The sequence below is a fragment of the Streptomyces sp. NPDC096310 genome (assembly GCF_044763125.1).
Taxonomy (GTDB): domain Bacteria; phylum Actinomycetota; class Actinomycetes; order Streptomycetales; family Streptomycetaceae; genus Streptomyces.
In genome coordinates this window covers 56,561-109,850 of the sequence record NZ_JBIWFO010000024.1, presented here as the reverse complement: position 1 = coordinate 109,850, position 53,290 = coordinate 56,561, and the positions used below count along the sequence as shown (strand labels likewise).

The following is a 53,290-nucleotide window of genomic DNA, read 5'->3' as shown; positions in this document are numbered from 1 at the left end:
GCACCCTGGAGCCGCGACCATCAGAGCTGGAGGGGGCGGACCGCCCGACACAAAACACCCCCGGCCCACCCCGACAGGCACCGCCCGAACCCGCACCCAACCCTGAACAGTGACCAGCGGGGCATGAGCCTCAACCAACATCCGGTCGGTAGACGCTTGACGAAACGCGCCACCACCCCACTCCACTGCCGCGCGCCCCGCAGGGCGAACCGGCCCGCCAGGCTGGAGCCGACCGAAGGAACAGAGCTGTTCCCCAGCGGGCCCTTCGCCCGGCCCGGAACCGCGATCATCGGATCAGGGAGGGGCGGCCCGCCCGACGCCACGCAACCCCGGCCCACCCGGTCACCCTTCGGCCTTAACCCGCAGACGACCGCCCTTAATTGCCACCAGCAGAGCACCGAACGGTGCGGGGGCCGTTGCCAGGATCCCCTCGGGGTCGTCGCTCTCCCGGAGACGGAGGGCGCCGTCGGGAGCAGCGGCTATGTTGACGCAGTTGGCGCCCTCCGAGCTGTAGGAGGACTTCTGCCATTCGTAGGTAGGCATGGTCAAACTTCCTCAGATGCTCTTGGCTACACGCCGAATGAAGTCACGCGACTTTCCAGGCGGAAGGGCACAGCTCTCCATGCGGTCCAGAACCGTGCGGTAGCGAATGAGCTGCGCCTCCCCGTCCAGGAAGTCACAGCCATGATCGGTGTCCAGCAGGACTGTGTCGAGTTGCGGCACAGCGCCGGTTGCGTAGGTGACCGGCTGGCCTGCGGCAGGAAAGTCACGGGGGCCGAAGGGGATGACCAGGACCCGCACGTTGTCGTGCTCGCCCATCTCGATCAGATGGTGCAGTTGCTCCCGCGTGACCTCGGGCCCCGCGAACCCGAGTCGTAGCGCGGCTTCATGGACGATCGCGGTGTAGGGCATCGCCGAATCCCCGTACAGGACCGCCTGCCGCTTCATCCGGAACGACGTACGGTGCTCAAGTTCGTGGGCGCGCAGTGACGGGACACTGTGCTTGAAGGAGACGCGGGCTTGGGCAGCCGTCTGGAGAAGGCCGGGCACGTTCATGACGGCAGCCACCCGCATCGAGGTGGCGTCGTTCTCAAGCTCGGCGCACTCGATCAGTGATGCGGAGAGCAGCTCACGGTAATCGTCCCACCACCCCCGCTCGCGGCCTCCCGTCATGCCCGCCAGCGCCTCCACCAGCTCGGCGTCGTCGCAGGCATAGGTGTGCGCTATCGCACGCACCCGGTCGGCACCGACGGCGTACCGGCCCGCTTCCATCATGCTCATCCGGGCCTGCTGGATGCCGACTTGAGCCGCGGCGGCCGTTGACTTGAGTCCGGCCCGCTCGCGCAGCTTGCGCAGTTCGGCGCCCAGCCTTCGCTGCCGCAGTGTCGGCGGCGTGTCTCTTGCCACGGGGCCCTCCCCATACGAGCTGTCACCCACACAGGTGAAGTCCAAAAACTATCGCCAATTCGAGGATAACTTTATCCCCCACGGGCTACATTCCTATCACGCACCAACTGCTGCGACGGATAGGAGACTTCACATGAACACCGTATCCCCGCCCCTCCCCCGCCCCGATCGCCCAGAAGGGTTCGACCAGGAGATCCGCGAGCTCGTCGACGACACCGCGCCCCGTCTCTTCGCCGTCGTCGAGGAGTACACCTGCGAGGACGGCGAGCTGGACGCCCGCGTCGCCGCCTGGGGGCTCGCCCACGCGGATGGCGGGGTTACGCAGGTGGCCGCCGTTGACGGGGGTGTCTGGTTGTCCCTGGCCTCGGTCGAGCGGGCCGCCGCGTGGGTCTCGCGCCGGCCGGGGAGCTTCGGCAGCGTCGTATGGGCGGGTGCGCCGAGGCCGTGACGGTATGCGTGAGGGCCCGGTGGGCAGCCCCCGGACTGCGGGGCGGGCCGCCGGGCCCTCGTATGCGGTACGCCTGCCGCCTTACGCCGTCAGCTTCGCCAGCGTCGCGTCGATGCGGGCCAGCGTGCGCTCCCGGCCCAGGAGTTCCAGGGACTCGAAGAGCGGGAGGCCGACCGTACGGCCCGTGGTGGCGACGCGGACCGGGGCCTGGGCCTTGCCGAGCTTCAGGCCGTGTTCCTCGCCGGCCGCGAGGACCGCGTTCTTCAGGGACTCCGCGTTCCAGTCGGACTCCGCGATCTTCGCGCGGGCCGTGGTCAGCAGCGCGTCCGCGCCCGGCTTCATCGCCTTCGCCCAGGACGCCTCGTCCTCGACCGGCTCGTCCAGGAAGAGGAAGTCGACGTTGGCGGTGATGTCCGAGAGGACCGTGACCCGGGTCTGGGCCAGCGGGGCCAGCGCCTCGAAGGCCGCCGCGTCGAAGGACTCCGGGGCCCAGGGGGCGTACGGGGCCTTCAGCCACGGGGCGCAGGCGTCCGCGAACGCCTTCACGTCGAGCTGCCGGATGTGGTCGGCGTTGATCGCCTCGGCCTTCTTCAGGTCGAAGCGGGCCGGGTTGGCGTTGACGTCCGCGATGTCGAACGCGGCGACCATCTCGTCCATGGAGAAGAGGTCGCGGTCCGCGGAGAGCGACCAGCCCAGCAGCGAGAGGTAGTTGAGCAGCCCCTCGGGGAGGAAGCCGCGCTCCCGGTAGAGGTTCAGGGACGCCTGGGGGTCGCGCTTGGAGAGCTTCTTGTTGCCCTCCCCCATGACGTACGGAAGGTGCCCGAAGCTCGGGACGCCCTTGGCGATGCCCAGCTCTGTCAGCGCCTTGTACAGCGCGACCTGGCGCGGGGTGGAGGAGAGCAGGTCCTCGCCGCGCAGGACGTGGGTGATCTCCATCAGCGCGTCGTCTATCGGGTTGACGAGCGTGTAGAGGGGGGCGCCGTTGGCGCGGACGATGCCGTAGTCCGGGACGTTCTCCGGGGTGAAGGTCAGCTCGCCGCGGACCAGGTCCGTGAAGGTGATCGGCTCGTCGGGCATCCGGAAGCGGACGATGGCGCCGCGCCCCTGCGCCTCGTACGCCGCCTTCTGCTCGGCGGTCAGGTCGCGGCAGTGGCCGTCGTACCCCGACGGCCGGCCCGCCGCGCGCGCCGCCTCGCGGCGGGCGTCCAGCTCCTCGGTCGTGCAGTAGCAGTGGTAGGCGTGGCCCGCCTCCAGCAGCTTGGCCGCGATGTCGCGGTAGAGGTCCATGCGCTGCGACTGGCGGTACGGCGCGTGCGGGCCGCCCACCTCGGGGCCCTCGTCCCAGTCGAGCCCGAGCCAGCGCAGCGAGTCGAGGAGCTGCGCGTAACTCTCCTCGGAGTCGCGCGCCGCGTCGGTGTCCTCGATGCGCAGGACCAGGGTGCCGCCGGTGTGGCGGGCGAACGCCCAGTTGAAGAGGGCGGTACGGACCAGGCCCACGTGGGGGTTGCCGGTCGGGGAGGGACAGAAACGTACACGGACGGGTGCGCTAGCCACGCTTGATCACCTTGTTGGTGAGAGTGCCGATGCCTTCGATGGTGACGGCGACCTCGTCGCCGACGCTGAGGGGGCCGACCCCCGCGGGGGTGCCGGTGAGGACGACGTCACCGGGGAGGAGCGTCATGGCCTCGCTGATGTTGACGATCAGGTCCTCGACGGAGTTGATCATGTCGCTCGTACGGCCGAGCTGCCGCTGTTCCCCGTTGACGGTGCACTGGATGGTGACGTCGGAGGGGTCGAGTTCGGTCTCCACCCAGGGGCCGAGCGGGCACGAGGTGTCGAAGCCCTTCGCGCGCGCCCACTGCTTCTCGCTCTTCTGGATGTCGCGCGCGCTGACGTCGTTGGCGCAGGTGTAGCCGAAGATGACGTCCTTGACGCGTTCGCGCGGCACCTCACGGCACATCCGCCCGATGACGACGGCCAGTTCGGCCTCGTAGTGCACCTCGTTCGAGAAGGACGGGTACTCGATGGCGTCGCCCGAGCCGATCACCGAGGTGGTGGGCTTGAAGAAGGCGAACGGCGCGTCGGGGACCGCGTTGCCCAGCTCCGCCGCGTGCTCCGCGTAGTTGCGGCCGAAGGCCACGACCTTGTTGGGGAGGACGGGCGGGAGCAGCCGCACCTTGCTCAGCGGGACCTTGGTGCCGGAGAGCTCGACGTCGGTGTACGGAATGCCCTTGATGATGTCGAGGACGAGGCCGGCGGTGTCGCCGCTGCCGTCGCCCTCGACCGCGCCGAAGGCGACATTGCCGTCGATGGAGAATCTGGCGATGCGCACGGAAGCTGTTCGCCCTTCACTTGCTGACTGGTCCGGAGACTGACGCCCCAGGTCTGAAGACTGACGCTCCAGGCTAACGCGGCGGGCGGCGCGGGCCTCGCCTTCAGACGCCCGGAACGGAACGGCGCGTGAACGGGCGGCCCCTGTGGCGCGTACTACCGGGCGTGGGCGGAACGCGGCGTACGGACACGGAGCGGGCGGAGGCGGTCCTCGGCGTGCGACCGTTACGAGGCGGCGGGCGCGGCGTCCGGGGTGGCCGCCTCGGCGGACGGGGCGGACGGGGCGACCATCAGGGTCGTACGGCGCGGGTTGGCCGTACGGTTCGGCAGGGCGACGGGGTGCTCCGGCCGCGCGGCGGGCGCCAGCTCCTCGGCGTCCTTCAGGTGCGCCAGCGTGGTGCGCCGGGGGTTGGCGGTGTTGCGGAACATCATCGTTGTCTTCTGCGGATTCATGTGTGGTGTCAGACCTTGTCGGGCTACGGGCACCGGAGCGCCGGTTGTCGGATGTGCCATCCCTGTAAAGCGTCAGGCTAAACATCCAATTCCCCGCCGCAGCGGCGATCGATCGTCGATCACGGTGTGAGTTTCCTCACGACCTGCCAGGCATTTCCCCCATTCCGGGCGCCAGTTGATGACCAAGGAAACGGACATTGCGTTACTGAACGTTGCATTCCACTGCTGATCATCCGGACCGGGACACCCCCTACCCGTACATGGCTCGTACGCGTAAGTCCGTTTCCTCCGCCCCGGCTTTCCACGGCCGGTGACCCGGTGCTCACTGCGTGTCATTCAGGTCACAGCCCTGCCCTTCGCCCTTGTTGGAGATCCTGCACTGTGCTGGAATTCCCCCCACCGCCGCGGGTTTGGATGTGCCGGCGCGCAGAGGCGCAACGCAGCGCCGAGTGGCGGCGGGGAAGGGGAGCAGCGCCGGTCACTCACGACCACCATGGGGTGCCTTTCCGTGCCCCACGACGCCGACACCGTTCCGCCGTTCAGCGGGGGGACGCCTGGTCCAGAGGTTGCGACGCTAGTGCAGGGACGTTACAAGAGGGATGGCAGCGCTGCGGCGGAGCAGGAGCACCGCGGCGGATCCGACCGCGGCTCCTCGCCCCAGCACACCCAGAACCCGGGCCCGGCTCCGTCGGGTGACCAGAACGGCGGCCGGGGCGCACGTCCCGGTCCGGGACAGAGCGGACCCGGCGCGCCCGCCGCGCCGCCGTCTCCGCAGACGACGCCGAACGCGAAGTCACCGACCGACCCCGGGTCGCGAATAGCGCTGCGCAACTGGCGCATCAGCACCCGCCTCGTGGCGCTGCTGACCCTGCCGGTGGTCGCGGCCACCACGCTGGGCGGACTGCGGATCAACGAGTCGCTGAACGACATGCAGCAGCTCGAACACATGCAGTTGCTCACCAAGATGACCAAAGAGGCGACCACGCTCGCCCAGGCGCTCCAGGCGGAGCGCGACGAGTCGGCGGGGCCGCTGACCAACGGGGCGAGCGCCAAGGACTTCAAGGTCCAGGACCGCCGTACGAAGACCGACCGGGCCAAGAAGACCTTCCTCGACGCCACGGTGGACATCGGCAGCACCGACGGCGACCAGGCGCTGGAGAGCATCCGCTCGAACGTCCGGCAGATCTCCACCCAGGTCAACCGGATCAACACCATCCGCAAGGACGCGTACGTCGGCGCGGGTTCGGACTCGCTGACCGTCGACGCGTACGACGGACTGATCACCTCGCTGCTGAGCCTCTCGCAGGACATGGCGCAGGCGACGAACAACCCGGACATGATCAAGCGGACCCGCGCGCTGGCCGCGTTCTCGTCCGCCAAGGAGTACGCGTCGATCCAGCGCGCGGTCATCGCCGCCGCGCTGCCCGCCGACCCGTCCACCAAGGGCAACCTCGACGAGAACGACCGGCTGTACGGTCTGGCCGCGGCGACGAAGGAGAAGAACGCCCTCACCTCCTTCAGCTTCCTGTACGAGTCGATGGGCGGCGACGCCGAAGAGCTGATGGCCCCGCTCAACGGGCAGGGCAACCCCGAGATCCAGTCGTCGGAGAAGTACGCGGACCGGGTGCTCAGCACGGCCGACGGTCTGGGGAGCCAGCCCAGCCGCTCGTATCTGGACTGGACCGACCAGGCGTCCACCCGGATCAACGCGATGAAGACCATCGAGGCCACGCTGCTCGGTGAGATGGAGGCCAAGGCGCGCGAGCTGCGCACGTCCTCGCAGCGCGACGCGATCCTCAACGCCGCGCTGATCCTCGTCGTCCTCGGTGTCTCGCTCGTCGGCGCCTTCGTGGTCGCCCGGTCCATGATCCGCTCGCTGCGCCGCCTCCAGGACACGGCCACCCGGGTCGCCCAGGACCGGCTGCCCGAGCTGGTCAAGCAGCTCTCCGACTCCGACCCGCAGGACGTCGACACCTCCGTCGAGTCGGTCGGTGTGCACTCCAAGGACGAGATCGGAAAGGTCGCCGCGGCCTTCGACGACGTGCACCGCGAGGCCGTCCGGCTCGCCGCCGAGCAGGCCCTGCTGCGGGGCAACGTCAACGCGATGTTTACCAACCTCTCGCGCCGCAGCCAGGGCCTCATCCAGCGTCAGCTCTCGCTCATCTCCGAACTGGAGTCCCGCGAGGCCGACCCGGACCAGCTCTCCTCGCTGTTCAAGCTGGACCACCTCGCGACCCGTATGCGCCGTAACGGTGAGAACCTGCTCGTCCTCGCGGGCGAGGAGCCGGGCCGCCGCTGGACCCGCCCCGTACCGCTGGTCGACGTGCTCCGTGCCGCCGCCTCCGAGGTGGAGCAGTACGAGCGCATCGAGCTGGCCTCCGTACCGACGACCGAGGTCGCCGGACGCGTCGTCAACGACCTCGTGCACCTGCTCGCCGAGCTGCTGGAGAACGCGACGTCGTTCTCCTCGCCGCAGACGAAGGTCCGCGTCACCGGTCACGCGCTGCCCGACGGCCGGGTGCTGGTGGAGATCCACGACACCGGTATCGGCCTCTCCCCCGAGGACCTCGCGGCGATCAACGAGCGGCTCGCCTCGCCGCCCACCGTGGACGTCTCGGTCTCGCGCCGCATGGGTCTGTTCGTGGTCGGCCGGCTGTCGCTGCGCCACGGCATCAGGATCCAGCTCCGCCCCTCCGACTCCGGTGGTACGACCGCGCTGGTCATGCTGCCCGTCGATGTCGCCCACGGCGGCAAGAAGGGCCCCATCGGCGGTCGGCCCGGCGCCCCCGGGCAGGGCGGTCCGCTCGGCCAGACGCCGCCGCCCGGCGGTCAGCTCACCGGCGGCCCCGGTGCACCGTCCGGCGGCGCACGGCCCGGGCTCGGTTCGGGTCCCGGCGGCGCGCCGGCCCCCGGTGGTCCGCTCGGCGCGGGTGCGCCGCGCGGCCAGGTCGGCGCCGGTACGGGGCCGCGTGCCGCGCTGCCGTCCCGCGACGGGTCGCAGGGCGGTAACCAGGACGCGCAGCGCCAGGGCCAGGGTTCGGGTTCCGGCTCGGGACAGCCCAACATCTTCGCCCAGAACGCGTTCGGCCCCTCGTCGCAAGGTCCCTCGCAGGGCCAGGGACAGGGCGGCCCCGGCCAGGGCCAGCAGCGTACGGACCGCCCCGGCGGCGCCTTCGGCCAGAGCGGCCCGGGCAACCAGGGCGCTCCTGGCGGCCAGCACGGTCCGGCCGGCCAGGGCAACCAGGGCGGCCAGGGTCAGAACGGCTTCAGCGGGCGGGCCCAGAACGCCTTCCAGCAGGGTGGCGCCCCCGACCGCGGCCGGCAGCTCCCGCCGCCCGGCGGACCGCGCGCCGAACTGCCCGGCGGCAACCCGCAGCCGCAGCGTCCGGCGGCCCCCAGCTGGGGCAGCGACCAGCAGTCGGGCCGGCCCTCGCTGGACGCACCGCGCGGCCACGAGGAGCACGAGTCCAGCGGCCAGTTCGCCCGTCCTACGGGTGACCGGCAGGGCCCCGGCACCACCTCCGAGTTCCCGCGTCCGGACTTCGACGGGCCCCGGCCCGACCAGAACGCCCCGCTCGGCGGCGGCCAGGACCCCGCGGCCACCGCGCAGTTCCCGCGTCCGGACTTCAACGCTCCGGCCGGTTACTCCTCGGAGTACGGCTCCCAGAGCGGCCAGAGCGACGGTTCCGGCTTCCGTCCGTCGTCGGACTTCGGCTCGGCCCAGCAGGACTTCAACGCCCCGCGTCCGCCCGCCCCGGCCCCGGCGCCCGGCTCCGAGGGCGGCTACCGCCAGCCGAGCCTGCCGCCGCAGCCGCAGCCGGAGGCGCTGCCCCCGGCCTCCGGCCCGGGTGACGGCCGTACGCCGCTGTACGACACCCTGGAGACCAACTGGTTCCACACCCAGGGCGGCGGACAGCAGGACGGCGGAGCGGAGCCCGGCCGGCCGGGCTCCACCCAGGACACGGGGCGTCAGGAGAGCCCGTCCGCGCAGCAGCCGATGGCCCCGATGCCACGCCGCGAGCCCTCGAACGGCTCCGACGCCCTCGGAACGAACAGCTCAGGAACGAACGGCTCCGGAGCGGGCGGCTTCGGCGCGAACGACACCGGCGCGGGCGGCTTCGGGACCAACGGCTCCGGCTTCGACACCAGCGGTTCCGGCTTCACCAGGCCGGGCACCGGCGGCCCGGACTCCCCGGGCCAGGCCCAGGGTCCCGGCCAGAACCGGCGCCCGGGGCTCGGCCAGCTCCACCAGCAGGGCCAGGGTTCCGGAACGAACGGTGGCGGCTTCAACTTCTCCAGCGGCAACGGTTCGGACCCGCACGGTTCGGCCGCAGGCGGCGTGGGCGCCACTTCCTCCTGGCGCACCTCTCCCAACGACGAGCTGGTACGCCAGGCCGAGCGGGCCAAGAAGCCCCAGGCCGGCGGCATCACCACCTCCGGTCTGCCCCGCAGGGTGCCGCGCGCCAACCTGGTGCCCGGTACCGCGCAGGAACAGACCACCCAGGCCGGTCCGCAGGTCTCCCGTGCGCCCGCTGACGTGCGCGGCCGGCTGACCAATCTCCGTCGGGGTATCCAGCAAGGTCGTCAGGCGGGCAACACCGGCCCGGCGAACAACGGATTCAACCTCGGCACCTCTCACCAGCAGGAGCGTTAGTTGAGTCCGATGAGTCAGGCTGCGCAGAATCTGAACTGGTTGATCACCAATTTCGTGGACAACACCCCTGGGGTGTCCCACACGGTGGTGGTCTCCGCAGACGGACTTCTGCTGGCCATGTCCGAGGGCTTCCCCCGCGACCGCGCCGATCAGCTCGCGGCCGTGGCGTCCGGTCTGACCTCGCTGACCGCGGGGGCGTCCCGGATCTTCGAAGGCGGCCCGGTCAACCAGACCGTGGTGGAGATGGAGCGCGGCTTCCTCTTCCTCATGTCCGTCTCCGACGGTTCCTCCCTGGCCGTGCTCGCCCACCCCGAGTGCGACATCGGTCTGGTGGGGTACGAGATGGCCCTCCTGGTCGACCGCGCCGGTACGGTCCTCACACCGGACCTGCGCGCCGAGCTCCAGGGAAGTCTGCTGCACTGAGGCTTCCAGGAACTCCCCAGCTTCCCACCGTCAGGCCGCCCAACCGGCCCCCCACCGGCCAAGTCAGACGGCACGCAGACATCTTGCTGTCACGCCCGGAGGATTCATGACCCCGCCACCCGCCTCTCACGATCCGTACGGCGTCTCCCTCGACGCCTCGTACGGTCCTGAGGGCGATCAGCCGCTGGTACGTCCGTACGCCATGACCGGCGGCCGGACCCGGCCGAGGTACCAGCTCGCCATCGAGGCGCTGGTCAGTACGACCGCAGACCCGGCACATCTCGCCACCCTGCTCCCTGAGCACCAGCGGATCTGCCACCTGTGCCGCGAGGTCAAATCGGTGGCGGAGGTGTCCGCGCTGCTGACCATGCCGCTCGGCGTCGCCCGCATCCTGGTGGCCGACCTGGCGGAGGCCGGCATGGTGGCGATCCACCAGCCGGGCAACGGAGAGGCCGGCGGAACGCCGGATGTGACACTGCTCGAAAGGGTGCTCAGTGGACTTCGCAAGCTCTAGCGGCGGTGCGGCCCGCTCAACCACCAGCGCGAAGATCGTGGTGGCGGGCGGCTTCGGCGTGGGCAAGACCACGTTCGTAGGCGCCGTCTCGGAGATCAACCCGCTGCGTACCGAAGCCGTCATGACCAGCGCCTCCGCCGGCATCGACGACCTCACCCACACCGGAGACAAGACCACCACCACCGTGGCCATGGACTTCGGCCGCATCACCCTCGACCAAGACCTCATCCTCTACCTCTTCGGCACCCCCGGACAGGACCGCTTCTGGTTCATGTGGGACGACCTCGTCCGCGGCGCCATCGGCGCCGTCGTCCTCGTCGACACCCGCCGCCTCGCCGACTGCTTCCCCGCCGTCGACTACTTCGAAAACTCAGGACTCCCCTTCGTCATCGCCCTCAACGGCTTCGACGGACACCAGCCCTACACCCCCGACGAAGTACGCGAAGCACTCCAGATCGGCCCCGACACCCCCATCATCACCACCGACGCCCGCCACCGCGCCGACGCCAAAAGCGGACTCATCACCCTCGTCGAACACGCCCTCATGGCACGACTGAAGTAGGTGTCCGTCTACGGAAGTTGCCGTAGGCATACTCAGAGGTGGGCCAGGTCCTTTGACACGGCCCGCCTCTGTGTTCATAACATTTCGACAGAGAATTCACGCTCTCCGGCCACCCGGCGCACTCGCCCGGTGCCCCTGCGCTCATGTCGGCCCCGCTTTTTGCCGGGGCTCGTTCTTTATGCCCGTTTTATGTGAGGCCTGGACCACTCGGAATGGCTGATTCCTGCTGTTTGGAAAGGGAGCGTTCCCCGTGCTGGAATTCGAGAACTCCCGAGTAGTACGGCCCTGAACAAAACACGGCACAACGTAGGTGCCGACGCCGAGAGGTTGTTGGTCGAGTGAGGCGAAGCACGACGAGCTCCGCGGAGCAGAAGGCGCGGGGGAACTTCACCCCGCCGCCGCGCGCAGCGGCGCCTGCCGTCACGACCGGCCCGCCCCCGGCGGCCGGCAGCTCCAGCCGGTTCTCCCCGCGCAACTGGCGGGTGACCACCCGGCTGTACGCGATTCTCCTCGTTCCCGTCCTGGTCGGCCTCGTCATGGGCGGCTTTCAGGTCAAGGGCTCCGTCGACACCTGGCAGGCGGCCAAGGACGCGGAGAAGACCGCCCTCGTCGTGCGGGCCGCATCCGAGTACGGACACGCCGTGCTCAACGAGCGTGACCTCACCGCGCAGTCCCTGCTGACCAACAAGCGGGACGCGCAGATCGTCACCGAGAGCTACGCGGCCACGGACGCGGCCAAGAAGAAGTTCGACCTGGCCGTCCGGAACATGCCCGCCAAGCAGGGCCTCGAACGCCGGCTCGGACTGTTCCGCAGTGTGGAGCCCACGCTGGAGAACATCCGCAAGACCGCGTTCACCGCCGGGGTCGAGACCCCGGACAAGAGCGGTGGCAATGGCGGCCCGGTGGCCACCGAAGAGGCGTACGTGCCGCTGGAGCACACCCTCATGGAGTTCGCCAACGAACTCGGCCTGGGCACCGGGAACATCACCAGCTACGGCCGTACGGTCTACGCCATCGGGCTGGCCAAGGGCGCCGAGTCGCTCCAGCGCTCCATCGGCACGCATCTGCTGGTCAGGCCGAGCCAGAAGGCCGACGTCAAGAGCGGCCAGACGATCGCGTTCTCCTCGTACGCCTACCTGGAGGACATCGCCATCGGCGAGTACGTCTCCGGTGGCACCCAGGCGGACGCGGTCAAGCTCCAGGAGGTCATGAAGGCGCAGACGGCCGAGGCGGCCAAGAAGCTCGCCGCCGCGCAGCAGCAGGCCGCCGCCGAGGGCAAGGAGTTCACCGCCCCGCCGGCCAAGGACGGCTCTCTCTACGACGGCATGGTGGCGGCGATCGCCACCGGTGACAGCCCGGAGAAGCTGGCCGAGCGCGGGGTCACCCCGGAGACCTGGATGGCGGCCTCCACCGCCAAGTTCGACGGGTACAACACGATCGAGACGGACCTGGTCGACAAGGCCGTCGCCGACGCGTCCGCGATCGCCGACAACGCCAGGAACGACGCGATCACCAACGGCGCGATCGTGCTGGTCGCCCTGCTGGCGGCGTTCATCCTGGCCGGGATCATGGCCCGGCAGATGAGCCGGTCGATGCTGTCGCTGCGTACCGCCGCCTTCGGGATCGCCGAGCAGCGGCTGCCGATGCTCGTCGACCAGCTCTCGCGGGCCGAGCCCGGCCGGGTCGACACCCGGGTGCAGCCCATCCCGATCGACTCGCGCGACGAGATAGGCGAGGTCGCCCGCGCGTTCGACCAGGTCCACCGCGAGGCGGTGCGGCTCGCCGCCGAGCAGGCCATGCTCCGCGGGAACGTCAACGCGATCTTCACCAATCTCTCACGTCGCAACCAGTCGCTGATCGAGGGCCAGTTGACCCTCATCTCCGACCTGGAGAACAACGAGGGCGACCCGGACCAGCTCAACAACCTCTTCAAGCTGGACCACCTCGCCACCCGGATGCGCCGCAACGGCGAGAACCTGCTCGTCCTCGCCGGCGAGGAGCCCGGCCGCCGCTGGAACCAGCCGGTGCCGCTGGTGGACGTGCTGCGTGCCGCCTCCTCCGAGGTGGAGTCGTACGAGCGCATCGAGCTGTCCGGGGTCCCGGAGACGGAGATCCACGGCCAGGCCGTCACCGACCTCGTACATCTGCTCGCCGAGTTGCTGGAGAACGCCACCACGTTCTCCTCGCCGCAGACGAAGGTCCGTGTCACCGCGACCCGACTGCCCGACGGCCGCGTGATGATCGAGATCCACGACAAGGGCATCGGTCTGACCGCCGAGGACTTCGCGGACATCAACCACAAGCTGGCCAACCCGCCGACCGTGGACGCCACGGTCTCCCAGCGCATGGGCCTGTTCGTGGTCGGCCGGCTCGCCGACCGGCACGGCGTACGGGTCCAGCTCCGCCCCTCGGGCGAGCAGGCGGGCACGACGTCCCTGGTCATGCTGCCGGACGCGATCACGCACGGCGGCGGGGGCGGCGCCCCCGGCCAGGGCGAGGACTTCACCGTCTCGCAGATCATGCCGGACCAGCCGAACCTCCCCGAGGCCGAGCAGCAGGTCTTCCAGAGCGCTCCGCTGCTGACGGCGGCGGAGCTGGGCTTCGACGACTCGCGGTACGAGCAGCAGCCGGGGGCCGATCAGCCGGCGCCGCTCGACTCCGTCAACCGCTCGCTCCAGCGCGAGGAGCGGCGTGCGGCCCTCGGGACGCCTCCCGAGGGCGCCATGGGGGACCAGCCGCTCTTCCAGGACCAGGTGGACGGCCAGTACCGCGACGGGACGGACGGCGGGTACGCCGCAGGCAAGCCGTCGTACGAGTCGGGGTACGAGCCGGGCTACGCACCGCGGCAGCCGGCGCCCGGGGCGGACTTCCCGTCCCCGGCGGCCGATTTCCCCCCGGCGGGCGCGGAGTTCACCACGGGCGCGTTCGAGGAGTACCGCGCGCCCGACACGTACCAGCGGTCGGACACGTTTCCGCCGTCCGACGCCTATCCGCCCCAGCAGGGATATACGGAGTCCGCGTACCCCGCCGCGCAGGGCGCCGAGGGCACCTACGAGAATCTGTTCAACCCCCAGCCCCACCAGGGCGAGTGGGCCGATCAGAGTGCCTATCCCGGTACGTACGAGCCCGAGCGTCCGGCCGAACCGGAATCGGGCCTGGGCGCTCCCGGGAACGCCCAGGACAACGTAGGCTTGAACCGTCCGGGTCCCTCCCCGAGCGCCAGTCACGCGTTGACGGACGCGGGTCTGCCGCGCCGTGGCGGCGGCCAGCCCCAGCAGCCGCAGTCACCCGCGTCGTGGCAGCCGGCCGGTGAGGGCGAAGGACAGCCGACCGGACAGACCTCATCGACGGCGCTGAACGGCCGGAGCACCCCTTCGGGCGACTTCCAGGACGAGCAGAGCGTTGAGCAGGACACGGGCCGCGGCGAGGGCGGACTCCCGAGCGACGGCCCCGGCGCGACCCGGGTCGACGCCCGGCAGAACGGCAGTGGACCGAGCGGTGCCGGGCACCAGGCCGACGGACAGGCGGAGAACGCCGGTTCGGACGACTGGCGCGCGAGGAACGACGAGCGCTGGCACCGCGCGGAGAAGCTGCGCGAGCCCAAGGCCGGCGGCGTCACCTCGTCCGGTCTGCCGCGCCGTGTGCCCAAGGCCAACCTGGTCGAGGGCGCCGCGGAGCAGACCACGCACAGCGGCCCCCAGGTCTCCCGCGCCCCGGAGGACATCCGGGGCAGGTTGAGCAACCTGCGGCGCGGCGTCGAGCGGGGCCGCAACGCTGGAGCGGATACGAACGGACCGGGCCGCGGCCCGGGCAGTACCTACAACCAGGAGCGTTAGTGTGAGCCCGATGAGCCAGGCGGCGCAGAATCTGAACTGGTTGATCACCAACTTTGTGGACAACACCCCTGGGGTGTCCCACACGGTGGTGGTCTCCGCCGACGGACTCCTGCTCGCCATGTCCGAAGGATTCCCGCGCGACCGCGCCGATCAGCTCGCGGCCGTCGCGTCGGGTCTGACCTCGCTGACCGCGGGGGCCTCCCGGATCTTCGAGGGCGGGGCGGTGAACCAGACCGTGGTGGAGATGGAGCGCGGTTTCCTCTTCCTCATGTCCATCTCCGACGGCTCGTCCCTGGCCGTACTCGCCCACCCCGAGGCCGATATCGGCCTGGTCGGCTACGAGATGGCCCTCCTGGTCGACCGCGCGGGTACGGTCCTCACCCCGGACCTGCGTGCGGAGCTCCAGGGAAGTCTGCTGAACTGACAGACAGTGCGCTGCTTGCCGCCGCACCATTAGGGTGCGGTGGCGCGGATTTCACAGGTCCGCCAGGATCGGGCCCGGCGCCCCGGCAGTCGGAGGAGGAAACGTGGCTACACCCCCAGGCGGGCATCCCTATGACGGAGGCCCCCGGTCTCCGGGTGAGTATGCCCAGAACCGGTTCAACTTTCCCTCCACGCCCAGCGGACAGCAGGGCGGTGGACAGGGCGAGCCGAGCCACGACCAGGGCGGCCAGGGCCACGGCGGGCAGGACGGCGGGCGCGGCGGACCGCAGCGGCAGCCGTACCAGCCCCCTCCCCCGCCGCGGCCGTACGAGTACGACCAGCCCAGGCGGCCCCGCATCCAGCCGGTGCAGCCGAGGCGCTCCCCGGAAGCTGAGCCTTCCATGGGCACACACAATCCGTTGGTGCGCCCGTACGCCATGACCGGCGGCCGGACCCGGCCGCGTTACCAGCTCGCCATCGAGGCGCTGGTCAGTACGACGGCTGATCCGTCCCAGTTGCAGGGGCAGTTGCCCGAGCACCAGCGGATCTGCCAACTGTGTTTCGAGATCAAATCGGTCGCCGAAGTCTCGGCGCTCCTCTCCATCCCCCTCGGCGTGGCCCGGATCCTCGTCGCCGACCTGGCGGAGGCGGGCCTCGTCGCCATCCATCAGCCCGGTGGCGACGAGGCCACCGGTGGCCAGCCAGACGTGACACTGCTCGAAAGGGTGCTCAGTGGACTTCGCAAGCTCTAGCGGCGGTGCGGCCCGCTCAACCACCAGCGCGAAGATCGTGGTGGCGGGCGGCTTCGGCGTGGGCAAGACCACGTTCGTAGGCGCCGTCTCGGAGATCAACCCGCTGCGTACCGAAGCCGTCATGACCAGCGCCTCCGCCGGCATCGACGACCTCACCCACACCGGAGACAAGACCACCACCACCGTGGCCATGGACTTCGGCCGCATCACCCTCGACCAAGACCTCATCCTCTACCTCTTCGGCACCCCCGGACAGGACCGCTTCTGGTTCATGTGGGACGACCTCGTCCGCGGCGCCATCGGCGCCGTCGTCCTCGTCGACACCCGCCGCCTCGCCGACTGCTTCCCCGCCGTCGACTACTTCGAAAACTCAGGACTCCCCTTCGTCATCGCCCTCAACGGCTTCGACGGACACCAGCCCTACACCCCCGACGAAGTACGCGAAGCACTCCAGATCGGCCCCGACACCCCCATCATCACCACCGACGCCCGCCACCGCGCCGACGCCAAAAGCGGACTCATCACCCTCGTCGAACACGCCCTCATGGCACGACTCCGTTAGGCGGGGACGCCCGGCGCCGCGCTGCGCCGGGCACCGTCCCGGGTCCGTACACGACGAAGTCCCCGCACTCGGTGAGAGTGCGGGGACTTCGTCGTGTACGCGCTACCGGCGGGGGTCAGCCCTGCCAGCTGTGCGGGGCGCGGAAGCCGGGGGTGCGCTCCAGCCGGCGCCAGCCGGCGGTGGAGCGGCCGCGGTGCGCCGGGGCCTCGGGCCTGGCCGCCGCGCGGGCCATCAGGATGGCCGTGATGGCGGCCAGCTCCTCGGGGTCGGCGTGGCCCTTCTCGACGCGCAGCAGGGACTCGTTCGTGGCATCACTCATGGAGTCGTGTCTCCGTTGTCTCGGCAGGGTCGGTGGGGCGTGCGGGGCTCCGCGTCACTGCGGGGGGTTGCCGTGCTTGCGGGACGGCAGGTCCGCGTGCTTGGTACGGAGCATCGCGAGCGCGGCGGCCAGGACCTCGCGGGTCTCCGCCGGGTCGATGACGTCGTCGACGAGGCCGCGCTCCGCCGCGTAGTAGGGATGCATCAGCTCGGCCTTGTACTCCTTGACCATGCGGGCGCGCATGGCCTCGGAGTCCTCGGCCTCGGCGATCTGCTTGCGGAAGATGACATTGGCGGCGCCTTCGGCGCCCATCACCGCGATCTCGTTGGTGGGCCAGGCGTAGGTCAGGTCGGCCCCGATGGACTGGGAGTCCATGACGATGTACGCGCCTCCGTACGCCTTGCGCAGGATCAGGGAGATCCGCGGCACGGTCGCGTTGCAGTAGGCGTAGAGCAGTTTGGCGCCGTGCCGGATGATTCCGCCGTGCTCCTGGTCGACGCCCGGCAGGAAGCCGGGCACGTCCAGCAACGTGACGATCGGAATGTTGAAAGCGTCGCACATCTGGACAAAGCGTGCAGCTTTCTCCGATGCCTCGATGTCCAGCACCCCGGCCAGGGACTGCGGCTGGTTGGCGACGATGCCGACGACCTGGCCGTCGACCCGGGCCAGCGCGCAGATGATGTTACGGGCCCACCGCTCGTGGATCTCCAGGAAGTCGCCGTCGTCGACCAGTTCCTCGATGACCTTGTGCATGTCGTACGGGCGGTTGCCGTCGGCGGGCACGAGGTCGAGCAGGACGTCGGAGCGGCGGTCCGCCGGGTCCTCGGAGACGACCGTGGGCGGGTTCTCGCGGTTGTTCTGCGGCAGCATCGACAGGAGGTAGCGCACCTCGGCGATGCAGGTCTCCTCGTCGTCGTACGCGAAGTGCGCGACGCCCGAGGTCTCGGCGTGCACGTCCGCGCCGCCCAGACCGTTCTGGGTGATCTCCTCGCCGGTCACGGCCTTGACCACATCGGGGCCGGTGATGAACATCTGCGAGGTCTCGCGGACCATGAAGACGAAGTCCGTGAGGGCGGGGCTGTAGGCGGCGCCGCCCGCGCACGGGCCGAGCATCACGCTGATCTGCGGGATGACACCAGAGGCGCGGGTGTTGCGCTGGAAGATGCCGCCGTATCCGGCGAGCGCGGAGACGCCCTCCTGGATGCGGGCGCCGGCGCCGTCGTTGAGCGAGACCAGGGGGGCACCGGCCGAGATGGCCATGTCCATGATCTTGTGGATCTTCGTGGCGTGCGCCTCGCCGAGGGCGCCGCCGAAGATCCGGAAGTCGTGGGCGTAGACGAAGACCGTACGGCCCTCCACCGTGCCCCAGCCGGTGATCACACCGTCGGTGTACGGCTTCTTCGCCTCCAGGCCGAAGCCGGTCGCCCGGTGCCGGCGCAACTGCTCGACCTCCTTGAACGACCCCTCGTCGAGCAGCAGCTCGATGCGCTCACGCGCGGTCAGCTTGCCCTTGGCGCGCTGGGCCTCGGTCGCGCGGTCACTGGGCCCTCGGCGGGCCGTCTCGCGCAGCGCGTGCAGTTCTGCCACCCGGCCCCGGGCGTCGGTGGGCTCGCTCGGCGTCTCGTCCACTACGGTCATGTGCCAACCCTACGAACCCGACCAAGGAATGCGCGCCGTCGACTCCACACAGTCTCCCGGCGGTATTCCTGGTGGGCATGGACAGAACCGGGCCCGTTACGGCGCCACCGCACAGGACGGTGCCCCCGTCGGTTGTAGGGATCCCCTAGACCTTCGGGGCCTGCGGGTCCTGCGGGTCCTGCGGAGGGGGGCGGTGTGGTCCCGGGCGGCGACGGTGGGGATCCGCCCTGCTCAGCGCAGCTCCATGGTGCAGCCATGGGTGGCGCCGGCCGTTCCCGGGGTGACCCTCAGCCGTACCGTACGGCCCGCGGTCAGGACCTCGACGGACGGGTCGTGGGAGGTGACGCGCCGTACCGGGCGGTGCGGCCGGTCCCAGACGATCTCCAGGGGCTCGCCCGTCCGGGGTGGCTCGCCGAGGTGCAGGGTGGCGGTACGGCCCCGTTCCACGGCCAGGACGCTCGCGGGGGCGGTCGCGGTGAGCGGCCCCGCCGTCCCCGGGCGCCAGAAGTTCGCGGCGACACAACCGAGGGAGCGGACCGCGACGGCCTGCGCGGCGTCCGTGTTGGCCAGGGTCTCCAGCCATCGCCGGTCGGCGGCGCGCGCGGCGACGTCGCGCCGGGACGCGCCGGGCATCAGCAGATATGTGTACGAGGCGGCCACCGGGTCGGTGCCGTGGTCGAGCCAGAGACTCCGGTAGTGGCGGGTACGGCGTTCGGGTGAGCTGGTGGTGTTGATGTCGCTCCACGCGCCGGTGCGCGCCTCGGCGAGGGTCTGTACCCGCGCGCCCCCGGGGAAGACCCAGCCGCCGTGGCCGGCGAGATGGGCCCAGCGGGTCCGGTCACCGCCGGGGCCGAGGGTGAAAACGCTCCCGGGCAGCTCCCCCAGATTGCGGTTGTCGACGATCGTCTCGACGGGCACCCCGTCCATGGCGCTGATCCCGGCGCCGAGGCAGACGACCGCGTCCGCGAGGCAGAACCAGGACAAGCGGGCTTCAAGCGTGGAGCCGAGCCCCTTGAGGTGCTGTCCGACGGCGGCGTACGTCCCGTCGGTCGCGCCGCCGACCCACCGTACGTCCGGTTTCGGCTCGCCCCACTCGCCGCCCGCGCGGTCCGGCAGACGCCGGGTGGAGACCGTCGTACCGGGCAGCCGGTACGGGTCGACCGTGGGCCAGAACCAGTTCGTGTACTGGTCGGCGGTCCGGTCGCCGCCCCGGTCCGCGCACCACCACAGGAGCATCCCCGCGCCGGTGTGCCAGCCGCGCGGGTTCTCGCCGTTGCCGCACTCGTAGTGCGCGATCCGGTCGGAGGCCATGGAGATGTTGGCGGCCCACCCCGGCCCGCGGTGCACGGCCCGGTCCATGGCGGCGAAGAGGGTGTGGCCGGTCGGTTCGGGGGCGGCGGGCACATCCGAGGCGGCGACGGCGGCCAGCCGGGCGAGATCGGCGACGTCGAACTGGCGGGCGGTGAGGACGGGCGACACCGTGTCCCGTTCGATCCACCCCTTGACCAGCGCCGTCCACCGCTCGCGCTCGGCGGCGCCCGCCGCGCCCGCGAGCAGCGTGATCGCGGCGATCACCCCCTGGCCGTGGAAGTGGTCGCTCCGCAGCACCTGCCGCTCGTCGCTCCGGAGGAGTCCGCGGCTGACGGCGCGCCCGTTGACGCTGTCCATCATCAGTCCGTTGTAGATCAGCGGGGCGTACGCGCGCTCCACGCTGTCGAGGACGGTCTGCCGGGCCGGGTCCGTGACGGCCCAGGGCGAGCCCGCGAGCAGGGTGAGAAGGCGGCCGAGGCCGTCCAGCATGACCTGCCCGTACGTCCCGGAATAGGCGACCCAGGTGTGCTGGACGAACGATCCGTCGGCGTAGAGCCCGTCGCCCTTCGTGACGTACGGGAAGACGGGCGAGAGCGCGTCGCGGGCGAGCGCGATCCGGTCGGGCGCCCGGCCGAGGACGCCGCGCAGGGCGACGGAGCGGCAGAGGTCGACGCGGTTGGCGCCGGTGCTGGTGCCCGTGTAGTCGGCGAGCAGCGTGTCGGGGATGAAGTGGTCGACGGCGGCGGTCCCGGCGGCGCGCTGCGTGGCGGTGAGCCGGTCGTACAGGACGGCGGTGATGTCCATGAGCAGCCGGGGGCTGCCGATCTGCCACTCCCACCAGTTGCCGTACGGGGCGGTGGCGGGGTGGTAGACGGTCGCGGCGAGATGGTCGAGTCCCTGGAGTACGGCGGTGAGGAGGCCGGTGTCCCCGGTGAGCCCGGTGCCCGGCTGGGCGTAGGCACGGACCATGGTCCAGAGCCTGCTGTAGCTCTGGGTGATGCCTGCGGGCGGGTCGTACGGGTGGTCGGGCCAGAGGGAGGCGGCGGCCGGGGCCATCGTCCGCCGGAAGCGGGCGGCCAGTTCGCCGGTCTCGGCGAGGCGGGCGGCGTACGGGGCGGCGGCGGGGTCGTATCCGCTGCCGAGCGAGTGCTCCACCCAGCGCAGCCGCAGCTCCTCGAACGGGTCGGCGGGGTCGGCTTCCCGAGCGGCCGGGCGTGCCTCGGCGGCCTGGGCGGACACGTACGGGAGGGTGCCCGCGCCGGTCGCGGCCAGGGCGGTGAGCACGGTACGACGGGTCCAGGCGGGCGGCAGCGACACGGGAGGCCTCCGGGGACGGAAGTGGTGCGGACCGGCTGCCCGTTGGTCTAGCACCGTCCGTCGCCGCTTTCAACGGTGGGAGCGTCGCGGTCGGCCACCTTCAGCCCTCGTCCGGCGTCAACCCGCCACTCATGCACGGATCGTGACGGCCCGTCATTTCTCCCCGATTGTGAGAGCGCTCTCAGCCTCAACTCTTGACTCGTTCCCCACCCGACGCGAGGCTGGGGGGCCACGCTGGGCGCCTCCTCCCACCCGCCGCGCCCTCGTGCACCCCCACGTATCAGGAGTACTTCCGTGATATCCCGCCGCCTGTTCCTCACCGGCACGGCCGCCGCCGCGACGGCGCTCACCTACCCCGTCTGGGGAAGCGCGCTCAGCCCGCAGGCCTCGGCCGCCCCGGAGACCTGCGAACTCGCCCTTCAGAACAAGTCGCTGCCCGGCGCGGTCAACGCCTATGTGACCGGCCACGACCAGGGCGGCTGGGTCCTGCTGCGCGCCGACGGCAGCGTCTACCGGCCGGAGTCCGTCGGCGCCCCGGGGACCCCGCTGCCGGTGGACTGCGCGATCCCGCTGAACCCGGCGGGCGGTGCGCCCGTCGTGCTGCGGCTGCCCCAGATGTTCGGCGCCCGTGTCTACTTCGTACGCGACGACAAGCTGGACTTCCTCCTCAACCCGGGGCCGGCCCTGGTCGAGCCGGCGTTCGCGACCGAGGCGGACCCCAACTACGGCCGTACCTGGTCGTTCTGCGAGTTCACCTTCAACCAGGACCAGCTCTTCTCCAACATCAGCTATGTCGACCTGGTGACGGCCCTGCCCATCGGCATCTCGCTGGAGGGCGACGCCACCCATACGGTCGCCCCGCTGCCCGAGGGCGCGCTGGAGCGGATCGCGGACGGCCTCACCGCCCAGGCGGCGAAGGACGGCCACCCGTGGGACAAGCTGGTCCTGCGCAACGCGGACGGGAAGGTGCTGCGGGTCATCTCGCCGCAGAACCTGCCGGGTCAGACCGGGTTCGGCGGCGTCTTCGAGGGCTACGCCGACCAGGTCTGGGAGAAGTACCGCAGCACCGATCTGACCATCGACCTCCAGGGCGGCCGGGGCGTCTTCACCGGCCGGGTCAGCGGTGACACGCTCACCTTCAACGGCGGCCACACCTTCGCCAAGCCGACCTCGATGGACATCTTCACCTGCAACAGCGGCCCGTTCGCCAACAACCCCGCCGACTCGGACGACAAGAAGGGGCTGCTCGCCCGGCTCGCGGCGGCGTTCAACCGCTCGACGCTGCTCACCCACACCCGGACGCCGAACGGTCTCACGGCGGCGGACTACTACCAGGACCCGGTGACCAACCACTTCGCGCGGATCGTGCACGACAACAACCCGGTCGGGTACGCGTTCCCGTACGACGACGTCCAGGCGGACGGCCAGCCGGACGTCTCGGGCGCGGCGCACGACGGCAACCCGCGCCGCTGGACGGTCTCGGTCGGCTCCTGACCCGGGACACCCCACCCCCCACACGGCGGTGCCCCGCCTCTCCCCGGTGACGGACGGAGAGGCGGGGCACCGCGCCGTGCGGTGGTGGTCAGCAGCCGCCGCAGTTGTAGTACGTGACGTCCCAGTGGTTGCCCTCGTCCGCGTAGACGTTGCCGGAGCCGGACTTCCACTGCGGGGCGCCGTCGCCGCGCACCCCGATGTACGTGAAGGTGTTCTTGATGTAGTTGGTGACACAGGTGGACTTGCTGAAGTCGAGCTTGTAGCCGTTCCAGTGCGAGTACGTGCCGCTCGCGTGCCCGGTCTCCGTGCCTCCGGTGATGGTGAGGGCGCAGCCCGTGGCGCTCTTCAGCGTCTGCGCTCCCTTGGCGGTGTCCAGGTTGAGCTGGTCGAACGAGGTACAGGTCGCGATGTTCCGGTTGGAGCAGCCGCCGCTGGAGACCCAGGCGATGCCGGACGAGTTGAACATCGAGGACGCGGTGGCGTGGGTGATCTTTGTGGCCGCCTGGGCGTCGGTGGCGGAGCTGAAGACCCCGAAGCCGGGGGCGAGGAAAGCGCCGAGGACCAGGGCGAGCGCGGTGAGGACGGAGCGGATTCTCATGGGGGGAATGCCTCCTGCTGAAGACCGTGACGTCGTGGGGTAGGCGGTGCGGTGGAGCAGGCGGTGCGGTGGAGCAGGCGGTGCGGGGCTGATCCTGCCCGATGTCTACGCGCGTCCGCCAGAGGAGTCGCCGCACCCGTTCGTGTGAATATCACGATGTTGTTGAACCTTGAACGAGATAGGTCTAAGGTGGCAGTCATTGAAGGTTAAACAAACCCGCACCTGGAGGAATCATGGCTCTCTTCGGCCGTAAGAACGACAGCACCGCCCCGACCGCCACCGCCGAGGCGGACCCGGCGCTGGCCGCGCTCACCGGCGCGTACACCATCGACCCCGCGCACAGCACGATCAGCTTCACCGTGCGCCACGCCATGGTGACCAATGTGCGCGGCACCTTCACGGAGCACGAGGGCACGCTCCACCTGGACGGCTCGGACCCGGCGAACTCCACGGCGTCCATCGACGTCTCGATCGCCAGCATCGACACCGGCGCGCCCGACCGCGACGGACACCTCCGCGGCGCCGACTTCTTCGACGCCGAGACGTTCCCGGCGATGACCTTCCGCTCCACCGCCGCCGAGCGGATCGACGCGGAGACGTACCGCGTCACCGGCGACCTGACGATCAAGGACGTCACCCGTCCGCTCTCCATCGACCTGGAGTTCCACGGCTCCGCCACCGACGTCTACGGCAACGAGCGCGTCGGCTTCGAGGGCAGCGCGACCATCCTGCGCTCCGACTGGGGCCTGACCTGGAACGCCTCGCTGGAGACCGGCGGCGTGCTGGTCAGCGACAAGGTGAAGCTGGGCTTCGACATCTCCGCGATCAAGCAGGGCCCCGAGGCCGCCTGAGGCCACGGACGACCGGCGCGGCGGCGACGGGCCTTCGGGTCCGTCAGAAGCCGCCTCCGCCGAAGTCGCCGCCGCCTCCGAAGTCGCCGCCTCCGCCGAAGTCCCCTCCCCCGCCGAAGCCACCGCCCCCGAAGTCGTCCGGGTTGAAGTCGGCGCCCGACTGGTCGCCGCCCTCGAAGCCGGATCCGTAGTCGCCGCCCAGGTCGGCGGCGTAGGCGGGGCTCGCCATCATCGAACCGAGCATCGTGCCCACCAGCAGGCCGGGCAGCAGTCCGCCGCCGAAGTAGCCGCCCGCCCACGGTCCGTACGCCGGGCCAGCGTCCCAGTACGGGCGCGGCCCCTGGTCGGTCTGGACCGTACGGGTCATCGGGTCATCGCCGTCGGCCAGCCGCGCCGCGTCCGCCGCGCAGACCGGCACCGTACGCCGCACCCCGGTGGGCGGGGACCACTGCGCGTCCGTGGTCGACGGGCCGTGGCGCGGGTCGAAGAAGCAGGGCGAGCGTCGCTCCGGCAGCGGGGCGCCCTCCCGGCGCGCGGCCAGCGTCGCCAGCGAGAAGCGGCCGTCCTCCAGCGTCCGGGTCACCCCGCGTACGTCGTCCGGGCGACGGGCCGCGCCCATCAGCGACTTCGCCTGTTCATAGGCGTCCAGCGAGTGTGCGTAGTCGCCGCGCATCGCGTCGTCGGCGCCCGGTTCCGAAGGGTGGAAGTCGAGCCGGTCCAGCTCCTCGCCGAACGCGGTGATGTCCTCGTCGACGACGACCCGCAGCTTGTCCAGGGCCCCCTGCTCGCGCTCCAGTTGCTTCCGGCGGTTCCTGCGGACCACGGCGTAGGCGCCCGCGCCGCCCACCACGACCACCGAGCCGAGCACGATCAGCCCCGCGGAGGAACTGCCCGCGCCGTCCCCGGAACCGCCGCCCCAGGATTCCGGCGCCCGGCCCCGGGTCTGCGGGAGCGCCTGGTCCACGAAGTCGGAGAGCTGGGTGGCGGCGTCCACGGGGGCGCCGCCCGCCTTGACCCCCGCGACCAGGTTCGAGACGGCCTGCCGGGAGAGGACGGACGGATCGGCGCCCGCGTTGAACCGGTCGCCGAGGCGGATGGCGTACAGCCCCGTCACACCCGTGTCGGTCCGTACGGTGCGCAGTACGCTCGCCGCCGGGAACTGCGCGGTGTCCGGCAGGACCGCCACGAAGAGGGGCTTGTCGGCGTCCTTGATCTTCTTGGCCAGCGCGTCGGCCTGCGCGGCCGAGAGCTGGTCCCTGGCCGCCGGGTCCACATAGACCGGGCCCTTCTTCAGGGCTTCGGCCACGGTCGCGGGGCCCGTGGTGGCGGCCTGCGCGCCGGGCGCGACCCCGAAGGCGGCGGCCGACAGGGCGAGAAGCAGTCCGGACAGGAGGAAAATCAGCCTCGACCTCATACGTCGACGCTACCCGAAGCAGGGCGATACCGGACGGGCGGCGACGGGACGGAGCGAGAAGCGCGCGGGGCTGCGGCGGGACCGGCGGACCCACGCACCGCGCCCGCCCGCTCCCGTGCCCGCTCCCCCGGCCCGCTCCCGCACCACCGGCCCGCTCCCGCACCACCGGCCCGCTCCCGCTCCGCCCGGTCGCCCCCGCTACTCCGCCGGCTCGATCCCGGCGCGGAGCAGTCCGTACGTGTACGCGTCCTCCAGCGCCTGCCAGGACGCGGCGATCACGTTCTCGCCGACGCCCACCGTCGACCACTCGCCCGTGCCGTCGCCCGTGGTGATCAGTACCCGAGTGGTGGACTCCGTACCGTGCCGGCCCTCCAGGATGCGGACCTTGTAGTCCACCAGTTCCAACTTGGCGAGCTGCGGGTAGATGCGCTCAAGGCCGGACCGCATGGCCCGGTCCAGCGCGTTGACGGGGCCGTTGCCCTCAGCGGTGGCGACGATGCGCTCGCCCTTGGCCCACAGCTTCACCGTCGCCTCGTTGGCGTGGGTGCCGTCGGGGCGGTCCTCGACGATCGCGCGCCAGGACTCCGTACGGAAGTACTGGCGCGGCCGGCCCTCGACCTCCGCGCGGAGCATCAGCTCGAAGGAGGCGTCGGCCGCCTCGTACGTGTACCCCCTCAGCTCCTGCTCCTTGACCCGGCCGACGACCCGGCCGACCAGGTCCCGGTCGCCGCCGAGGTCGATGCCCAGCTCCTTGCCCTTCAGCTCGACGGAGGCGCGGCCCGCCATGTCGGAGACGAGCATCCGCATGGTGTTGCCGACCCGCTCGGGGGCGATGTGCTGGTAGAGGTCGGGGTCGACCTTGATCGCGGAGGCGTGGAGTCCGCCCTTGTGCGCGAAGGCCGAGAGGCCGACGTACGGCTGGTGGGTGGAGGGGGCGAGGTTGACGATCTCGGCGATGGCGTGCGAGATCCGGGTCATCTCGGCGAGCGAGCCCTCGGGCAGGACGCGCTTGTCGTACTTCAGCTCCAGCGCGGCGACGACGGGGAAGAGGTTGGCGTTGCCGACGCGCTCGCCGTAGCCGTTGGCCGTGCACTGGACGTGGGTGGCGCCGGCGTCGACGGCGGCGAGAGTGTTGGCGACGGCGCAGCCGGTGTCGTCCTGGGCGTGGATGCCGAGGCGGGCGCCGGTGTCGGCGAGGACGGTGGCGACGACGGCCTGGATCTGCGCGGGCAGCATGCCGCCGTTGGTGTCGCAGAGGACGACCACGTCGGCGCCGGACTCGGTGGCGGCGCGGACGACGGACTTGGCGTACTCGGGGTTGGCGCGGTAGCCGTCGAAGAAGTGCTCGCAGTCGACGAAGACGCGGCGGCCCTGTTCGCGCAGGTAGGAGACGGTGTCGCGGATCATCGCGATGTTCTCGTCCAGCGTGGTGCGCAGGGCCAGCTCGACATGGCGGTCGTGCGACTTGGCGACCAGGGTCACCACGGGGGCGCCGGACTCGACCAGGGCTCTGACCTGTGGGTCCTCGGAGGCTTTGGCTCCGGGGCGGCGGGTGGAACCGAAGGCGACGAGCTGCGCGTGCCGGAACTCGATCTCCTGCTGGGCGCGGGCGAAGAACTCGGTGTCACGCGGGTTGGCGCCGGGCCAGCCGCCCTCGATGAAGCCCACGCCGAAGTCGTCCAGATACCGGGCGATGGCCAGCTTGTCGGCGACGGTCAGATTGATGCCCTCGCGCTGCGCACCGTCGCGCAGCGTCGTGTCGAAGACATGAAAACTGTCGTCGGCCGCCGTGGACTCTGTGGTCATGGTGTCCTGCTCCTGTCGAGTGGAAGGTCTGGCTCCACTTGCCCCCATCATCGCGTGCCGTTCGCTTTCGGCCGGGGTGGGGCCGGAAAACGAAAAAACCCCTCGCGGGTGCGAGAGGTCTGCGCGCGGGTCCGGGGCACGATGGCCGCGCCGTACGGGGTGGTACGGGGCGGTCACTGCGGACCGGCGCGCTTGCTGCCGATAATGATGGCGAACGAGAGCACGGGCCGATTTTCGCATGTCTCGCGCGTCCCGAAAGACCCGTCTCACGATACGAACGAGCACCAGCCCCGCCCGGCCGGGTTCTCCCCGGCCGGGCGGGATCGCCGTCAGCCGAGCCGGTGCATCCAGCCGTGGAGGTCGGGCGCGATGCCCCGCTGGATGTCGAGCAGCGCCTTGCGCAGCTTCATGGTGACCTCGCCGGGCTCGCCGCCGGACTGCGTCCACTCACCGCTCGCCGACTTGACGGTGCCGACCGGGGTGATCACCGCGGCCGTACCGCAGGCGAAGACCTCGGTGAGGGTGCCGTTCTCGGTGTCGCGGCGCCAGTCGTCCTTGGAGACCCGGCCCGCCTCGGAGGTGTAGCCGAGGTCGCCCGCGAGGGTGAGGAGCGAGTCCCGGGTGATCCCGGCCAGCAGGGAGCCGGTGAGCTCCGGGGTGACGATGCGGTCGCCGTACACGAAGTACAGGTTCATCCCGCCCAGTTCCTCGACCCAGCGGTGCTCGACCGCGTCGAGGTAGGCCACCTGGGCACAGCCCTTCTCGGCCGCCTCGGCCTGGGCCAGCAGGGAGGCCGCGTAGTTGCCGCCCGTCTTGGCGTCGCCGATACCGCCGGGGACGGCGCGGACGTAGTTCTCCGAGAGCCAGACGGAGACGGGCCGCACGCCACCGGGGAAGTACGCGCCCGCCGGCGAGGCGATGACCAGGAACAGGTACTCGTTGGCCGGGCGCACACCGAGGCCGACCTCGGTCGCGAACATGAACGGGCGCAGGTAGAGGGATTCCTCGCCGCCGTGCGCGGGGACCCATGCCTTGTCCTGCTGGACCAGCGCGTCGCACGCCGCGAGGAAGGTCTCGGCGGGCAGCTCCGGCATGGCGAGGCGGCGTGCCGAGCTCTGGAAGCGGGCGGCGTTGGCCTCGGGGCGGAAGGTGGCGACCGAGCCGTCGGGCAGCCGGTAGGCCTTGAGCCCTTCGAAGATCTCCTGCGCGTAGTGCAGGGTCATGTTGGCCGGGTCCAGCGAGAGCGGGCCGTACGGGACGAGCTGGGCGTCGTGCCAGCCCCTGCCCTCGGTCCACCGGATCGTCACCATGTGGTCGGTGAAGTGGCGGCCGAAGCCCGGATCGGCCAGCAGCGCCTCGCGTTCCGCGTCGGACAGCGGGTGCGAGGAGGGCTTCAGTTCGATCGTCGGCGTGTTCGTGGGCGTGGTCATGAATACTCGTCCTTCACGTTTGGGTGTGACGGACCGCGCTCACGCCGCTACTGCTGATAGGACGTCCGAGCATTCCCGCATGCCGCGGCCCACAGCGATTATCGCTCGGGCGGCGGGGCGCGGGAAATGGGGGTGAGTGCGATCCGGGAACGGATGTCGGGACCCGGTGGCCGCACGCACGACGCGGCCGCCGGGTTCCAGTGGACCCGGCGGCTGCGTAAGAAGTCGACGGGTCAGCTCGCTACGCGTACCGCGAGCGCGTCGCCGATCTCGTCGGTGGTGCGCGGGGACGCCGCGGCGTCGCGTCCGGCGAGGTCGGCCGCGACGGCCTCCTCGATCCGGACGGCCTCGGCGTCGAAGCCGAGGTGCCTCAGCAGCAGGGCGACGGAGAGGATGGTGGCTGTGGGGTCGGCCTTGCCCTGGCCCGCGATGTCCGGGGCCGATCCGTGGACCGGCTCGAACATGGACGGGAACGTACGGTCCGGGTTGATGTTCGCGGACGCGGCCAGGCCGATGCCGCCGGTCACGGCAGCGGCGAGGTCGGTGAGGATGTCGCCGAAGAGGTTGTCGGTGACGATCACGTCGAAGCGGTCCGGCTGGGTGACGAAGAAGATCGTCGCGGCGTCGACATGCAGGTAGTCGGTGGTGACCTCGGGGTACTCCTGGCCCACCCGGTCGAAGATGTTCTTCCACATGTGGCCCGCGTAGACGAGGACGTTGTTCTTGTGGACCAGCGTCAGCTTCTTGCGGGGACGGGAGTTGGCCCGCTCGTACGCGTCACGGACGACCCGCTCGACGCCGTACGCCGTATTGAGGCTGACCTCGGTGGCCACCTCGGCGGGCGTACCGGTGCGCAGGGAGCCGCCGTTGCCCGTGTACGGGCCCTCGGTGCCCTCGCGGACGACGACGAAGTCGATGTCCGGGCGGCCGGCCAGCGGCGTGTCCGTGTTGGGGAAGAGCTTCGACGGGCGCAGGTTCACGTAGTGGTCGAAGGCGAAGCGCAGCTTGAGCAGCAGCCCGCGCTCCAGGACGCCGGACGGCACGGAGGGGTCGCCGATCGCGCCGAGGAGGATGGCGTCGTGCCCCTTCAGGGCCTCCAGCTCCGCGTCGGGGAGGGTTTCCCCGGTACGGTGCCAGCGCTGTGCGCCGAGGTCGTACTCCTTGGTCTCCAGCTTCACATCCTGCGGGAGAACCGCACTCAGGACCTTGAGGCCCTGAGCCACGACCTCCTGGCCGATGCCGTCACCGGGGATCACTGCGAGATTGAGGCTGCGAGACATGACGGCACCCTACTCCCCGTCCCAGTGCCTGACACGATGCGTCCATTCTGTGGACACATTGCGAATCGGTCGTCCGTTGTACGCCTTTGCTCCACGTATCCGCCACCGGCCGGTGTCACGGTCGGTTCATGGACACTCCCCGCGTCGGCATTCCCGACTCTCTCGCCTCCCGTATGACCATGCCGGAGCAGCACGAGTACCTGCGGGCGTGGAAGCGGCGACCCTCTCGGCGCGGCCTGCTGCGCGCCGGGACCGTGGCCGCGTCCACCGTGGCGGGCGCCGGGCTGCTGGGCGCGAGCGCCGCCACCGCCGAGACCGCGACGTCCGCCGCCGGGTTCCTGCCGTCGTCGGCGGCCACCCGGGTGGACGGGGCGCTGGTGGCCCCGTTCGGCCGCCATCTGGCCTTCGGCGCGGACCCGAGGACCATGATGTCGGTGTCCTGGCAGGTGCCGCTGCCGGTGAAGGACCCGTATCTGCGGGTGGGGCTGAAGCCCTGGGACCTCAGTCAGCGGATCAGGGCCGAGGTACGGCCGCTGCACACGCCGTCGCTCTCGGCGAAGCTGCCCGCCGTGGACCAGTACTACCTGCATGTCTCGCTGGAGCGGCTGCGTCCCGGTACGACGTACTACTACGGCGTCGGCCACAGCGGCTTCGACCCGGCGGACGGGCGCAACCTCGGGACGGTCGGGAGCTTCCGCACGGCCCCGTCCCGTGCCGGGTCGTTCGTCTTCACGGCCTTCGGCGACCAGGGCGTCTCGTACGACGCGCTCGCCAACGACCAGGTGATCCTGGGCCAGAACCCGGCCTTCCACCTGCACGCGGGGGACATCTGCTACGCGGACAGCAGCGGCCAGGGGCAGGCCGCGGACACCTACGACGCGCGGGTGTGGGACCAGTTCCTCGCGCAGACGGAGTCGGTGGCCTCGCGGGTGCCGTGGATGGTGACCACCGGCAACCACGACATGGAGGCCTGGTACTCGCCGCACGGCTACGGCGGGCAGAACGCGCGCTGGAGCCTGCCGGGCGGCGGCCTCGACGCGGAGAAGTCGCCGGGCGTCTACTCGTTCACGTACGGCAACGTCGGCGTGGTGGCGCTGGACGCCAACGACGTGTCGAACGAGATCCGCGCCAACACCGGGTACACGGACGGCGCCCAGACGCGCTGGCTGGACCGGCGCCTGGGCGAGCTGCGCAGGAACAAGGACATCGACTTCGTCGTGGTGTTCTTCCACCACTGCGCCTTCTCCACGACCAACGCGCACGCCTCGGACGGCGGGGTGCGCGACGCGTGGGTGCCGCTCTTCGACAAGCACCGGGTGGACCTGGTGATCAACGGCCACAACCATGTGTACGAGCGGACGGACGCGCTGCGCGGCGGCGCCGTCGGCCGCACGGTGCCGGTCGGCGAGTCCGTCAGCTCCGTACGGGACGGCATCGTGTACGTGACGGCGGGCGGCGCGGGCAAGGCGCTGTACGACTTCCCCGTACCGGACAGTTACGAGGGCCATGTCGCCGACCTGGAGTCGGTCCCCACGTACCACTGGGCGAAGGGCGGCGCGAAGGCCGCCGAGACGGTGGAGTGGTCGCGCGTGCGCTACACCGGGTTCTCGTTCCTGGCGGTCGAGGTGGCGTCCGGGCCCCGGCCGGCGCTCAAGGTCTCGGCGCTCGCGGAGACGGGCCACCGGGTGGACCACTTCACGATCACCCGCTGACACCGCACCGGCCGCCCGGCGACCCGTTCACCCGCCCGCGGTTCCCGGCCGTTCAGTGACCGGTCGCGCCGCCGTTGTCCCTCCGGTCGAGGGCCCGCTGGAGGGCGGCGGCGGCGTTCTTGCGCTCGGCCTCGGCGGCGCGGGGGGCGCGGCGGACACGGCGGACAGTGGTCTTGGCCATGGTGATCGACTCCTTGAGATAGCTGAGCCACGCGGCAGGGCCGCGTGATGCATCTGCGAGGCGCCGGAAGGGGCGGGGGCATACGCGGCAGGGGTTGCCTGCGTGGGGGCGCGTGCCGGCGGCCGCCATTCGCTGGATGGAGCGAGACGTTCGGCTCATTCCAAACTAAGCGAGGGCGGCCGGTCTGTCTTCATGATTACTCGGACTTCCTACTATCTGAGACGGTGGTCATACGGGACCGCTTCCCCGGTGGGAGCCGTGCGGCGAGTGGTCTGCCTGCGTCCGCTTCGCGCACACCCTCGTTTCCCGCGCGCCGGTGGGGGAACCCGATGGCGCGGAGGTCGCTCATGGACGCACAGGCGCTGACGCACAGGGGACGGGGTACCGCGGAGCGGGCCGCCAACAGCAGGGCCATGGATATGGCGGCCCGCTGGGGGTTCGCCGCGCGTGGGGTGATCTATCTGCTCATCGGGGCGCTCGCGCTGCGCGTCGCGTTCGGTGACGGCGGCGGGAGCGAGGGCGGTCGGCAGGCCGACCGGGGTGGCGCGCTCGCGGAGCTCGCGGCGAAACCGATGGGCGCCGTACTGCTCTGGGCGCTGGGGGCCGGGCTCGTGGGGATGGCGCTGTGGCGGCTCTCCGAGGCGCTGTTCGGCGCGGCGGGGCCCGACGGACGCAAGGCGGGCAAGCGGTTGCTGTCTGCGGGGCGCGCCGTCTTCTACGGGTTCACCGCCTACTCCGTGCTGGCGTTCGCCGCCGGTGACCAGGGCAGCGGGAGCGGTTCGAGCGACCAGGAGTCGCGGGATGTGACGGCCAGGGCGCTGGAGCTGCCCGGCGGCCGGTGGATCGTGGGGATCGCCGGGGCGGGCATCGCGGCGGCGGGCCTGTGGATCGGCGTCCGCGCGGTGCTCCGTAAGTACCACAAGCATCTGAAGCTCGCCGGGATGTCGCGGCCGGCCAGGCGGTTCGTCGATGTGACGGGCGTCGGCGGCGGCTCCGCGCGCGGAATCCTGTTCACGGCGGCGGGCGTCTTCGTGGTGCTGGCGGCGGTGGCGTACGAGCCGGACCGGGCGAAGGGGTTCGACGACACGCTGCGCTCGTTCACCGAGACCCCGGCGGGGCCCTGGCTGCTGGCGCTGGTCGCGGTGGGGCTGATGCTGTTCGGGCTCTTCTCCTGGGCGATGGCCCGCTGGCGCACGGTCTGAGGTACGGGCGTACGGGGCGGGGCCGGCGCGGCGCCGCCCTCGTACCGGAGGGGTGTGGTGACCGGTACGAGGGCGGGATCCCGGAGGGGCAGGGGGGCGCGGTGGCCCCGGGGCGTCAGCCCATGTGCGGGTAGCGGTAGTCCGTCGGCGGGACCAGCGTCTCCTTGATGGCGCGGGTCAGTGTCCAGCGCATCAGGTTCTGCGGGGCGCCCGCCTTGTCGTTGGTGCCGGAGGCCCGGCCGCCGCCGAAGGGCTGCTGGCCGACGACGGCGCCGGTCGACTTGTCGTTGATGTAGAAGTTGCCGGCGGCGTAGCGCAGCTTCTCCATCGCGTGCGCGGCGGCGGCGCGGTCGCCCGCGATGACCGAGCCGGTCAGGGCGTACGCCGAGACGGACTCCATCTGGTCGAGGACGGCGTCGTAGTCGGCGTCGTCGTAGACGTGCACCGCGAGGATCGGGCCGAAGTACTCGGTCGTGAAGACCTCGTTCGCCGGGTCGGTGCAGACGATGACGGTGGGCCGGACGAAGTAGCCGACGGAGTCGTCGTACGTGCCACCCGCGACGATCGTGCAGCTCGGGTCGGCGGCGGCACGGTCGATGGCGGCCTTGTTCTTGGCGAAGGCGCGCTCGTCGATGACGGCGCCGATGAAGTTGGTCAGGTCGGTGACGTCGCCCATGGCGATCCCGTTGACCTCGGCCGCGAACTCCTCCTGGAAGCCGTCGTTCCAGATCGAGGCGGGGACGTACGCGCGCGAGGACGCGGAGCACTTCTGGCCCTGGTACTCGAAGGAGCCCCGGGTCAGCGCCGTCTTGAGGACGGCCCGGTCGGCGCTCGGATGGGCGACGACGAAGTCCTTGCCGCCGGTCTCGCCGACGATGCGCGGGTAGGAGCGGTACGTCTCGATGTTGGCGCCGACCGTCTTCCACAGGTGCTGGAAGGTCCTGGTCGAGCCGGTGAAGTGGATGCCCGCCAGCTCGGGGTGGGTGAGGGCCACGTCGGAGACGGCGACGCCGTCGCCCGTCACGAGGTTGATGACGCCCTTGGGCAGCCCCGCCTCCTCCAGCAGCTCCATGAGCAGCACCGCGGCGAGGGTCTGTGTGGGGGACGGCTTCCAGACGACCACGTTGCCCATGAGGGCGGGCGCGGTGGGCAGGTTGCCGGCGATCGCCGAGAAGTTGAAGGGGGTGATCGCGTAGACGAACCCTTCGAGGGGGCGGTGGTCGAGCCGGTTCCAGACGCCCGGGGAGTTGGCGGGCGGCTGCTCGGCGAGCAGGTCACGGGCGTACTTGACGTTGAAACGCCAGAAGTCGATCAGCTCGCACGGACAGTCGATCTCGGCCTGCTGGGCCGTCTTGGACTGGCCGAGCATCGTCGCGGCGGCCAGCTTCTCGCGCCACGGTCCCGCGAGCAGTTCGGCGGCGCGCAGGATGATCGCGGCACGGTCGTCGAACGCCATCGCGCGCCAGGCGGGGGCGGCGGCCAGCGCGGCGTCGACCGCGTCCTGGGCGTCCCGCCGGGTCGCGCCGGCGAACGTACCCAGAACGGCTCCGTGGTTGTGCGGCTGGACGACGTCGACGCGCTCGCCGCCGCCCATCCGCTTCTCGCCGCCGATGGTCATCGGCAGGTCGACGGGGTTCTCGGCCAGTTCCTTGAGCCGGGCCTCCAGCCGGGCCAGCTCGGGCGAGCCGGGGGCGTAGCCGTGCACCGGCTCGTTGACCGGTGCGGGAACCTGGGTCACAGCGTCCATGGGGGCCGCATCTCCTTCATCTGCTGATCTGCTCGTCTTCGGGCGGTCGGTGGGGCGCGTGGGGGTCAGCCGCGGCTGACCAGCGAGCGCAGGAAGAATGTGAGGTTGGCGGGGCGCTCGGCGAGACGGCGCATGAAATATCCGTACCAGTCGGTGCCGTACGCGATGTAGACGCGCATCCGGTGTCCCTCGGCGGCGAGCCGGAACTGCTCGGCCTCCCGGATGCCGTACAGCATCTGGAACTCGTACTCGTCCAGTTTGCGCCCGGCGCGCCGGGCGAGGTCCTGGGCTATGGCGACGATGCGCGGGTCGTGGGTGCCGACCATCGGGTACCCGGAGCCGTCCATCAGAATCCGCAGACAGCGGATGTACGCCCGGTCGACCTCCGTCCTGTCCTGGTACGCGACGGACGCGGGCTCCTTGTAGGCGCCCTTGACCAGGCGTACGCGCGAGCCGGCCGCGGCCAGGACGCGGCAGTCCTCCTCGGTGCGGAAGAGGTACGACTGGACGACGGCGCCGGTCGACGGGAAGCGCTCGCGCAGTTCGGCGTGGATGGCGAGCGTCGAGCCGATGGTGGTGTGGTCCTCGGCGTCGAGGGTGACGGTGGTGCCGGCGGCGTCCGCCGCCTCGACGACGGCGGTGATGTTCTTCAGGGCGAGGTCGTGCCCGCCGGGCAGCGCCTGCCCGAAGGAGGAGAGCTTCACCGACATCTCGGCGCGAGGGCCGAGCTCCAGCGGTGCCAGGGCGTCGGTCAGCCGCAGATAGGCGTCCCGGGCGGCGAGCGCCGCGGACGGGTCCGTGATGTCCTCGCCGAGGACGTCGAGGGTGATCTCCAGGCCCTGGTCGGCGAGGGACCGGACGACGGGGGTGGTCTCCTCGACGGTCTCGCCGGCGATGAAACGGTTCACCACGGGCTTGGTGACCGGGGCGGCCGAAAGTGTGCGGCGCAGGGCGTCGCTGCGCGACGCGGCAAGGATCACGGGACCCAGCACAGGGACCTCCACGGTGGATCGAACGGTGCGGCAGGGGAACGGCAGGAGAACCACTGTGAAACCTAAGGATCGCTCCGATCCTCTGCCATCGACACCTGTCACGCATCCGTGGCCCGGATCTCAGACAGATGTCTGAAGGCGGTGGGAGAATGTCCGGGTGAAGGACGATTACCAGGAACTGGTGGACGAGATCTCGACCCTGCTCGGCGTCCCGGCGACCCTGGAGAACCGGGATTTCGGACTGATCGCCTTCGGGGTGCACGACAGCGAGGACGACTCGGCGATGGACCCGGTCAGGACGCGTTCGATCCTGACCCGCCGGTCGACGCCCGCCGTCCGCGCCTGGTTCGAGGACTTCGGCATCACCCACGCGTCCGGCCCCGTGCGGATCCCGGCGGCGCCGGACGCGGGGGTCTTCCGTGGCCGGATCTGTCTGCCCGTACGCCATCGGGGGCGGGTCCTCGGCTATGTCTGGCTGCTCGACGACTCCGACCCGGGGCCGGGCGCCGCCGCGCTCGCGGCGGCCATGGAGGTGACGGAGCGGATCGGCGACCTCCTCGCCGACCAGGCGAAGGCGGGCACCGACCTGGCCAGGGAGTTGCGGGCCGTCCTCGCCGCGGGCCCCGGCTGGCAGCGGGAGATGGCGGCGGCAGCGCTGCGTACGGCGCTGGGCCCGAGCGCGGACGGGGCGCATCTGCTGCTCTGCGTGGCGCCGTGGGACGCCGAGGAGCCGCCGGTCCGGGCGGTGCCGGGGACGGCGGCGCTCTGCGTCCTGCCGCTCCCCGCGGCGCCCGGGGCGTACGCGGCCCGCGGCGCGGAGGGCGACGGGGCGCTGGCCCTGCTCGTACGGCTGCGCTCGGCGGACGCGGAGGCGCCCGTCCTGGCGGCCGCGGCGCGGCTGCGCGCGGCGGCGGTACCGGCCGCCGGGGCCGGGGTCTGCGCCCCGCGCCGGGGGCTGGCGGAGCTTCCGGAGGCCTGGCACGAGGCGGTGGCGGCGGCCCGCGCCTCGGTGGCCCAGCCCCGGCTCGGCCCGGTGGCGCGGTGGGCGTCGATGGGCGCGTACCGGCTGCTGACGGCGCTGCCCACGGCGCCCGACCCGGCGGTGCTGGCCCTGCTCTCCCCCGCCCACGCCGAACTGGCGCACACCGCCGAGGTGTTTCTCGACCACGCGGGCCAGGCGGGCCGTACGGCCTCGGCGCTCGGCATCCACCGGCAGACGCTCTACTACCGGCTCTCCCGGATCGAACAGCTCACGGGCCTGGACCTGGACGAGGGCGAGGACCGGCTGCTGCTGCACATGGCTCTGAAGGCGGCGCGCCTGTGACCGCGCGCCCCGGCGGGCGGGGCGCGTTGGCGCGGGGAACGTCCGAAGGGCCCGGTGGGATGCCACCGGGCCCTTCGGTCGGGATCAGGACGAGGAGCGTCAGTCCGTGAGGTTCACCGAGCGGGCCGAGGCCGCGCCGATCTCGGAGGCGATCTCCGTGAGCACGGCCGGCGGGACCGTGTCGTCGACGGTGAGGACGACCAGCGCCTCGCCGCCCTCCTCCGCGCGGGAGACCTGCATGCCCGCGATGTTCAGCCCGGCCTCGCCGAGGATCCGGCCGACCGTGCCGACGATGCCGGGGCGGTCCTCGTACCGCAGGACGACCATGTGCTCGGCCAGCGCCAGGTCCACGTCGTACTCACCGATGGCGACGATCTTCAGCAGGTGCTTGGGCCCGGCCAGCGTGCCGGAGACCGAGACCTCCTCGCCGCCCGCGAGCGTGCCGCGCACCGTCACCACGTTGCGGTGGTTCGGGGACTCGCTGGAGGTGGTGAGACGGACCTCGACACCGCGCTCCTGCGCGAACAGCGGCGCGTTCACGTACGACACGGTCTCCGCGACGACATCCTCGAACACGCCCTTGAGCGCGGAGAGTTCGAGCACCTTCACGTCGTGCTGGGTGATCTCGCCGTAGACCTCGACGTCGAGCCGGGCCGCGACCTCGCCCGCGAGTGCGGTGAAGATCCGGCCGAGCTTCTCGGCGAGCGGCAGCCCCGGGCGTACGTCCTCGGCGATGACCCCGCCCTGGACGTTGACCGCGTCGGGGACCAGCTCACCGGCGAGCGCGAGCCGTACCGAACGGGCGACCGCGACGCCCGCCTTCTCCTGCGCCTCGTCGGTGGAGGCGCCGAGGTGCGGCGTACAGACGACCTGGTCGAACTCGAAGAGCGGGGAGTCCGTGCAGGGCTCCTTCGCGTACACGTCGAGACCGGCGCCGGCGACCCGGCCCTCCTTGAGGGCGGAGGCGAGCGCCGCCTCGTCGACGATCCCGCCGCGCGCGGCGTTGACGATCCGGACCGACGGCTTGACCTTGTGCAGCGCCTCGTCGCCGATGAGACCGATCGTCTCGGGGGTCTTGGGCAGGTGCACGGTGATGAAGTCCGACACCTCCAGCAGCTCGTCCAGCGTCAGCAGCTTGACGCCCATCTGCGCGGCGCGGGCCGGCTGCACATAGGGGTCGTACGCGACGATCTTCATGCCGAAGGCGGACATGCGCTGCGCGACGAGCACGCCGATCCGGCCCAGGCCGACCACGCCGAGGGTCTTCTCGCTCAGCTCGACGCCCGTGTACTTGGAACGCTTCCACTCACCGTTCTTGAGCGCGGTGTTGGCCTGCGGGATGTGGCGCGCGGTGGCCACCAGCAGACCGCAGGCCAGCTCGGCGGCGGTGACGATGTTCGACGTCGGCGCGTTGACGACCATCACACCGGCCTTGGTGGCGGCGGAGACATCGACGTTGTCGAGGCCGACCCCGGCGCGGGCGACGACCTTCAGCTTCCTGGCCGCGGCCACGGCCTCCGCGTCGACCTTGGTCGCGGAGCGGACGAGGATCGCGTCCACGTCGGCGATGGCCGGAAGCAGCTCGGCGCGGTCGGCGCCGTTGCAGTGCCGGATCTCGAAATCCGGACCGAGCGCGTCGACGGTGGCGGGCGACAGCTCTTCAGCGATGAGTACGACAGGTTTCGAGCTCACGTGAGTCCTCACAAGTCCCATTGCGGACGGCCGTCCCGACGGCCGCATGCGGTGGAGGGGTCCTAGGGCGGAGCGCGCCCTAACCGCGTGAAAGACGCACGACGCTGTGGGCCTGACGCGTATGTGTTGAGCAGTGTAATGCTGCCGCGGGCGGCGTTTCCGCCCCTGCGGCAGGATCACTCGTACGTGCGGCCAGGCGCCAGCGTGCCGTGCGTCGCCGGTGGGCGGGCGGCCCCGGCCCGGCCCTCTCCCCCGGTGCGTCCGGGGGATCGGGAGCCGTGCCGGGGCCGCCCGCCCACGGTGTTACGCGTCCTCGTCGTCGACCCAGCTCATGAGCTTGCGCAGCTCGGCGCCGGTCGTCGCCAGCAGGCTGTCGCTGTCGGCCTTCTTGTACTCGTTGTACTTCTTCAGACCGCCGTGGTACTCGTCCATCCAGTTCTTGGCGAACGTACCGTCCTGGATCTCGGCCAGGATCTTCTTCATCTCGACCTTGGTCTGGTCGGTGATGACACGCGGGCCGCTGACGTAGTCGCCCCACTCGGCGGTCTCGGAGACCGACCAGCGCATCTTCTCCAGGCCGCCCTCGTACATGAGGTCCACGATCAGCTTCAGCTCGTGGAGGCACTCGAAGTACGCGATCTCCGGCTGGTAGCCGGCCTCGGTCAGCGTCTCGAAGCCCGCCTTGACCAGCGCGGCGGTACCGCCGCAGAGCACGGCCTGCTCACCGAACAGGTCGGTCTCGGTCTCCTCGGTGAAGGTCGTCTTGATGACGCCGGCGCGGGTGCCGCCGATGCCCTTCGCGTAGGAGAGGGCCAGCGCGAACGCCGAGCCCGAGAAGTCCTGCTCGACGGCGGCGATACACGGAACGCCGCGGCCCTCCTCGTACTGGCGGCGCACCAGGTGGCCCGGGCCCTTGGGGGCGACCATCGCGACATCGACATTGGCCGGCGGCTTGATGAAGCCGTAGCGGATGTTGAGGCCGTGACCGAAGAACAGCGCGTCGCCGTCCTTCAGGTGGTCCTTGATCGACTCCTCGTAGACCTGGGCCTGGATCGGGTCCGGCACCAGGATCATGATGACGTCGGCCTCGGCGGCGGCCTCGGCGGGCGTCACGACCCGCAGACCCTGCTCCTCGGCCTTGGCCTTGGACGTGGAGCCCTCGTGCAGGCCGACCCGGACGTCGACACCCGAGTCACGGAGCGACAGCGCGTGGGCGTGGCCCTGGCTGCCGTAACCGATGACCGCGACCTTGCGGTTCTGGATGATGGACAGGTCGGCATCGTCGTCGTAGAACAGCTCGGCCACTGGGTCTTCTCCTTGGTGTGCACTTCTGTGAATGTCGCAGCTTGCGTCCCACCGTACGGCGGGTGGGCGAAGCCGGTCTCCCGGTCTCGGCATTCGAACCGGACCGGGCGGGGTCCTGTTCGCCTCTCGTGGCGAGGGGCGTCAGGCGCTGCGGTCCAGGGCCCGCAGGCTGCGGTCCGTGATGGACCGCGCGCCACGCCCTATGGCGATCGTCCCGGACTGCACCAGCTCCTTGACGCCGAACTGCTCCAGCATCTTGAGCATGGCGTCGAGCTTGTCACTCGATCCGGTGGCCTCGATCGTGACCGCGTCGGGTGACACGTCGACGGTCTTGGCGCGGAAGAGCTGGACGATCTCGACGATCTGGGAGCGGGTCTCGTTGTCGGCGCGGACCTTCACCAGGACGAGCTCGCGCTGGATCGCAGCGCCGGGCTCGAGTTCGACGATCTTCAGGACGTTCACCAGCTTGTTGAGCTGCTTCGTCACCTGCTCCAGGGGCAGTTCCTCGACATTGACCACGATGGTGATGCGGGAGATGTCGGGGTGTTCGGTGACACCGACGGCGAGCGAGTCGATGTTGAACCCGCGGCGGGAGAACAGCGCGGCGATCCGGGCGAGGATGCCGGGGGTGTTCTCCACCAGAACGGAGAGCGTGTGCCTGGTCATGTGTCGGTCTCTTCTCTCGTTCTCGCGGCTCAGTCGTCGGCGCTGTCGCCGAAGTCGGGGCGGATGCCCCGGGCGGCCAGGACCTCGTCGTTCGAGGTGCCGGCGGGGACCATCGGCCACACCTGGGCGTCCTCGTGGACGATGAAGTCGACCACGACGGGGCGGTCGTTGATGGCGTTGGCCTTGGCGATGACCGCGTCGAGATCGTCCGGGGACTCGCAGCGCAGGGCGACACAGCCCATGGCCTCGGACAGCTTGACGAAGTCCGGGACGCGGGTGCCGCCGCTGGGGCCGTCCGTGCCGCCCTCGCCCGCGTGCAGGACGGTGTTGGAGTAGCGCTGGTTGTAGAAGAGGGCCTGCCACTGGCGGACCATCCCGAGCGCCCCGTTGTTGATGATCGCGACCTTGATCGGGATGTTGTTGAGCGCGCAGGTGGTGAGTTCCTGGTTGGTCATCTGGAAGCAGCCGTCGCCGTCGATCGCCCAGACGGTACGGTCCGGCTGCCCGGCCTTTGCGCCCATGGCCGCCGGGACGGCGTACCCCATGGTCCCGGCGCCGCCGGAGTTCAGCCAGGTGGCGGGCTTCTCGTACTCGATGAACTGCGCGGCCCACATCTGGTGCTGGCCGACGCCCGCGGCGAAGATCGTGTCCTCGGGGGCCAGTTGGCCGACGCGCTGGATGACCTGCTGCGGCGAGAGGGCGCCGTCGCCGGGCTGCTCGTAGCCGAGGGGGTAGGTCTCGCGCCAGCGGTTGAGGTCGCGCCACCACGCGGCGTACCCGCCCTGGGCGGCCTCGCCGACATGGCCTTCGGTGTGCTCCGCCTGGACGGCCTGGACGAGGTCGGCCAGGACCTCGCGGGCGTCCCCGACGATCGGCACGTCCGCGATGCGGTTCTTGCCGATCTCGGCGGGGTCGATGTCCGCGTGGACGACCTTGGCGTACGGCGCGAAGCTGTCCAGCCTGCCGGTGACGCGGTCGTCGAAGCGGGCGCCGAGGGCGACGATCAGGTCGGCCTTCTGGAGCGCGGTGACAGCGGTGACCGAACCGTGCATGCCCGGCATCCCCACATGCAGCGGGTGACTGTCGGGGAAGGCACCCAGCGCCATCAGGGTGGTGGTGACGGGAGCGCCGGTCAGCTCGGCGAGGACCTTCAGCTCGGCGGTGGCGCCGGCCTTGATGACGCCGCCGCCCACGTACAGGACGGGGCGCTCGGCCTGGGTGATCAGCCGGGCGGCCTCGCGGATCTGCTTGGCGTGCGGCTTGGTCACCGGGCGGTAGCCCGGCAGGTCCTGGGTGGGCGGCCAGGAGAAGGACGTACGGGCCTGGAGGGCGTCCTTGGCGATGTCGACCAGGACGGGGCCCGGCCGGCCCGTGGAGGCGATGTGGAACGCCTCCGCGATGGTCCGGGGGATGTCCTCGGCCTTGGTGACGAGGAAGTTGTGCTTGGTGATCGGCATCGTGATGCCGCAGATGTCCGCCTCCTGGAAGGCGTCCGTGCCGATGGCCTTGCTCGCCACCTGGCCGGTGATCGCGACGAGCGGCACGGAGTCCATGTGTGCGTCGGCGATCGGGGTGACCAGGTTGGTGGCGCCGGGCCCCGAGGTGGCCATGCAGACGCCGACCTTGCCGGTGGCCTGGGCGTAGCCGGTCGCGGCGTGGCCCGCGCCCTGCTCGTGGCGGACGAGGACGTGCCGGACGCGGGTGGAGTCCATCATCGGGTCGTACGCGGGAAGGATGGCGCCGCCGGGGATGCCGAATACGATCTCGGCGCCCACCTCTTCAAGAGACCGGATGAGCGACTGCGCGCCCGTGACGTGCTCGACTGAGGCGGAGGACGGTCCGCCGTTACGGGCCCGCGACTGCGGATGGTGGGCCCCGGTGGCCTGCTCGGTCATCGGCATTCTCTTCTCGAAGCTGAGGGTTTTTGCGAGTTTTGTGGTGTGCCGGTGCAACAAAAAACCCCTCGTGCCGTGAGGCAGGCGAGGGGAGCGCGTCGGTGCGGTCTGCAGAGCGGGAAGGAGGCTCTGCGTCAGCCGACGCGCTGTCCAAGTACGAGAATTCGGGTGCGCATGGGATTGACCCTCCCTCCGGCGCGCCCCGGCTGTCAAGTGGGTGGGACGGGAGTCTCAGTATTTGAGCGGATGGCGGGCCGGGGAATCCGGTCGGAGACGGGCTGTCGCGGCCGCCGTACGGGCAGCGCGGCGCCGGTGCCGGCGAGGACGGGCAGGGCGTTGGTGCCGGGCATGGGGTAGGAACCGGCCACCAGCGCGCGGCGCAGCCGGTACTCGTCGAGCGGCCCGGAGAAGGCCATGCCCTGGCCGTGGGTGCACCCCATGGCACGCAGGGCGGTCACCTGCTCGGGGAGGTCCACCCCCTCGGCGACGGACTGCATGCCCAGGTCGCAGGCGATCCGCAGCAGCCCGGCGGTGATCTTGTGCAGCCGGCCGGACTCCACGACGCCCTCGACCAGACCGCGGTCCAGTTTCAGTACGTCGACGGGGAGGCGGCGCAGCGCGTTCATCGCCGCGTAGCCGCTGCCGAAGCCGTCGAGCGCGATCCGTACGCCGAGGCGGCGCAGTGCGACGAGGCGGTGTTCCAGCTCGTCCAGGGAGGCGCGCGGGTCGTTGTCGGACAGCTCGATCATCAGGGCCCCGGAGGGCAGCCCGTGGCGCGTCAGGAGGGCTTCGACGGAGCTGAGCGGCAGGGACTTGTCGAGGAGCTTGCGGGCCGGGATCCGTACGGAGACGGGCGCGCAGTAGCCCATCCCGGCGCGCTCGGCGGCCTGCTTGACGGCTTCTTCGAGGAGCCAGTGACCCAGCTCCGAGGTGCGGTCCCCGTCGTCGGAGCCGCGCAGGAACTCGGCGGGGGTGAACAGGATGCCCTGGGCGGAGCGCCAGCGGGCCTGGGCGGCGACGGCGGAGACCCGGCCCGAGGTGAGGTGCACCACGGGCTGGTGGAGCAGGGTGAACTCGCCGTCGTGCAGCGCGGTGCGCAGTCTGGCCGCCAGCTCGGTCCTGCGGACCACGTCGGCCTGCATCTGGGGCGCGTACATCTCGACGCGGTTCTTGCCGCCCGCCTTGGCGCGGTACATGGCGAGGTCCGCGTTGCGCATGAGGTCGGTGGGGGTTATGCCGGGCTCGGCGAAGGCGACGCCGATGGAGGCGGCGACACGGACGTCGTTGCCGTCGATCTTGTAGGGCTGGGAGAGCTTGAGGCGCAGCCGGTCGGCGATCTCGTGGACCTGGTACTCCCGGGCGGCCTGGTCGCCGGAGCCGTCGCCGAGGACGATGGCGGCGAACTCGTCGCCGCCGAGCCGGGCGGCGGTGTCGCCCGCCCGGACGGAGTCCTGGAGCCGGTGGGCGGCGAGGATCAGGAGTTCGTCCCCCACCTGGTGCCCCAGGCGATCGTTGACGCCCTTGAAACCGTCGAGGTCGATGAAGAGCACCGCCGTGCCCGGATCGGTCGTACGGCGGCCGGAGAGGGCCTGCCTGACCCGCTGGGTGAACAGAGCCCGGTTGGGCAGGTCGGTGAGCGGGTCGTGCTCGGCGTTGTGCTGGAGCTGTGCCTGGAGGCGGACCCGTTCGGTGACGTCCCGGCTGTTGAAGATCAGCCCGCCCTGGTGGCGGTTGACGGTGGACTCCACGTTGAGCCAGTCGCCGGTCCCGGAGCGGAAGCGGCACTCGATGCGGGTGGTGGGCTCGTCGGCGGGCGGGGTGGCCAGGAAGCGCCGCACTTCGTGGACGACCCGGCCGAGGTCGTCGGGATGGATGATCGAGGCGAGTTCGGCGCCGACGAGATCTTCGGCCTCGCGCCCGTAGACGCCGCTGGCGGCGGGGCTCACGTAGCGGAGTATCCCGGAGGGCGCGGCGATCATGATGACGTCGCTGGACCCCTGGACCAGGGAGCGGAAGTGGCTCTCCTTGTGGGCCAGTTCATGGGTGAGGGCGATGTTGTCGACGAGCATGATGCCCTGCCGGACCACCAGGGCGAGCACGACCGTGCAGCCGGTGAGGACGACCACCCGGTCGACCTTGCGGCCCTCGGTGACGTTGTACAGAATCCCCAGGGTGCACACGGCCGCGGCGAGATACGGCGTGAGCGCGGCCAGGGAGCCCGCGATCGGCGTGGAGTGCCGGATGTGGCGGTCCTCGCGGGGCGTGGCGGGGGCGCTGGGCTCGGGGACCCGCCGGACGCCCCAGGGCGCGTACGCGAGGAGCAGCGACCCGGCGAACCAGCCCGCGTCCAGGAGCTGTCCCGAGCGGTAGGTCTCGCGCAGCAGCGGCGAGGTGAACAGGGCGTCGCAGAGCACCGTCAGGGCGAGCGCGGCGATCGCGGTGTTGACCGCGGAGCGGCTGCCCGCGGCCTTACGGAAGTGCAGGGCGAGCACCATGCTGACGAGGACGATGTCCAGCAGCGGGTAGGCGAGCGAGAGCGCGGCCTGGGTGACGCTCTCGCCCTGGAACTGCGCGGTGCGGGCGAGGGCGAGGCTCCAGGAGAGCGTGAGCAGCGAGCCGCCGATCAGCCAGGAGTCCAGCGCGAGGCAGACCCAGCCGGCCTTGCTGACCGGCCGTTTGGCGAGGACGAGCAGGCCGACGATGGCGGGTGGCGCGAAGCAGAGGAAGAAGAGATCCGCGAGGCAGGGGCTGGGTACGGGCTCTTCGAGGACGACCTCGTACCAGCCCCAGACCGCGTTGCCCGCGGAGGCCATCGCGGAGGAGAAGGAGAAGAGCAGCCACGCGGGCCGGAAGCGGCTGGTGTGGCCGCGTGCGTAGAAGAAGCAGGAGACCGCGGCGATCAGAGCGGCGAGGCTCAGTCCGAAGTCACCCATGATCAGGGCGAGTTTCTCCGATCCCCAGCCCAGCGCGGCGCCCGCCGCGTAACCACCGCAGATCAGGGCGAGGAGGAGCTGGGCGACCAGCCCCTTGCTCCCGCCGGAGATCTGGCGCCCGCTCACGAACACGCCCTCGGCGCTCACCGGATGGCCCCGTAAGACGTCACCGTCACCGCCGGCAGGCGCGGATCGCGCGCCGCGGTGTCCGGAGGTCGTCGCCGCCGACACCCCTGCCGCGTCGGATCGTTCGTCCATTGGCCGTACATAGCCCGTCGCCCCCCTCGGATTCCTGTCACTCCGCTGCCCCGTCCCACGCGCGGAACAGCCCCCAGATCGGGACGATACACCAGACTCGTCACTCAGGGCCATAGTTCTTCTACTCTCCGTGACGACCAGCGCAGTTGTCGGTATCGAGGGTGTCCGGACGGGTGCGGAGCGTGGTGGAGGGGCGGGCGCGCGGCGGCGCGTACGGTGGCGCCGGGGGCTCCGCGGACGGGCCGGGGCGGTGCCACGCGCGGTGGCGGGGGCGGTGCTGACGGGACCGCGGGCGGGGGGTCAGGCGGCGGGTGATCCGGTCGGTCCTTCCGTCGTGAGGACGACGTTCCGCAGCTCCTCCCCGGCGGCGAACCGGGTGAGCTGCCCGGCCAGCAGGCGCTTGGCGCGCGGCAGGAAGGCCGAGGTGGGTCCGCCGACGTGGGGGCTGATGAGGACACCCGGAGCATGCCAGAGCGGATGCCCCGCGGGCAGCGGTTCCGGGTCGGTCACATCGAGCGCGGCTTCGATCCGGCCACTCTCCAGCTCCGCGAGGAGCGCCTTGGTGTCGACGACGGCGCCGCGCGCGACGTTCACCAGCAGGGCACCGTCCTTCATGCGCGCCAGGAACTCGGCTCCCACCAGGCCCTTCGTCCCTTCGGTGAGCGGCGTGGAGAGAATCACGACATCGGCCTCGGGCAGCAGCGCGGGCAGTTCGGTGAACGCGTGCACCGCCCCGCGCTCCGAGGTGCGTGCGGAGCGCGCGACGCGCACCACCCGCGCGCACTCGAACGGAGTGAGCCGGTCCTCGATGGCCGCGCCGATCGAGCCGTAGCCGACGATCAGCACCGACCGGTCGGCGAGCGCCGGGCGGAACCCGGAGCGCCACTCCTCGCGGTCCTGGCCCCGTACGAAGCCGGGAACGCCGCGCAGGGAGGCGAGGGTGAGGGTGAGGGCGAGTTCGGCCGTGCTGGCCTCGTGGACGCCCTTGGCGTTGCACAGCCGTACCCCGGCGGGCAGCGCACCGAGTGCGGGCGCCACGTGGTCGATGCCCGCGGAGAGCGTCTGGACGACGCGTACGGACGTCATCGCGGCGAGGGGCCGTATCGAGACCTCGGGGGGCCGCATGTACGGCACGACGTAGAAGGCGCAGTCGGCGGGGTCGGCGGGGAACTCGTCCTCACCGTCCCAGTAAAGGTACCGGGGCCCCTCCGGGAGTCCTTCGATCGTCTCGGCCGGAATCGGGAGCCATACGTCAGGAGTCATGGTCAGGAGGCTATGCGACGCCCCCAGGACGGGACCGGCGACGGGGCCCGGAGAGGATCTTCGGACGGGTCCTGGAGGCGGGACCCGCAGGTCGATGGGGTTAGCTTGAAGGCGGCACGAGGAGGGGTACGGCGTTGGAGCGCAGGACAATCGGTGCGGCGGCGCTCGAAGTGGGTGCGGTGGGGCTCGGCTGCATGCCGATGCACTGGGCCTACACCACCTCCCAGCAGCACGGCGAGCGCTCGCTGCGCACGGTGCACGCGGCGCTGGACGCCGGGACGAGCCTGCTCGACACGGCCGACATGTACGGCCCGTTCACCAATGAACTGCTGCTGGGCCGGGTGCTCGGGCGGCGGCGTACGGACGCCTTCGTCTCCACCAAGTGCGGGCTGCTCGTGGGCGATCAGCACATCGTGGCCAACGGTCACCCGAAGTATGTGCGGCGGGCCTGCGACGCCTCGCTGCGGCGGCTCCAGACCGATGTGATCGACCTCTACCAGCTCCACCGCGCCGATCCGGAGATACCCGTCGAGGAGACCTGGGGGGCGATGGCCGAGCTGGTCGGGGCGGGGAAGGTACGGGCGCTGGGGCTGTGCGCGGTGGGCGCGCGGGCGGCCGGTACGGGGGCCCGGGTGGCGCGGCGCGGGCCCGGCGAGGATCTGCACGCGGGAACGATCCGCCAGTTGGAGCGCGTGCAGCAGGTGTTCCCGGTGAGCGCGGTGGAGGCGGAGCTGTCGGTGTGGTCGCCGGAGGCGCTGGAACGGCTGCTGCCGTGGTGCGAGGCGCGCGGCATCGGCTTCCTGGCGGCGATGCCGCTGGGCAACGGTTTCCTGACGGGCACGCTCACCCCCGGGCAGGGGTTCGAGCCCGACGACCCGCGGGCACGGCATCCACGGTTCACGGCGGAGATGATGGCCGCGAACCAGCCGCTGGTGGTGGGGCTGCGGCGGGTGGCCCGGCGGTACGGGGCGACGCCGGCGCAGGTGGCGCTGGCGTGGGTGCTGGGGCGCGGCCGGCATGTGGTGCCGGTGCCGGGGACGAAGCGGGAGTCATGGGCAGTGGAGAACGCGCGGGCGGCGGAACTGGCGCTGACGGCGCGCGACATGGCCGAAATCGCGGCCCTGCCGCCGGTACGGGCCTCCTGGGAGTAGCCCCGTACCGACGGGCTGGGCCGGGGCCATCATCGGGATCTTGCCGGGCCGCCGGCCCGGATCGGCGACATCGGTCCCCGAGTTGGGGAACCTTCGCGGGGCACGCGGTGTAAGAACAGGTAGAGCCGCAACCGTCGAAGGGACCGGGACCGTGAAGCGTTCAGCAGGGACGGCCGTGGGGGCCGCCGCCGCTCTTCTCCTGGCGACGGGGTGCTCCTCCGATGAGGGGGTGGGCCCCGCCTTCGAACGCGGCCCCTCGTCGTCGGCGGCGTCGGCCTCGGCCTCGGCCTCGCGGGAGGCGTCGGGGGAAGCGGCGCCGAGCGCGTCCCCCGCGCCCGCGAAGGGCTCGGTGAAGGTGGTCTCGACGCTCACCGAGGGGCTCGCCTCGCCGTGGGGGCTCGCGGCGCTGCCGGACGGCGATCTGCTGGTCTCCTCGCGCGACGAGGGGACGATCACCCGGGTCGACGCGGAGACGGGCCGGAAGACCCCGATCGGTTCGGTGCCGGGGGTCGCCCCGGCCGGGGAGGGCGGCCTGCTGGGGATCGCGGTCTCCCCCACGTACGCCTCGGACCAGTTGGTCTACGCGTACTTCACCACCGCGGGGGACAACCGCATCGCCCGCATGTTCCACGACACGAAGAAGCCCGCGGGACAGCAGTTGGGCGCGCCCGACACGGTGCTGCGGGGCATTCCCAAGGGCACCGTCCACAACGGCGGCCGGATCGCCTTCGGGCCGGACAAGATGCTCTACGCGGGCACCGGCGAGACGGGGGACACCGGGCTCGCCCAGGACAAGGAGTCGCTGGCCGGAAAGATCCTGCGGATGACGCCGGACGGTGAGCCGGTGCATGGGAATCCGGAGGCGGATTCGCTGGTCTATTCGCTGGGCCACCGTAATGTGCAGGGCCTGGCCTGGGATTCCGAGAAACGGCTGTGGGCCGCGGAATTCGGGCAGAAGACCTGGGACGAACTGAATCTGGTGGAGCCCGGAGAGAATTACGGCTGGCCGGTCGCCGAGGGAAAGGCCGGTAAACCGGGTTACGTGGACCCGGTGGAGCAGTGGCGGACGGACGAGGCCTCGCCCAGCGGTATCGCGTACGTGGCGGGCTCGGTCTGGATGGCGGGGCTGCGCGGTGAGCGGCTCTGGCGGATTCCGCTGGCGGGGCGGGAATCCTCGGCCGAGCCGCAGGCGTTCCTGAAAGGGGATCACGGCCGTCTGCGGACGGTGCTGGCCGCGGGTGGCGACCGGATGTGGCTCGTGACCAGCGAGACCGACACCCGGGGCACACCGGGGCCCGGGGACGACCGGATCCTTCTGCTGGAGGTCTCGTAATTCCGTAGCAGTGCGTATCAAGAGGGTGGGCACACCGTGTTCAATATGATCGAGGAGATCTTCGCCCCGGGCCGCAAACACACGCACGAAGAACAGAAACGACTGGAACTGAGCAGAGCGGATGTCGACGACAACGACCCTGGCCGGGGGCCCATAGACCTCTCCTCGGGAAAGGTCACGATACGTATCGCGGCCGAATCCGCGGAATCCCCGGGAACGGCGGGCGTCCCGGAATCCGCCGGTCCGTCCGAGGGGGCGGAATCCGCCGCGGCGTCCGAGGGGATGGAATCCGCCGCGGCGGATGGCCACGGTCGGCCGGCGCGGCCCGGTGAGTCCGGGAAGCCCGGTGAGCCCGGGAAGCCCGGTGAGCCCGGGAAGCCCGGGGAATAACACGCCGTATTCAGGCGGCCAGGTCAGGGAAGAGGCGCAGCCGGTGCGCGAGCGCCGCCGCTTCCGTCCTTCCCGACACCCCGAGTTTCGCCAGGATGTTGGAGACGTGGACGCTGGCGGTCTTCGGGGAGATGTACAGCTCCTCCGCGATCCCGCGGTTGCTGTGCCCGGCCGAGACCAGCCGCAGGACGTCCTGCTCGCGGCGGGTCAGCCCCAGCTCGCGCAGCGGATCGGCCGCGGCCCGCCGGTCTCCCCCGCCGGGCCGGCTGCCCGGTACCCGGCCGGAGGCCCGCCCCGTACCGCCGGTGGCGGTCGCACCGATGCTGATTCTGGCCCGACCGGCGAGGAGGGTGATCTCCTCGGCCAGCGGGCGCGCGCCGAGCCGTGCCGCGGTGGTGTGCGCCTGGTCGAGCAGGGCCGCCGCCTCCGTACGGTCGGCGCCCGAGTCGAGCAGCGCCGCCGCCCACCGCAGCCGGGTGAGCGCCAGCTCGTAGGGGCGCTCCACGCCGCTGAACGCCTGGACCGCGCGCGCCCAGAGCGTCGCCCCCTCCGTGCCTTCCGCGCGCGCCAGTTCGGCCTCCAGCATGAGCCCGTACGCCGCCCAGACGGGGACCAGGGTCGGCAGCCGCTTGGCGTGGGTGCGGACCGTCGCCAGCACCTCCGGGCGCCCCGCCTCGGCGCCGGGCAGACCTCTGGCGTCCGCCTCGGTCGCCGCCGCCGTACAGAGCAGCGGCAGCGCGTACCGGTGGGTGCCGATGGGGAATCCGCCCGTGGCCGTCTTCGCGAACTCGGCCCGCGCCTGCGCCAGTTCGCCGCGCCGGGCCGCTATGACCATCGACAGCCGGACCGGGGTGATGATGTGCTGCGGCTGGAGGTCATGGGTGCCCATGGCGCCGCGATTCAGCTCCACCTGGCGCTCCGCCTCGTCGAAGTCACCTCTGAGCAGGGCGAGTTCGGCGCGTCGTACGGCGAGCAGGGCGCGTGCCTTGTGGGAGCGTGCCAGCTCCACGGTCTCGTCGAGAACCGTGTCCGCCTCCGTCCAGCGGCCCAGGGAGAAGAGGGACTGGGCCAGATTCGTGCGGACCCATGCCTCTGTGTCGGTGAGTCCGCGCTGGTGGCTGAAGGCCACGCCGGCGCGGGCGGTCGTCACCGCCTCCTCCGAGCGGCCCATGCTCTCCAGCGTGGAGGGCAGGTTGTTGCTGGCGCGGCCCAGGATGGCGACGGCGCCCAGCTCGGCGGCCCGGTCGCGGGCCGCGTAGATCTCGGCGATGCCCTCCTCGACGCCGCCCGCGTCGGCGGTGAGCCAGCCCCGGGTGAGCCGGGCGTGCAGTTCGGTGTGTTCGGCGCCGACCAGCCGGGCGTACTCCACGGCCCGGTCGGCGGTGGCCAGGCTCTCGGGCCCCGGCCGGTGCAGGGCGCCCCAGGAGGCGACATTGGCGAGGACCTCCGCGTGCACGGCGGAGGGCTGGAGTCCGCGTACCAGCTCCTGGGCGTTGGCCAGCTCGCGCCAGCCGTCGCCCCGGGTGAGGTCCTGGACGAGCCGGGAGCGCTGGATCCAGAACCAGGCGGCGCGCAGCGGGTCCTTCCCCTCCGACTCGCCCTCCAGGAGGCGCATGGCCTTCTTGGCTATCGCCAGGGCGCGTTCGCGCTCGCCGCTGGAGCGCGCGGCGACCGTCGCCTCGGCCATGAGGTCGAGATAGCGCAGCGGTGACGACTCGGCGGGGCCGCCGCAGGGCGGATAGACCTCGATGTCGTCCGGTGGCCGCAGCGTGGCCCGTACTTCCCGCGGGGCGTCGTCCCACAGCTCCATGGCCCGTTCGAGCAGGCGTAGTTGTTCGGCGTGCGCATACCGCTCGCGGGCCTCCACGGAGGCGAGGAGGACGGCGGGCAGCGCCTTCGCCGGGTCGTGTGCGTGGTACCAGTGGCTGGCGAGGCGGGTCGCCCGCTCGTCGGCCCTGACCAGCGAGGGGCCGGCCTCCAGCACCTCCGCGTATCTGCGGTTGAGCCGGGAGCGCTCGCCGGGCAGCAGATCGTCGCTGACGGCCTCACGGACGAGGGAGTGGCGGAAGCGGTATCCGTCGCCGTCCGCCGTCGGCAGCAGGATGTTGGCGCCGACGGCGGCCCGCAGCGCCTCGATCAGATCGTCCTCGGGCAGCCCGGCGACGGCCAGCAGCAGCCGGTGCTCGACGGTGGTGCCGCCCTCGGCGACGATCCTGGCGACCCGCTGGGCGTCCTCGGGCAGCGTCTCGACCCGTACGAGCAGCAGATCGCGCAGGGAGTCACTGAGTCCGGTACGGCAGCCGGAGCCGATGGAGCAGGCCAGCTCCTCCACGAAGAAGGCGTTCCCGTCGGAGCGTTCGAAGATCTGCTCCAGCAGTTCCGGGGCCGGCTCGGCGGCGAGGATGCCGGTGAGCTGGCCGCGCACCTCGGCGCGGTTGAAGCGGGGCAGTTCGATCCTGCGGACGGAGCGCAGCCGGTCCAGCTCGGCGAGGAGAGGGCGCAGGGGGTGGCGGCGGTGCAGGTCGTCGGCGCGGTAGGTGCCGATCACGACGAGCCGGCCGCGGCGCAGGGAGCGGAAGAGATAGGCGAGGAGATGGCGGGTGGAGGCGTCCGCCCAGTGCAGGTCCTCCAGGATGAGCACGATCGTACGGTCGGCGGACAGCCGCTCCAGCAGGCGTGCGGTGAGCTCGAAGAGCCGGGCGGTGCCGTCCTCGCCCAGCGCGTCCCGGTCGGAGTGGCCCAGCTCGGGGAGGATCCTGGCCAGTTCGTCCTGCTGGCCCTCGGCCGCGGCCATCAGCTCGTCGGGCAGCCGGCGGCGCAGCGAGCGCAGGGCGGTCGAGAAGGGCGCGAACGGCAGTCCGTCCGCGCCGATCTCGACGCATCCGCCGATCGCGACGACGGCCTTCTCGCCGCAGGCGGCCCGGTGCAGCTCTTCGATGAGGCGGGTCTTGCCGACGCCGGCCTCGCCGCCGACGAGCACGGCCTGGGGCTCGCCCGCGGTGGCGCGGGCGAGCGCTGACGTGAGCGCGGCGAACTCGGCCGACCTGCCGACGAACACCGGGCTGAGCGACCTGGTCTCCACATCGCTGAGCATCGCACAGCCCTCTGACATCACGGCACTTGTTATCCGGGCTCAGGCGGCGCGGTCGAACCGGCCGCGGAGTGGGTTCACCCGCCCCCCGGGGGCGTTCCTGGCGCTTCGCCGGGCCCAGCGGCGGGCCGCGCCCGCCTCCCGGACGAGCCGCTCGTGCTCGGCCCTGCGGATCAGTTCGGCGGTGTGGATCTTCTGGAGTTCGTACTCGAACATCGCGGGCTCCCTGGAGCGAAGGCGGTGGGGCATCTGGTGATGCCTCTACCTTCGTCTCCCAGGGGGCGGGGCCGCATTGGGAGAGTGCCGCATCTTGAGGGGCCCCGGGGCCTTAG

Annotated in this window: 41 protein-coding genes; 17 read left to right on the top strand and 24 right to left on the bottom strand. The window is 71.2% G+C overall.

Features of this window, described 5'->3' with window-relative positions:
• Positions 1-342: 342 nt before the first annotated feature.
• Positions 343-543 carry a DUF397 domain-containing protein gene (locus tag ACIQ7D_RS31320; protein WP_403943398.1) on the bottom strand — a complete coding sequence of 67 codons (201 nt, stop codon included), beginning with the start codon at positions 541-543 and terminating at the stop codon, positions 343-345.
• Positions 544-555: 12 nt separating this feature from the next.
• On the bottom strand, positions 556-1,407 hold the full coding sequence (locus tag ACIQ7D_RS31315; RefSeq protein ID WP_403943396.1) for a helix-turn-helix domain-containing protein: 852 nt from the start codon (positions 1,405-1,407) through the stop codon (positions 556-558).
• Positions 1,408-1,540: 133 nt separating this feature from the next.
• On the opposite strand from ACIQ7D_RS31315, the gene ACIQ7D_RS31310 reads away from it, so the two are divergent.
• Positions 1,541-1,855 carry a hypothetical protein gene (locus ACIQ7D_RS31310; protein WP_403943394.1) on the top strand — a complete coding sequence of 105 codons (315 nt, stop codon included), beginning with the start codon at positions 1,541-1,543 and terminating at the stop codon, positions 1,853-1,855.
• Positions 1,856-1,936: 81 nt separating this feature from the next.
• Here the strand turns inward: ACIQ7D_RS31310 and gltX are convergent, their stop codons facing one another.
• From gltX to ACIQ7D_RS31295, 3 genes are all read right to left on the bottom strand, one after another.
• The gene (gene gltX / locus ACIQ7D_RS31305; protein ID WP_403943392.1) at positions 1,937-3,409 is read right to left on the bottom strand and encodes a glutamate--tRNA ligase; all 1,473 of its coding nucleotides are present in this window, start codon (positions 3,407-3,409) and stop codon (positions 1,937-1,939) included.
• A complete protein-coding gene (locus ACIQ7D_RS31300) occupies positions 3,402-4,187 on the bottom strand; it encodes a fumarylacetoacetate hydrolase family protein (protein WP_403943390.1) in 786 nt (261 codons plus the stop codon). Before ACIQ7D_RS31300 ends, gltX begins: the two co-directional genes overlap by 8 nt.
• A 224-nt stretch (positions 4,188-4,411) precedes the next feature.
• Positions 4,412-4,639 (bottom strand): hypothetical protein, encoded by a 228-nt coding sequence (locus tag ACIQ7D_RS31295; RefSeq protein ID WP_403943389.1) that lies wholly within the window; start codon positions 4,637-4,639, stop codon positions 4,412-4,414.
• Between the two features lie 577 nt (positions 4,640-5,216).
• Here ACIQ7D_RS31295 and ACIQ7D_RS31290 point away from each other — a divergent pair.
• The 8 genes from ACIQ7D_RS31290 (at position 5,217) to ACIQ7D_RS31255 (ending at position 16,365) form a co-directional block, all read left to right on the top strand.
• Complete coding sequence (locus ACIQ7D_RS31290; protein ID WP_403943387.1) at positions 5,217-9,293, top strand: nitrate- and nitrite sensing domain-containing protein; 4,077 nt, start codon at positions 5,217-5,219, stop codon at positions 9,291-9,293.
• 9 nt (positions 9,294-9,302) lie between these two features.
• A complete protein-coding gene (locus tag ACIQ7D_RS31285; protein WP_030351794.1) occupies positions 9,303-9,716 on the top strand; it encodes a roadblock/LC7 domain-containing protein in 414 nt (137 codons plus the stop codon).
• Between the two features lie 106 nt (positions 9,717-9,822).
• Positions 9,823-10,230 carry a DUF742 domain-containing protein gene (locus ACIQ7D_RS31280; RefSeq protein WP_385007857.1) on the top strand — a complete coding sequence of 136 codons (408 nt, stop codon included), beginning with the start codon at positions 9,823-9,825 and terminating at the stop codon, positions 10,228-10,230.
• On the top strand, positions 10,211-10,792 hold the full coding sequence (locus ACIQ7D_RS31275) for an ATP/GTP-binding protein (protein WP_189282429.1): 582 nt from the start codon (positions 10,211-10,213) through the stop codon (positions 10,790-10,792). The genes ACIQ7D_RS31280 and ACIQ7D_RS31275 overlap by 20 nt, the downstream gene beginning before the upstream one ends.
• Before the next feature lie 338 nt (positions 10,793-11,130).
• Positions 11,131-14,628, top strand: coding sequence for a nitrate- and nitrite sensing domain-containing protein (locus ACIQ7D_RS31270; protein ID WP_403943383.1), 3,498 nt, complete (start codon positions 11,131-11,133; stop codon positions 14,626-14,628).
• A gap of 10 nt (positions 14,629-14,638) precedes the next feature.
• Positions 14,639-15,052 carry a roadblock/LC7 domain-containing protein gene (locus ACIQ7D_RS31265; protein WP_010984131.1) on the top strand — a complete coding sequence of 138 codons (414 nt, stop codon included), beginning with the start codon at positions 14,639-14,641 and terminating at the stop codon, positions 15,050-15,052.
• 103 nt (positions 15,053-15,155) lie between these two features.
• Complete coding sequence (locus ACIQ7D_RS31260) at positions 15,156-15,803, top strand: DUF742 domain-containing protein (protein ID WP_403943380.1); 648 nt, start codon at positions 15,156-15,158, stop codon at positions 15,801-15,803.
• A complete protein-coding gene (locus tag ACIQ7D_RS31255) occupies positions 15,784-16,365 on the top strand; it encodes an ATP/GTP-binding protein (RefSeq protein WP_031229389.1) in 582 nt (193 codons plus the stop codon). Before ACIQ7D_RS31260 ends, ACIQ7D_RS31255 begins: the two co-directional genes overlap by 20 nt.
• A gap of 115 nt (positions 16,366-16,480) precedes the next feature.
• Here the strand turns inward: ACIQ7D_RS31255 and ACIQ7D_RS31250 are convergent, their stop codons facing one another.
• The 3 genes from ACIQ7D_RS31250 to ACIQ7D_RS31240 all read right to left on the bottom strand — a co-directional run bounded on the left by ACIQ7D_RS31250 (position 16,481) and on the right by ACIQ7D_RS31240 (position 20,950).
• On the bottom strand, positions 16,481-16,684 hold the full coding sequence (locus ACIQ7D_RS31250) for an acyl-CoA carboxylase subunit epsilon (protein ID WP_329822145.1): 204 nt from the start codon (positions 16,682-16,684) through the stop codon (positions 16,481-16,483).
• A gap of 54 nt (positions 16,685-16,738) precedes the next feature.
• The gene (locus ACIQ7D_RS31245) at positions 16,739-18,322 is read right to left on the bottom strand and encodes an acyl-CoA carboxylase subunit beta (protein WP_384993037.1); all 1,584 of its coding nucleotides are present in this window, start codon (positions 18,320-18,322) and stop codon (positions 16,739-16,741) included.
• Between the two features lie 231 nt (positions 18,323-18,553).
• Positions 18,554-20,950, bottom strand: a complete 2,397-nt coding sequence (locus ACIQ7D_RS31240; protein ID WP_403943377.1) for a polysaccharide lyase 8 family protein — start codon at positions 20,948-20,950, stop codon at positions 18,554-18,556.
• A gap of 294 nt (positions 20,951-21,244) precedes the next feature.
• Here ACIQ7D_RS31240 and ACIQ7D_RS31235 point away from each other — a divergent pair, with 294 nt between their 5' ends.
• Positions 21,245-22,444 (top strand): glycoside hydrolase family 64 protein, encoded by a 1,200-nt coding sequence (locus ACIQ7D_RS31235; RefSeq protein WP_403943374.1) that lies wholly within the window; start codon positions 21,245-21,247, stop codon positions 22,442-22,444.
• 88 nt (positions 22,445-22,532) lie between these two features.
• On the opposite strand, the gene ACIQ7D_RS31230 is transcribed toward ACIQ7D_RS31235, so the two are convergent.
• Entirely contained in the window at positions 22,533-23,042 is a 510-nt protein-coding gene (locus ACIQ7D_RS31230; RefSeq protein ID WP_403943372.1) for a hypothetical protein, read from the bottom strand.
• 233 nt (positions 23,043-23,275) lie between these two features.
• Here ACIQ7D_RS31230 and ACIQ7D_RS31225 point away from each other — a divergent pair, with 233 nt between their 5' ends.
• The gene (locus ACIQ7D_RS31225; protein ID WP_403943369.1) at positions 23,276-23,893 is read left to right on the top strand and encodes a YceI family protein; all 618 of its coding nucleotides are present in this window, start codon (positions 23,276-23,278) and stop codon (positions 23,891-23,893) included.
• A gap of 43 nt (positions 23,894-23,936) precedes the next feature.
• On the opposite strand, the gene ACIQ7D_RS31220 is transcribed toward ACIQ7D_RS31225, so the two are convergent.
• The 4 genes from ACIQ7D_RS31220 to ACIQ7D_RS31205 form a co-directional block, all read right to left on the bottom strand.
• Positions 23,937-25,307 (bottom strand): hypothetical protein, encoded by a 1,371-nt coding sequence (locus ACIQ7D_RS31220; RefSeq protein ID WP_403943367.1) that lies wholly within the window; start codon positions 25,305-25,307, stop codon positions 23,937-23,939.
• A gap of 198 nt (positions 25,308-25,505) precedes the next feature.
• Positions 25,506-27,113 (bottom strand): citramalate synthase, encoded by a 1,608-nt coding sequence (gene cimA, locus ACIQ7D_RS31215; RefSeq protein WP_403943364.1) that lies wholly within the window; start codon positions 27,111-27,113, stop codon positions 25,506-25,508.
• A 329-nt stretch (positions 27,114-27,442) separates the two neighbouring features.
• Positions 27,443-28,543, bottom strand: a complete 1,101-nt coding sequence (locus tag ACIQ7D_RS31210; RefSeq protein ID WP_403943363.1) for a branched-chain amino acid aminotransferase — start codon at positions 28,541-28,543, stop codon at positions 27,443-27,445.
• Between the two features lie 233 nt (positions 28,544-28,776).
• The gene (locus ACIQ7D_RS31205; RefSeq protein WP_403943360.1) at positions 28,777-29,823 is read right to left on the bottom strand and encodes a 3-isopropylmalate dehydrogenase; all 1,047 of its coding nucleotides are present in this window, start codon (positions 29,821-29,823) and stop codon (positions 28,777-28,779) included.
• 128 nt (positions 29,824-29,951) lie between these two features.
• Between ACIQ7D_RS31205 and ACIQ7D_RS31200 the strand changes: the two genes are divergently transcribed.
• On the top strand, positions 29,952-31,535 hold the full coding sequence (locus tag ACIQ7D_RS31200) for a purple acid phosphatase family protein (RefSeq protein WP_403943358.1): 1,584 nt from the start codon (positions 29,952-29,954) through the stop codon (positions 31,533-31,535).
• Between the two features lie 52 nt (positions 31,536-31,587).
• On the opposite strand, the gene ACIQ7D_RS31195 is transcribed toward ACIQ7D_RS31200, so the two are convergent.
• Complete coding sequence (locus ACIQ7D_RS31195; protein ID WP_403943357.1) at positions 31,588-31,716, bottom strand: hypothetical protein; 129 nt, start codon at positions 31,714-31,716, stop codon at positions 31,588-31,590.
• A gap of 347 nt (positions 31,717-32,063) precedes the next feature.
• On the opposite strand from ACIQ7D_RS31195, the gene ACIQ7D_RS31190 reads away from it, so the two are divergent.
• Positions 32,064-32,918 (top strand): DUF1206 domain-containing protein, encoded by an 855-nt coding sequence (locus tag ACIQ7D_RS31190; protein WP_403943355.1) that lies wholly within the window; start codon positions 32,064-32,066, stop codon positions 32,916-32,918.
• Between the two features lie 115 nt (positions 32,919-33,033).
• On the opposite strand, the gene pruA is transcribed toward ACIQ7D_RS31190, so the two are convergent.
• Both pruA and ACIQ7D_RS31180 read right to left on the bottom strand, forming a co-directional pair.
• Positions 33,034-34,665 carry an L-glutamate gamma-semialdehyde dehydrogenase gene (gene pruA / locus ACIQ7D_RS31185; protein WP_403943353.1) on the bottom strand — a complete coding sequence of 544 codons (1,632 nt, stop codon included), beginning with the start codon at positions 34,663-34,665 and terminating at the stop codon, positions 33,034-33,036.
• 65 nt (positions 34,666-34,730) lie between these two features.
• Complete coding sequence (locus ACIQ7D_RS31180) at positions 34,731-35,657, bottom strand: proline dehydrogenase family protein (RefSeq protein ID WP_403943351.1); 927 nt, start codon at positions 35,655-35,657, stop codon at positions 34,731-34,733.
• Positions 35,658-35,814: 157 nt separating this feature from the next.
• On the opposite strand from ACIQ7D_RS31180, the gene ACIQ7D_RS31175 reads away from it, so the two are divergent.
• A complete protein-coding gene (locus ACIQ7D_RS31175; protein WP_403943348.1) occupies positions 35,815-36,981 on the top strand; it encodes a PucR family transcriptional regulator in 1,167 nt (388 codons plus the stop codon).
• A 99-nt stretch (positions 36,982-37,080) separates the two neighbouring features.
• Here ACIQ7D_RS31175 and serA read toward each other — a convergent pair whose 3' ends face one another.
• The 6 genes from serA to ACIQ7D_RS31145 all read right to left on the bottom strand — a co-directional run bounded on the left by serA (position 37,081) and on the right by ACIQ7D_RS31145 (position 46,993).
• Complete coding sequence (serA, locus tag ACIQ7D_RS31170) at positions 37,081-38,673, bottom strand: phosphoglycerate dehydrogenase (protein ID WP_403943347.1); 1,593 nt, start codon at positions 38,671-38,673, stop codon at positions 37,081-37,083.
• Positions 38,674-38,976: 303 nt separating this feature from the next.
• Positions 38,977-40,071 carry a ketol-acid reductoisomerase gene (ilvC, locus tag ACIQ7D_RS31165; RefSeq protein WP_403943346.1) on the bottom strand — a complete coding sequence of 365 codons (1,095 nt, stop codon included), beginning with the start codon at positions 40,069-40,071 and terminating at the stop codon, positions 38,977-38,979.
• Positions 40,072-40,119: 48 nt separating this feature from the next.
• Entirely contained in the window at positions 40,120-40,644 is a 525-nt protein-coding gene (ilvN, locus tag ACIQ7D_RS31160; protein WP_329822124.1) for an acetolactate synthase small subunit, read from the bottom strand.
• 29 nt (positions 40,645-40,673) lie between these two features.
• A complete protein-coding gene (locus tag ACIQ7D_RS31155; protein ID WP_403943344.1) occupies positions 40,674-42,539 on the bottom strand; it encodes an acetolactate synthase large subunit in 1,866 nt (621 codons plus the stop codon).
• A 209-nt stretch (positions 42,540-42,748) separates the two neighbouring features.
• Complete coding sequence (locus ACIQ7D_RS31150) at positions 42,749-45,619, bottom strand: putative bifunctional diguanylate cyclase/phosphodiesterase (protein WP_403943343.1); 2,871 nt, start codon at positions 45,617-45,619, stop codon at positions 42,749-42,751.
• A 411-nt stretch (positions 45,620-46,030) separates the two neighbouring features.
• The gene (locus ACIQ7D_RS31145; RefSeq protein WP_403943342.1) at positions 46,031-46,993 is read right to left on the bottom strand and encodes a 2-hydroxyacid dehydrogenase; all 963 of its coding nucleotides are present in this window, start codon (positions 46,991-46,993) and stop codon (positions 46,031-46,033) included.
• Between the two features lie 134 nt (positions 46,994-47,127).
• Between ACIQ7D_RS31145 and ACIQ7D_RS31140 the strand changes: the two genes are divergently transcribed.
• The 3 genes from ACIQ7D_RS31140 (at position 47,128) to ACIQ7D_RS31130 (ending at position 49,867) form a co-directional block, all read left to right on the top strand.
• On the top strand, positions 47,128-48,144 hold the full coding sequence (locus tag ACIQ7D_RS31140) for an aldo/keto reductase (RefSeq protein WP_403943340.1): 1,017 nt from the start codon (positions 47,128-47,130) through the stop codon (positions 48,142-48,144).
• Positions 48,145-48,295: 151 nt separating this feature from the next.
• Positions 48,296-49,477, top strand: coding sequence for a PQQ-dependent sugar dehydrogenase (locus ACIQ7D_RS31135; RefSeq protein WP_403943338.1), 1,182 nt, complete (start codon positions 48,296-48,298; stop codon positions 49,475-49,477).
• Between the two features lie 45 nt (positions 49,478-49,522).
• Positions 49,523-49,867 (top strand): DUF6191 domain-containing protein, encoded by a 345-nt coding sequence (locus ACIQ7D_RS31130; protein WP_403943335.1) that lies wholly within the window; start codon positions 49,523-49,525, stop codon positions 49,865-49,867.
• A gap of 10 nt (positions 49,868-49,877) precedes the next feature.
• Here the strand turns inward: ACIQ7D_RS31130 and ACIQ7D_RS31125 are convergent, their stop codons facing one another.
• Positions 49,878-52,979, bottom strand: a complete 3,102-nt coding sequence (locus ACIQ7D_RS31125) for an AAA family ATPase (protein WP_403943333.1) — start codon at positions 52,977-52,979, stop codon at positions 49,878-49,880.
• A 21-nt stretch (positions 52,980-53,000) separates the two neighbouring features.
• On the bottom strand, positions 53,001-53,174 hold the full coding sequence (locus ACIQ7D_RS31120; RefSeq protein ID WP_403943331.1) for a hypothetical protein: 174 nt from the start codon (positions 53,172-53,174) through the stop codon (positions 53,001-53,003).
• Between the last annotated feature and the right edge of the window lie 116 nt (positions 53,175-53,290).

What these genes read in the sequence shown, in the direction of transcription:
- ACIQ7D_RS31285 (WP_030351794.1), top strand. Translation starts at nt 9,303, where the DNA reads ATGAGTCAGGCTGCGCAGAATCTGAACTGGTTGATCACCAATTTCGTG.
- ACIQ7D_RS31155 (WP_403943344.1), bottom strand. Translation starts at nt 42,539, where the DNA reads ATGACCGAGCAGGCCACCGGGGCCCACCATCCGCAGTCGCGGGCCCGT.
- ACIQ7D_RS31280 (WP_385007857.1), top strand. Translation starts at nt 9,823, where the DNA reads ATGACCCCGCCACCCGCCTCTCACGATCCGTACGGCGTCTCCCTCGAC.
- ACIQ7D_RS31245 (WP_384993037.1), bottom strand. Translation starts at nt 18,322, where the DNA reads ATGACCGTAGTGGACGAGACGCCGAGCGAGCCCACCGACGCCCGGGGC.
- ACIQ7D_RS31310 (WP_403943394.1), top strand. Translation starts at nt 1,541, where the DNA reads ATGAACACCGTATCCCCGCCCCTCCCCCGCCCCGATCGCCCAGAAGGG.
- ACIQ7D_RS31230 (WP_403943372.1), bottom strand. Translation starts at nt 23,042, where the DNA reads ATGAGAATCCGCTCCGTCCTCACCGCGCTCGCCCTGGTCCTCGGCGCT.
- ACIQ7D_RS31320 (WP_403943398.1), bottom strand. Translation starts at nt 543, where the DNA reads ATGCCTACCTACGAATGGCAGAAGTCCTCCTACAGCTCGGAGGGCGCC.
- ACIQ7D_RS31265 (WP_010984131.1), top strand. Translation starts at nt 14,639, where the DNA reads ATGAGCCAGGCGGCGCAGAATCTGAACTGGTTGATCACCAACTTTGTG.
- ACIQ7D_RS31205 (WP_403943360.1), bottom strand. Translation starts at nt 29,823, where the DNA reads ATGTCTCGCAGCCTCAATCTCGCAGTGATCCCCGGTGACGGCATCGGC.
- ilvC (WP_403943346.1), bottom strand. Translation starts at nt 40,071, where the DNA reads ATGCCGAGACCGGGAGACCGGCTTCGCCCACCCGCCGTACGGTGGGAC.
- ACIQ7D_RS31200 (WP_403943358.1), top strand. Translation starts at nt 29,952, where the DNA reads ATGGACACTCCCCGCGTCGGCATTCCCGACTCTCTCGCCTCCCGTATG.
- cimA (WP_403943364.1), bottom strand. Translation starts at nt 27,113, where the DNA reads ATGACCACAGAGTCCACGGCGGCCGACGACAGTTTTCATGTCTTCGAC.
- ACIQ7D_RS31120 (WP_403943331.1), bottom strand. Translation starts at nt 53,174, where the DNA reads ATGTTCGAGTACGAACTCCAGAAGATCCACACCGCCGAACTGATCCGC.
- ACIQ7D_RS31295 (WP_403943389.1), bottom strand. Translation starts at nt 4,639, where the DNA reads ATGAATCCGCAGAAGACAACGATGATGTTCCGCAACACCGCCAACCCC.
- ilvN (WP_329822124.1), bottom strand. Translation starts at nt 40,644, where the DNA reads ATGACCAGGCACACGCTCTCCGTTCTGGTGGAGAACACCCCCGGCATC.
- ACIQ7D_RS31130 (WP_403943335.1), top strand. Translation starts at nt 49,523, where the DNA reads ATGATCGAGGAGATCTTCGCCCCGGGCCGCAAACACACGCACGAAGAA.
- ACIQ7D_RS31195 (WP_403943357.1), bottom strand. Translation starts at nt 31,716, where the DNA reads ATGGCCAAGACCACTGTCCGCCGTGTCCGCCGCGCCCCCCGCGCCGCC.
- ACIQ7D_RS31145 (WP_403943342.1), bottom strand. Translation starts at nt 46,993, where the DNA reads ATGACTCCTGACGTATGGCTCCCGATTCCGGCCGAGACGATCGAAGGA.
- ACIQ7D_RS31125 (WP_403943333.1), bottom strand. Translation starts at nt 52,979, where the DNA reads ATGTCAGAGGGCTGTGCGATGCTCAGCGATGTGGAGACCAGGTCGCTC.
- pruA (WP_403943353.1), bottom strand. Translation starts at nt 34,665, where the DNA reads ATGGACGCTGTGACCCAGGTTCCCGCACCGGTCAACGAGCCGGTGCAC.
- ACIQ7D_RS31220 (WP_403943367.1), bottom strand. Translation starts at nt 25,307, where the DNA reads ATGAGGTCGAGGCTGATTTTCCTCCTGTCCGGACTGCTTCTCGCCCTG.
- ACIQ7D_RS31250 (WP_329822145.1), bottom strand. Translation starts at nt 16,684, where the DNA reads ATGAGTGATGCCACGAACGAGTCCCTGCTGCGCGTCGAGAAGGGCCAC.
- ACIQ7D_RS31190 (WP_403943355.1), top strand. Translation starts at nt 32,064, where the DNA reads ATGGACGCACAGGCGCTGACGCACAGGGGACGGGGTACCGCGGAGCGG.
- ACIQ7D_RS31210 (WP_403943363.1), bottom strand. Translation starts at nt 28,543, where the DNA reads ATGACCACGCCCACGAACACGCCGACGATCGAACTGAAGCCCTCCTCG.
- ACIQ7D_RS31225 (WP_403943369.1), top strand. Translation starts at nt 23,276, where the DNA reads ATGGCTCTCTTCGGCCGTAAGAACGACAGCACCGCCCCGACCGCCACC.